The organism is Rhizobium sp. L51/94 (assembly GCF_019355555.1).
Classification (GTDB): Bacteria; Pseudomonadota; Alphaproteobacteria; order Rhizobiales; family Rhizobiaceae; genus Rhizobium; species Rhizobium rhododendri.
In genome coordinates this window covers 57672-115070 of sequence record NZ_CP072142.1, presented here as the reverse complement: position 1 = coordinate 115070, position 57399 = coordinate 57672, and the positions used below count along the sequence as shown (strand labels likewise).

Annotated in this window: 54 protein-coding genes and 3 pseudogenes (2 of these 57 running past the window's edge); 36 read left to right on the top strand and 21 right to left on the bottom strand. The window is 55.5% G+C overall.

The window, feature by feature from the left end; translation table 11 throughout:
- From J5274_RS18620 to J5274_RS18605, 4 genes are all read left to right on the top strand, one after another.
- Nucleotides 1-196, top strand: partial view of a hypothetical protein gene (locus tag J5274_RS18620; RefSeq protein WP_219275457.1) — the 3' portion only. It extends 3011 nt beyond the left edge of the window; only the last 196 of its 3207 coding nucleotides appear in the window; its start codon lies off the left edge, out of view; the stop codon is at nucleotides 194-196.
- Between the two features lie 125 nt (nucleotides 197-321).
- Nucleotides 322-660, top strand: a complete 339-nt coding sequence (gene csgH / locus J5274_RS18615; protein ID WP_219275456.1) for a curli-like amyloid fiber formation chaperone CsgH — start codon at nucleotides 322-324, stop codon at nucleotides 658-660.
- Between the two features lie 224 nt (nucleotides 661-884).
- Nucleotides 885-1286 carry a hypothetical protein gene (locus J5274_RS18610; protein ID WP_219275455.1) on the top strand — a complete coding sequence of 134 codons (402 nt, stop codon included), beginning with the start codon at nucleotides 885-887 and terminating at the stop codon, nucleotides 1284-1286.
- Between the two features lie 34 nt (nucleotides 1287-1320).
- Complete coding sequence (locus tag J5274_RS18605; RefSeq protein ID WP_247749493.1) at nucleotides 1321-1614, top strand: curli assembly protein CsgF; 294 nt, start codon at nucleotides 1321-1323, stop codon at nucleotides 1612-1614.
- A 73-nt stretch (nucleotides 1615-1687) separates the two neighbouring features.
- Here J5274_RS18605 and J5274_RS18600 read toward each other — a convergent pair whose 3' ends face one another.
- Nucleotides 1688-2089 carry a hypothetical protein gene (locus tag J5274_RS18600; RefSeq protein ID WP_209188277.1) on the bottom strand — a complete coding sequence of 134 codons (402 nt, stop codon included), beginning with the start codon at nucleotides 2087-2089 and terminating at the stop codon, nucleotides 1688-1690.
- Between the two features lie 943 nt (nucleotides 2090-3032).
- On the opposite strand from J5274_RS18600, the gene J5274_RS18595 reads away from it, so the two are divergent.
- Together J5274_RS18595 and J5274_RS18590 are read left to right on the top strand one after the other, a co-directional pair.
- Nucleotides 3033-6425, top strand: a complete 3393-nt coding sequence (locus tag J5274_RS18595; protein ID WP_219275454.1) for an autotransporter domain-containing protein — start codon at nucleotides 3033-3035, stop codon at nucleotides 6423-6425.
- A 261-nt stretch (nucleotides 6426-6686) separates the two neighbouring features.
- Entirely contained in the window at nucleotides 6687-6947 is a 261-nt protein-coding gene (locus J5274_RS18590) for a hypothetical protein (protein ID WP_209188285.1), read from the top strand.
- A 209-nt stretch (nucleotides 6948-7156) separates the two neighbouring features.
- On the opposite strand, the gene J5274_RS18585 is transcribed toward J5274_RS18590, so the two are convergent.
- Nucleotides 7157-7597, bottom strand: coding sequence for a MucR family transcriptional regulator (locus tag J5274_RS18585; RefSeq protein WP_219275453.1), 441 nt, complete (start codon nucleotides 7595-7597; stop codon nucleotides 7157-7159).
- 266 nt (nucleotides 7598-7863) lie between these two features.
- On the opposite strand from J5274_RS18585, the gene J5274_RS18580 reads away from it, so the two are divergent.
- Both J5274_RS18580 and J5274_RS18575 read left to right on the top strand, forming a co-directional pair.
- Nucleotides 7864-8070 carry a hypothetical protein gene (locus J5274_RS18580; protein ID WP_142832078.1) on the top strand — a complete coding sequence of 69 codons (207 nt, stop codon included), beginning with the start codon at nucleotides 7864-7866 and terminating at the stop codon, nucleotides 8068-8070.
- An 84-nt stretch (nucleotides 8071-8154) separates the two neighbouring features.
- Nucleotides 8155-8379, top strand: a complete 225-nt coding sequence (locus tag J5274_RS18575) for a hypothetical protein (RefSeq protein ID WP_209207343.1) — start codon at nucleotides 8155-8157, stop codon at nucleotides 8377-8379.
- On the opposite strand, the gene J5274_RS18570 is transcribed toward J5274_RS18575, so the two are convergent.
- On the bottom strand, nucleotides 8371-8556 hold the full coding sequence (locus tag J5274_RS18570) for a helix-turn-helix transcriptional regulator (RefSeq protein ID WP_219275452.1): 186 nt from the start codon (nucleotides 8554-8556) through the stop codon (nucleotides 8371-8373). The genes J5274_RS18575 and J5274_RS18570 overlap by 9 nt on opposite strands.
- A 564-nt stretch (nucleotides 8557-9120) precedes the next feature.
- On the opposite strand from J5274_RS18570, the gene J5274_RS18565 reads away from it, so the two are divergent.
- The 3 genes from J5274_RS18565 (at nucleotide 9121) to J5274_RS18560 (ending at nucleotide 10854) form a co-directional block, all read left to right on the top strand.
- Entirely contained in the window at nucleotides 9121-9498 is a 378-nt protein-coding gene (locus tag J5274_RS18565; protein WP_219275451.1) for a DUF3592 domain-containing protein, read from the top strand.
- A 143-nt stretch (nucleotides 9499-9641) separates the two neighbouring features.
- Complete coding sequence (locus J5274_RS29380; protein WP_374113754.1) at nucleotides 9642-9968, top strand: DUF3592 domain-containing protein; 327 nt, start codon at nucleotides 9642-9644, stop codon at nucleotides 9966-9968.
- Nucleotides 9969-10197: 229 nt separating this feature from the next.
- Nucleotides 10198-10854 (top strand): hypothetical protein, encoded by a 657-nt coding sequence (locus J5274_RS18560; RefSeq protein WP_219275450.1) that lies wholly within the window; start codon nucleotides 10198-10200, stop codon nucleotides 10852-10854.
- 56 nt (nucleotides 10855-10910) lie between these two features.
- On the opposite strand, the gene J5274_RS18555 is transcribed toward J5274_RS18560, so the two are convergent.
- Complete coding sequence (locus tag J5274_RS18555; protein ID WP_219275449.1) at nucleotides 10911-11093, bottom strand: hypothetical protein; 183 nt, start codon at nucleotides 11091-11093, stop codon at nucleotides 10911-10913.
- A gap of 34 nt (nucleotides 11094-11127) precedes the next feature.
- On the opposite strand from J5274_RS18555, the gene J5274_RS18550 reads away from it, so the two are divergent.
- A complete protein-coding gene (locus J5274_RS18550) occupies nucleotides 11128-11463 on the top strand; it encodes a hypothetical protein (RefSeq protein ID WP_219275448.1) in 336 nt (111 codons plus the stop codon).
- Nucleotides 11464-12264: 801 nt separating this feature from the next.
- On the opposite strand, the gene J5274_RS18545 is transcribed toward J5274_RS18550, so the two are convergent.
- Nucleotides 12265-12456, bottom strand: a complete 192-nt coding sequence (locus J5274_RS18545) for a hypothetical protein (RefSeq protein WP_209207344.1) — start codon at nucleotides 12454-12456, stop codon at nucleotides 12265-12267.
- A 1122-nt stretch (nucleotides 12457-13578) separates the two neighbouring features.
- Between J5274_RS18545 and J5274_RS18540 the strand changes: the two genes are divergently transcribed.
- Nucleotides 13579-14610, top strand: coding sequence for an NADP-dependent oxidoreductase (locus J5274_RS18540; protein WP_219275447.1), 1032 nt, complete (start codon nucleotides 13579-13581; stop codon nucleotides 14608-14610).
- A gap of 505 nt (nucleotides 14611-15115) precedes the next feature.
- On the opposite strand, the gene J5274_RS18535 is transcribed toward J5274_RS18540, so the two are convergent.
- On the bottom strand, nucleotides 15116-15865 hold the full coding sequence (locus J5274_RS18535) for an SDR family NAD(P)-dependent oxidoreductase (RefSeq protein WP_219275446.1): 750 nt from the start codon (nucleotides 15863-15865) through the stop codon (nucleotides 15116-15118).
- A 412-nt stretch (nucleotides 15866-16277) separates the two neighbouring features.
- On the opposite strand from J5274_RS18535, the gene J5274_RS18530 reads away from it, so the two are divergent.
- The gene (locus J5274_RS18530; protein ID WP_219275445.1) at nucleotides 16278-16430 is read left to right on the top strand and encodes a hypothetical protein; all 153 of its coding nucleotides are present in this window, start codon (nucleotides 16278-16280) and stop codon (nucleotides 16428-16430) included.
- A gap of 98 nt (nucleotides 16431-16528) precedes the next feature.
- Here J5274_RS18530 and J5274_RS18525 read toward each other — a convergent pair whose 3' ends face one another.
- Together J5274_RS18525 and J5274_RS18520 are read right to left on the bottom strand one after the other, a co-directional pair.
- Nucleotides 16529-17761 carry a type II toxin-antitoxin system HipA family toxin gene (locus J5274_RS18525; RefSeq protein WP_219275444.1) on the bottom strand — a complete coding sequence of 411 codons (1233 nt, stop codon included), beginning with the start codon at nucleotides 17759-17761 and terminating at the stop codon, nucleotides 16529-16531.
- The gene (locus J5274_RS18520; RefSeq protein WP_219275443.1) at nucleotides 17761-18141 is read right to left on the bottom strand and encodes a helix-turn-helix domain-containing protein; all 381 of its coding nucleotides are present in this window, start codon (nucleotides 18139-18141) and stop codon (nucleotides 17761-17763) included. The genes J5274_RS18525 and J5274_RS18520 overlap by 1 nt, the downstream gene beginning before the upstream one ends.
- 375 nt (nucleotides 18142-18516) lie before the next feature.
- On the opposite strand from J5274_RS18520, the gene J5274_RS18515 reads away from it, so the two are divergent.
- Nucleotides 18517-18828 carry a hypothetical protein gene (locus tag J5274_RS18515; RefSeq protein ID WP_219275442.1) on the top strand — a complete coding sequence of 104 codons (312 nt, stop codon included), beginning with the start codon at nucleotides 18517-18519 and terminating at the stop codon, nucleotides 18826-18828.
- Between the two features lie 552 nt (nucleotides 18829-19380).
- Here J5274_RS18515 and J5274_RS18510 read toward each other — a convergent pair.
- Both J5274_RS18510 and J5274_RS18505 read right to left on the bottom strand, forming a co-directional pair.
- On the bottom strand, nucleotides 19381-19611 hold the full coding sequence (locus J5274_RS18510; protein ID WP_142832068.1) for a DUF6429 family protein: 231 nt from the start codon (nucleotides 19609-19611) through the stop codon (nucleotides 19381-19383).
- A 203-nt stretch (nucleotides 19612-19814) separates the two neighbouring features.
- Nucleotides 19815-21446: an FAD-dependent oxidoreductase gene (locus J5274_RS18505; RefSeq protein ID WP_219275649.1), complete on the bottom strand. Its 1632-nt coding sequence runs from the start codon at nucleotides 21444-21446 to the stop codon at nucleotides 19815-19817.
- Between the two features lie 590 nt (nucleotides 21447-22036).
- Here J5274_RS18505 and J5274_RS18500 point away from each other — a divergent pair.
- The 3 genes from J5274_RS18500 (at nucleotide 22037) to J5274_RS18490 (ending at nucleotide 24415) form a co-directional block, all read left to right on the top strand.
- Nucleotides 22037-22267, top strand: coding sequence for a helix-turn-helix transcriptional regulator (locus J5274_RS18500; RefSeq protein WP_209187840.1), 231 nt, complete (start codon nucleotides 22037-22039; stop codon nucleotides 22265-22267).
- Nucleotides 22264-23526: a type II toxin-antitoxin system HipA family toxin gene (locus tag J5274_RS18495; RefSeq protein WP_219275441.1), complete on the top strand. Its 1263-nt coding sequence runs from the start codon at nucleotides 22264-22266 to the stop codon at nucleotides 23524-23526. Before J5274_RS18500 ends, J5274_RS18495 begins: the two co-directional genes overlap by 4 nt.
- 610 nt (nucleotides 23527-24136) lie before the next feature.
- The gene (locus J5274_RS18490) at nucleotides 24137-24415 is read left to right on the top strand and encodes a helix-turn-helix transcriptional regulator (RefSeq protein WP_219275440.1); all 279 of its coding nucleotides are present in this window, start codon (nucleotides 24137-24139) and stop codon (nucleotides 24413-24415) included.
- Between the two features lie 395 nt (nucleotides 24416-24810).
- Here the strand turns inward: J5274_RS18490 and J5274_RS18485 are convergent, their stop codons facing one another.
- Nucleotides 24811-25620: a mechanosensitive ion channel family protein gene (locus J5274_RS18485; protein WP_219275439.1), complete on the bottom strand. Its 810-nt coding sequence runs from the start codon at nucleotides 25618-25620 to the stop codon at nucleotides 24811-24813.
- A gap of 229 nt (nucleotides 25621-25849) precedes the next feature.
- Nucleotides 25850-26620, bottom strand: coding sequence for an SDR family NAD(P)-dependent oxidoreductase (locus J5274_RS18480; protein ID WP_219275438.1), 771 nt, complete (start codon nucleotides 26618-26620; stop codon nucleotides 25850-25852).
- Between the two features lie 599 nt (nucleotides 26621-27219).
- Between J5274_RS18480 and J5274_RS18475 the strand changes: the two genes are divergently transcribed.
- Complete coding sequence (locus tag J5274_RS18475; protein WP_219275648.1) at nucleotides 27220-27648, top strand: MucR family transcriptional regulator; 429 nt, start codon at nucleotides 27220-27222, stop codon at nucleotides 27646-27648.
- Nucleotides 27649-28113: 465 nt separating this feature from the next.
- Here the strand turns inward: J5274_RS18475 and J5274_RS18470 are convergent, their stop codons facing one another.
- From J5274_RS18470 to J5274_RS18450, 5 genes and pseudogenes are all read right to left on the bottom strand, one after another.
- The gene (locus J5274_RS18470) at nucleotides 28114-28680 is read right to left on the bottom strand and encodes a hypothetical protein (protein ID WP_219275437.1); all 567 of its coding nucleotides are present in this window, start codon (nucleotides 28678-28680) and stop codon (nucleotides 28114-28116) included.
- Nucleotides 28681-28716: 36 nt separating this feature from the next.
- Nucleotides 28717-29141 (bottom strand): annotated as a pseudogene (locus J5274_RS18465) (type II toxin-antitoxin system VapC family toxin).
- Entirely contained in the window at nucleotides 29138-29404 is a 267-nt protein-coding gene (locus J5274_RS18460) for a type II toxin-antitoxin system prevent-host-death family antitoxin (RefSeq protein ID WP_219275647.1), read from the bottom strand. Before J5274_RS18460 ends, J5274_RS18465 begins: the two are co-directional and overlap by 4 nt.
- Nucleotides 29405-29496: 92 nt before the next feature.
- Nucleotides 29497-29730 carry a hypothetical protein gene (locus J5274_RS18455; protein ID WP_219275436.1) on the bottom strand — a complete coding sequence of 78 codons (234 nt, stop codon included), beginning with the start codon at nucleotides 29728-29730 and terminating at the stop codon, nucleotides 29497-29499.
- Nucleotides 29731-30630, bottom strand: a complete 900-nt coding sequence (locus tag J5274_RS18450; RefSeq protein ID WP_257625709.1) for a HEPN domain-containing protein — start codon at nucleotides 30628-30630, stop codon at nucleotides 29731-29733.
- A gap of 632 nt (nucleotides 30631-31262) precedes the next feature.
- Here J5274_RS18450 and J5274_RS18445 point away from each other — a divergent pair.
- The 13 genes and pseudogenes from J5274_RS18445 (at nucleotide 31263) to J5274_RS18385 (ending at nucleotide 47028) form a co-directional block, all read left to right on the top strand.
- Nucleotides 31263-32186, top strand: a pseudogene (locus J5274_RS18445) (IS630 family transposase).
- A 506-nt stretch (nucleotides 32187-32692) separates the two neighbouring features.
- Nucleotides 32693-33592 (top strand): sulfate adenylyltransferase subunit CysD, encoded by a 900-nt coding sequence (cysD, locus tag J5274_RS18440; protein WP_219275435.1) that lies wholly within the window; start codon nucleotides 32693-32695, stop codon nucleotides 33590-33592.
- Nucleotides 33592-35487 carry a sulfate adenylyltransferase subunit CysN gene (gene cysN / locus J5274_RS18435; RefSeq protein ID WP_219275645.1) on the top strand — a complete coding sequence of 632 codons (1896 nt, stop codon included), beginning with the start codon at nucleotides 33592-33594 and terminating at the stop codon, nucleotides 35485-35487. The genes cysD and cysN overlap by 1 nt, the downstream gene beginning before the upstream one ends.
- 579 nt (nucleotides 35488-36066) lie before the next feature.
- Entirely contained in the window at nucleotides 36067-36867 is an 801-nt protein-coding gene (locus J5274_RS29375; protein ID WP_219275434.1) for an ABC transporter permease, read from the top strand.
- A gap of 9 nt (nucleotides 36868-36876) precedes the next feature.
- Complete coding sequence (locus J5274_RS18425) at nucleotides 36877-37620, top strand: ABC transporter ATP-binding protein (RefSeq protein WP_219275433.1); 744 nt, start codon at nucleotides 36877-36879, stop codon at nucleotides 37618-37620.
- Between the two features lie 34 nt (nucleotides 37621-37654).
- A complete protein-coding gene (locus tag J5274_RS18420) occupies nucleotides 37655-38923 on the top strand; it encodes a glycosyltransferase (protein ID WP_219275432.1) in 1269 nt (422 codons plus the stop codon).
- The gene (locus J5274_RS18415) at nucleotides 38920-40098 is read left to right on the top strand and encodes a glycosyltransferase (protein ID WP_219275431.1); all 1179 of its coding nucleotides are present in this window, start codon (nucleotides 38920-38922) and stop codon (nucleotides 40096-40098) included. The genes J5274_RS18420 and J5274_RS18415 overlap by 4 nt, the downstream gene beginning before the upstream one ends.
- A 419-nt stretch (nucleotides 40099-40517) precedes the next feature.
- Nucleotides 40518-40691: pseudogene (locus J5274_RS18410) on the top strand (IS110 family transposase); the annotation flags it as partial.
- A 358-nt stretch (nucleotides 40692-41049) separates the two neighbouring features.
- Nucleotides 41050-42144, top strand: coding sequence for a GDP-mannose 4,6-dehydratase (gene gmd / locus J5274_RS18405; RefSeq protein ID WP_219275430.1), 1095 nt, complete (start codon nucleotides 41050-41052; stop codon nucleotides 42142-42144).
- A gap of 3 nt (nucleotides 42145-42147) precedes the next feature.
- Nucleotides 42148-43089, top strand: a complete 942-nt coding sequence (locus tag J5274_RS18400) for a GDP-L-fucose synthase (protein WP_219275429.1) — start codon at nucleotides 42148-42150, stop codon at nucleotides 43087-43089.
- Between the two features lies 1 nt (nucleotide 43090).
- Entirely contained in the window at nucleotides 43091-44203 is a 1113-nt protein-coding gene (locus J5274_RS18395) for a glycosyltransferase family 1 protein (RefSeq protein WP_219275428.1), read from the top strand.
- 440 nt (nucleotides 44204-44643) lie between these two features.
- A complete protein-coding gene (locus tag J5274_RS18390) occupies nucleotides 44644-45690 on the top strand; it encodes an FkbM family methyltransferase (RefSeq protein ID WP_219275427.1) in 1047 nt (348 codons plus the stop codon).
- A gap of 93 nt (nucleotides 45691-45783) precedes the next feature.
- A complete protein-coding gene (locus tag J5274_RS18385; protein WP_219275426.1) occupies nucleotides 45784-47028 on the top strand; it encodes a hypothetical protein in 1245 nt (414 codons plus the stop codon).
- A gap of 332 nt (nucleotides 47029-47360) precedes the next feature.
- Here J5274_RS18385 and J5274_RS18380 read toward each other — a convergent pair whose 3' ends face one another.
- Nucleotides 47361-48788: a mannose-1-phosphate guanylyltransferase/mannose-6-phosphate isomerase gene (locus tag J5274_RS18380; protein WP_219275425.1), complete on the bottom strand. Its 1428-nt coding sequence runs from the start codon at nucleotides 48786-48788 to the stop codon at nucleotides 47361-47363.
- Nucleotides 48789-49374: 586 nt separating this feature from the next.
- Between J5274_RS18380 and J5274_RS18375 the strand changes: the two genes are divergently transcribed.
- Complete coding sequence (locus tag J5274_RS18375; protein WP_219275424.1) at nucleotides 49375-50505, top strand: glycosyltransferase; 1131 nt, start codon at nucleotides 49375-49377, stop codon at nucleotides 50503-50505.
- 578 nt (nucleotides 50506-51083) lie between these two features.
- On the opposite strand, the gene J5274_RS18370 is transcribed toward J5274_RS18375, so the two are convergent.
- From J5274_RS18370 to dinB, 3 genes are all read right to left on the bottom strand, one after another.
- Nucleotides 51084-52514, bottom strand: a complete 1431-nt coding sequence (locus J5274_RS18370) for a phosphomannomutase (protein WP_219275423.1) — start codon at nucleotides 52512-52514, stop codon at nucleotides 51084-51086.
- 290 nt (nucleotides 52515-52804) lie between these two features.
- Entirely contained in the window at nucleotides 52805-53092 is a 288-nt protein-coding gene (locus J5274_RS18365) for a hypothetical protein (RefSeq protein ID WP_219275422.1), read from the bottom strand.
- A 367-nt stretch (nucleotides 53093-53459) separates the two neighbouring features.
- On the bottom strand, nucleotides 53460-54557 hold the full coding sequence (gene dinB, locus J5274_RS18360; RefSeq protein ID WP_374113753.1) for a DNA polymerase IV: 1098 nt from the start codon (nucleotides 54555-54557) through the stop codon (nucleotides 53460-53462).
- A 144-nt stretch (nucleotides 54558-54701) separates the two neighbouring features.
- On the opposite strand from dinB, the gene J5274_RS18355 reads away from it, so the two are divergent.
- From J5274_RS18355 to J5274_RS18345, 3 genes are all read left to right on the top strand, one after another.
- A complete protein-coding gene (locus tag J5274_RS18355) occupies nucleotides 54702-55010 on the top strand; it encodes a hypothetical protein (RefSeq protein WP_219275421.1) in 309 nt (102 codons plus the stop codon).
- Nucleotides 55011-55372: 362 nt separating this feature from the next.
- Nucleotides 55373-56128 carry an ImuA family protein gene (locus J5274_RS18350; protein ID WP_219275420.1) on the top strand — a complete coding sequence of 252 codons (756 nt, stop codon included), beginning with the start codon at nucleotides 55373-55375 and terminating at the stop codon, nucleotides 56126-56128.
- Nucleotides 56046-57399, top strand: the 5' portion of a protein-coding gene (locus J5274_RS18345) for a DNA polymerase Y family protein (RefSeq protein WP_219275419.1). It continues 161 nt past the right edge of the window; 1354 of the gene's 1515 nt are visible here — the first part of the coding sequence; the start codon lies at nucleotides 56046-56048; its stop codon lies off the right edge, out of view. Before J5274_RS18350 ends, J5274_RS18345 begins: the two co-directional genes overlap by 83 nt.

Genomic DNA, 57399 nt, shown 5'->3' with positions numbered 1-57399 from the left:
CGTCGCTCAGGCAGGCGATTATTCAAACGCCTGGGTCAACCAGAACGGCGGCGATAATAGCTCGACGGTTCTCCAGCTTGGCCAGGGCGGGGGCACATCTGCAAACGTTGCTGTCGTCAGCCAGTCCGGCAATGGCAATGCCTCCTTCGTCCAGCAGACCGGCCGCGGAAACGTTGCCTTCGTCAGTCAGAAGTAAGACTTAAGCCCTCGCGAGGCGCCCCCGGGGCGCCTCGCATCCCCCCAGAGGTTCAGATGCTAACGGTTAGGCACATGATGCTTTCTGCGGTCTTCTCGGCAAGTCTTTCCACAGGTGCAGCTTCGATGAATAGCCGGACCCTTTTTGGAACCACCGACGACACGCGCATCAAGGCATGCGGTATTGCCGTCCTCGGAACCGATTGGGCAGAGTTTTCGCCATTCATTCAAGCTGCAGACGATTTCAACGGCAGCTTCGAGATTGGGGTCGTCAAGACCTCGCGCTCCGGAACAAGCCAGACGCGACAGACAAATCGTATCCATGTAGGTGTTTTCGCCGGGACCCAAATTCGGCTTGATCGACCCGCATCGGTTGCTCTGCAGATGAAGGTCATGGACGAAACGGGAAAGGTGGTCTGCCATCTGGCGCAATCCATCGAGCTTGATGCCGCGAGCAACCTCTAGAAGTTCACGAGTAAAAGGGTGGAATGATGCAAAACTCAATCAAACGATATGCCAAGCCTATGTCAGGCCTTTGCCTCGCGCTTGCTCTCGCGTCGGCGCCTGCTTTTGCCTCTGAGCCCTTACTGATGGACGCAGGTAATTCGGCCTCGACAGTCATTTCCCTGATGTCGCCGATCGCGGCCTATGCGGCACCGAACGCAGGGTCCTCGACACAGATACTGCAGTTGGGCACCGACAATTCTGCAACGTCGGGCGTGAACGGTCGGAACAGCCTTTCTGTCATCCAGCAGTCGGGCATCAACAACCGCGCGGTTCAGGCGGTGGAGGGCGACAATTCCGCATTGTTGCTCGTCCAAGGCGGGTCGAACAATACTGTCAGCCAGGTCGCTAAGGGAAACAACGACTTCCAGCTCGTGGGCGTCTCGGGCAACAACAACCAGGTTGCTTATGTCCAGGCCGGTGACAACCTCGCCGGTGTGTTGGACGTCCGCAATGCACAGAATACGACAGTCTTGGCCATCCAGACGCAACAAAGCGGCAACTACCTTATGCCGACCGGTCTCAACGGCCTTAGCAACGCGAATGTTGTGATTGTCCCTGGAAAGATGTATGTCTTCAAGAAATAAATATCTCTCGCAAAACTTACTAAGGAGTCACTTCATGCGTTTGTTTAAGATGGTTGCCTTGTCGGCGGGAATTGCCATAACTGCTGCAGCTTCTGCGTACGCGTCACAACTCGTCTACACGCCCGTCAATCCAACATTCGGCGGCAGTCCGCAGAACGGAAGCTGGCTCCTGTCACAGGCAAGTGCCCAGGGCAAGGCAGCGTCGGGATCGGGATCGTCAGGGTCTGGATTCTCTATCGACTTTCCAAGTTTTGGCACCGTCACGCAGCCGGCGGCAGCAACGACGACGCTCCCCGATACAACGACCAATTCCGGCACAACCAACTGAAAGCCGCATCTTCGATTCATACTTGCATGACCGCTTCCACCGCGCTCAAGCAAGTATGATCGAGGCAAGGGTTTCAATGTTGATGAATGATCGCGACGTTGTTGCGACCCTGTTGTGATACGAAAGCCTGGTTGCCGATACTGCTCTGTGTGATCGTCGCCGTGTTATACGTGCCGCTTTGCTGGATGAAGCCGATATTGCCGGATCCGCTCTGCTCTATGCTGGCCATATTGTACTCGCCGACCTGAAGCGTGTTGGCCAAATTGCCAGACGTTGGGCTGTTTGCGACGCTCGGCATCGAGGCGCTCATATCCATAAGCGGCTTCATGATTGCGGATGTGCTGAGGCTGGAGAAGCCTGTTCCAGATACCTGCTGGATGAAGGCAGGCGAGGACATGTAACCGTCAGCGGCATGGCTCGCATTGGCAAGCAAACCAGTGACGACGATGGTTACGCCAGCAAGTAAAAGCTTCATTTTTATCTCCCGATGTTTTCTCGTGACTGAAACCTACATGGTTTATGTTAAAATATTGCTGGACATATTTGATTAATAGACCGTTTCAATCCCATTCATATTTTATGCTTAAGGGTGTCCTGAGGCGAAGGGATATAAGGTGTTCAGGCAAGTGGGACCAACCGCGCGCATCACCACCTGAAAATGCACGATGCAGGATGCGGGATGCAAGATGCAGAAGGGGACAGACGCCTGCGTCTTCGGTCTCGGAAACATGGCCCGGCGCGTTAGCCGGTGGCTACGGACTGCTGGGGCCGCATATGTCAGCACGGTTGACAGCGGTATCCCGCCTCTGGTCTTCGATCGGACGTGAGGACAAAGTGACGCGACGGATCGCGATTTTCGATCTGTTTGACGCCATGCATATCGCAGTCCGTTATTTCTGTGGCATCCGCCCGTTTGGGAGGGGGGACAGCTGGCTCGGTCATCCTGCTGTCATCAAACATTAATGAAAGCGGCAGTCTAATCGTCTAAGGAGGGTGATGTGCACGAGGCAAATGATTGCGATTCTCCGAAGTCCTCCTGACGCTAACGTCGCCCACCTTAAAGTCTACACGTCGTTTACCTTCAATCATCCAAGATCACGACAGTTTCGAAAGAGATTCAGATGCGGGTGTTTCATATGGGATTGTTCAATATTGGAGCAACAATGGGTTGACGTGCAGATCGATTTGCTTAAGCAATGTAAATTGACACTGGCGTACAAATAATCCCGTCGGAGCAATTGCACCTTATGTATCTCATCGACAACGACAATCGGTAATATAAAACTGCTATTGACGGGATGTTTAAAGGACCTGCAGAAATTAATAGTCTCTTATCTTTTATGCTTAATAACCTATTACCAGATGATCGCCATTCGATGGAAAATGATGTGTTTAGCAAGCGACTTTTGACGGTTTTAATGGCTTCAGTCGCGCTGCTCACCGCATCCATGGGCCCCGCCGCTGCAGACTCCCTCTCCTGGAGCGGCGCCGTCGACACCGACTGGACGAAAGACGGCAACTGGCTGATCGGGGGCGCTGCTGGCCACGCACCCCAGGCTGGCGACAACGTCGATATCGACACCCCAGCTTCTGCCATTATCTACAATAATCTCGGAGCACCGATCCCGAATATTGCCGGGCTGACGGTCGGCAATGGTGCAAGCGGCAATCTCACTATCAACAATGCACTTACCTCCACGACGGCAAATCTTGGTGCCGGAGCCACGGCCGACGGCAGCGTGACCGTCTCCGGCTCGCTTGGGCGTTGGAGCAATGGCGATCTGACGGTCGGTGTTGCCGGCCTCGGCATTGTGACGATCACGGCCGCTGGCGGCTACAGCGGCAGCGGTGCTGCGACCATCGCGGCAGATAGCGGCAGTTCCGGGACCATCGGGGTGAGCGGCGGAAGTTCCTATTTCCAGACGAGCGGCCCCTTCGTCATCGGCAAGGCAGGCGCTGGCCGCTTCGAGGTGGTCACCGGCGCCACAGCATCCACCGCCGAGACGATCATCGCACAGGTCGCAGGGGCTACAGGTACGGTTAATATTGCCGGCGGCGGCACCACCTGGACGGCCGGCGATCTCACGGTCGGCGATGGCGGCCTCGGTACCGTCTCCATCTCAACCGGAGCCACTGTGTCGGTCGACAGCACCGTCATTGGCAGTCTTGCCGGCAGCAACGGCAGCACAGTCGGTCTCAGCGGCAGCGGCAGCGCCTTCGATACGCACGGTTCACTGATCGTCGGCCAGGCGGGCGATGCCAGTCTGACAATCTTTTCCGGCGCCACCGTCTCCAGCGGCAGCGCCATCATTGGTGCTCATGCTAACGGCTCGGTCCGGGTCGGCGGCCTTGGGTCCGTCTGGACGTCCGGAGCTCTCTTGATTGGCGGTGACGGCGGCGGCGTCACTGGCCCCGGCAACGGCACGCTCGACATCAGCGGCGCTGGTCAGGTCGAGAGCAGCTCGGCGACCCTGGGATATGCAGGCGGGGATAGCGGCATAGTCACTGTCGACGGTGGCGGCTCGCAATGGGATGTCACAAATTCCGTGATCGTCGGCCGAAGCGGCAGCGGCCTTACAAAAATCACCAATGCCGGGACTGTCCAATCGAATGGGCTCGTTCTGGGTGACAGTTCCAATGGCAGCGGCACTGTCCTTGTGACTGGCGCCGGCAGCACTTGGCGAGACGGCGGTGACCTCATCGTCGGGGGCGCCGGCACCGGTGCGCTGCAAGTCACTCTGGGCGGCGCGCTCAGCGCCTCGTCGACGACGATCGGCCGAGATGCCGGCTCGACCGGCAAGGTGACTGTTACCGGCGACGGCTCGACCTTTTCGACCGCAGGCAGCCTGACCATCGGCGATGCCAGCACCGGCACCGTGACTGTTGCCGATGGCGGGACGATCTCTGCTGGCAGCATTACCATCGCCGCACAGGCGGGCTCGACCGGCACCCTGAATGTCGGCTCCACGTTGGGCCAGACCGCCGCCGGTGCAGCAACGCTCGACACCAGTGCCATCCACTTCGGCGCTGGCAGCGGCACCCTCGTTTTCAATTTCGGCGGTCCGGCCTACACGCTTTCGGCGTCTGTTGACGGCAATGGCGCCATAGATGTTGCCGACGGCAGCGTGTCCTTGACCAGCGATTCCAGCAGTTTTTCCGGGATCACCACCGTCTCAGGCGGAAGGCTGACGGTAAACGGCCTGCTTGGCGGCACGATGCTCGTCAACAGCGGCGTCCTGTCAGGCACCGGCACCGTCGGAACGACGTCCGTCGCATCGGGCGCCACCATTGCGCCCGGCAGCGGCGTCGGAATCCTCACGGTCGCGGGCGATCTGACCTTTGCCAGCGGCGCTCTCTACACTTTCGACGTCGATGGGACGGGAAGCGACCTGATCAAGGTGATCGGCACGGCGAGGATCGTGAGCGGGGCTGCGGTGAGCCTTGGCGATACCAGCGGCCTGCGGGCTGGCAAGACTTACACCGTTCTCTCGGCGAGCCGCGGCGTTATCGGCACCTTCGGCGCCCTCGCCTCGTCTGCCGCCTTCGTCGATACGACGCTCGGCTACGATACAGACGATGTCACCCTGACGCTCACCCGCAACACTGTCGCCTTTGCCTCAACCGCCAGGACCGTTAATCAGCGATCCGCCGCTGAGGGCGTGGAAAGTCTGGGCGGTGATAATTCGCTTTACCAGTCTGTCGAAACGCTGAGTGCCGAGCAGGCGCGCAATGCTTTTGGTCAGCTGGCCGGCGCGCTGCATGGCGCGTTGACCACCGCCACTTTTGACAACAGCCGCTTCGTGCGCACCATTGGCATCGACCGCCTGCGCAGTGCCTTTGACGGCGTTGGCGCGGCCAGCGGTAGCGTCTTTGTGCTCGGAGGTCCGCCCGGCGGCGCAAGCAGCGCTCTCGGCTATGGCGAAACGCAGAGCACTACTCCTGCGGCACAGGCCGCCGCGGCTATCCTTGCCGATCCCCATAGTGCGCGGGCTGTCGGTTGGGGCCAGGCCTATGGCGGCTGGGGTAGGACGGACGGCGACGCCAACGCCGCCGGTATCAAGGATTCGGTCGGGGGCGTGGCAATCGGCGCGGATGCCCCGTTCCGCGAGACGACATGGCGTATCGGTGTGATGGGCGGCTATAGCAAAGGCAATTTCGATCAGGCCAACGACAGCGCGTCCGGTAGCAGCGACAATTACGATGTCGGGGTCTATGGCGGCAACCAGTGGGGACCGCTGGCCTTGCGCGTCGGCGCGCTCTACGAGAGGCAGTCGATCGCAACGCAGCGAAAGGTCGAATTTTCTGGCTTTTCACAGAGTTTGGCGGCCGACTACAACGCAGCAACGGCGCAGATCTACGGCGAGCTTGGCTACCGCATCTATGCCGGCAGACTGGCCTTCGAACCTTTTGCCAATGCCGCCTATGTTCATCAGCACAGTGACGCTTTCAACGAGACCGGCGGGTCGGCGGCCTTGAGCAGCGCTGCCGAGAATGCGGGGGTTACTTTTACTACGCTAGGTCTGCGCTCCTCAACCGGGTTCGCGCTGGCCGGTCTTGACGCTACGGCGCGCAGTTCGGTTGGTTGGCGCCATGCTTACGGGGATACGACGACGCAGTCTTCCTTCCACTTTGCCGGCGGCGACGATTTCACCACCGTCGGCACGGCGCTCGACAAAGATAGCCTCGTCCTCGACGCCGGCCTAGATTTCGCCGCCGCCCAAGCATCGACCATCGGCATCACCTATAGCGGTCAATATGGCAGCAGCACCCTTAGCCAGACGGTAAAGGCCAATCTGTCTGTCAGGTTCTAGCTGGCGAAAGGCCACCAGGCTGCAGGATCATGGCGGACGATGATGTTTAGCCACGGGCCACTGTGACCCGAATAGGACGGTCCGATGTGGAGAGAACCAGCGTCCATGGGGAAGTCTCCCCTTATTTTGTTCGGTGATTCAAGGCCAACCTCGTTGCGAAGTTGGAACGGAAGCGCTTACAACAATCCAACGAGGCGAAAGCGTTTGACAGGCAACGAAGACAGGGCCTGCATCTTTGAAGCAATCGAAATGGGAGAATTTATGAAAAAGATCTTTCTGGCCGTTTTCTTGGTGTTGTCCGCCGCGAGCGCGAATGCCGCCGATACATGCAAGTCAAAGGCGATCGACAAGAATGGAAAGCCGCTGGCCGGCGCGGCTCTGACCTCGTCGCTGAAGAAGTGCACCAACGAGGCTGCTGCTGCCTGCGATAGCTCTGCCAAGGATAAAAATGGCAAACCGCTGGCCGGCGCTGCAAAGTCCTCATACACCAAGAAATGCGTCAGCGATGCTGTCGGAGGCTAGTAAGGCGTCCGCAAACACGATGCAAGAGACTTCAGTGCGCCTGATGACCAGGGTCGGTCCTTAGCTCTGATCCGGCGCTTTCTTGGTTGACGCGGCCGTAAGGCTATCAGGCGTGCAGTATCGGATTGCCGTTCTACGCAGGTGACCGCTCGACCGCCGTTGAACTGTCGAGATAAGAAAGCCTACAGCTTCGCTTCGCGCCCGCACGACTAGAGCCCTTTCAATTTCGCGCGTCGCCCTTTTTGACCCAGGCCGAGTTCCCGAGCGATTTTCGAGCGCGCTTCCGAATAGAGGGGGGCAACCATCGGATAGTTCCCGGGCAACTTCCATTTCCCTCTATAATCTTCGGGCGACATCGAATGGTGCATCGCCAGATGCCGCTTCAGTGATTTGAAGTCGCTACCGCATTCCAGGCAGGTGATGTGGTCCTTATGGACCGACTTTTGCACGGAAACGGCCGGTTTTTGTGCTTCGACCTGCGGCGCTGGCAATACCACCAGTGAGCAGCTGTCGAGCGCGCGATAAATAGCGGTGATCAGATTTGACATATCTGTCACCGGGACGACGTGCTTGCGCACGTAGCTGGAAACAATTTGGGCGACAAGATCGGCCAGGGTCTTCGGTGTCGGAAGCGGGGCAGGGTGGCTCATAATAGGTCGTCAGGTGTGGCGTAATCCGCACACCTGCAACCAAATCGGCGTCGTGAATATGCCATGTTTCCCTCGCGATTTCGTTGATTGAGAAAGAACGTCGATCACATAATCAATATTTCATTAGAAAACAGCCACTTAAAAAATTCACTCTAAGTAGCTGTGCCAGTATATTACATGATGCAGGACTATTCTGAGTCACAATTCGTGATTTGAACAAATAGTCGCCTGTGTGATTCTCGTATTGTAACTAAACGGAGAGAGAAGTGGAAAACTTAAATTTCGATGAGCGACTCGAAGATGATGTAACGAATACTGACTGCCGAACAGAAGTGTACAAGTTCATGTCAGAACTTATTGCAAAGTTAGGAGGCAGGGGTTGGTCTGAAGTTGAAATTACAGTCGCGCTGGCTGATGCCGCGGATGAGCACGTCATGCTGCTGGCGAAGTCCAAACGCGGTGCATCCCACTAGCATAACGACGGGATTTTAACCTTACCTGGTAAGCTTAACAAAGGCTGTCGGTTGCAAGAGCCAAGGGCTGTGCCATCATCCGGCATGACCTATTTTCATCCGCCCAAGTTTAGCGTCGATCAAAAGGAGCGTTCGGTAGAATGTGCGGCCATGTGCAAACGGGCACTCACCGCATTCATCCGTGACGCGGTGGAGGCTGGATGGCGCGAGCAGGAGGCGGCTCTTTTTTTTGCCGACGCCTCTGACGATTACGTTGCCTATCTGGCATCAAAGCCCAACCGAAAGTGGGTTGCGGCAAACTCAAACTGACTGGGGAAGCGCTGCGCCCGCAGAACGGGATGCTGCGCTACGGAGAATATCGGCAAGTGTTCCGACGCCGACACCTGGATCGCTTTTTTCGAGCTGCCCAACGACACTGGAAGACGTACCGGCGCGGGCTGCGAGATTAGACGCGGTGATGCCGCGCCGCAGGCGTGCGTTGCGCATGTTGTGCCCCAGTCTTTAAAGCCCCGATTTGGTCTTTGGCGAAGCCAACATAAATCTCCGTACATGGCCGACATGGCTTTGATGTCAGTCATTTTATGATGAATGAGTCGATTTCTCAAATGAGACGAGGTGATGGCTGAGGCGGTGCAAACAGGGGCAATGGGTTAAGTGGCCGACGTACTGCATCTCACCCGCGAAAACGCCAGATCGGTGGCCCCCCGGCATCGATACGATCAGGGCAGACTTACCCTGCGAAAATTGTGATCGGTTCGGTGGACGCCGCCGGGCTGTTGTAGGTGCGACGATTCGGTTGGCGCGAGCGCGGTAGCCCTTGGTCTTTCCCGACATCTACAAGCAAATATCCCCACCAGTCTACGCATACAGCAGGCGAGTTCTTCCTCGATGCGTACCGGCGTGATTAGGGCCTTGGTGGCGAGGCCGCTCACTGTCCCCGTGCTCAGGCCAAAAAATTCCTGATACGCCCTCGTTGGTTTTTTGGAAGAAAGGACGAACTTTTAAGGTATCTACTATCAAGAACCGGTTGGCGACGTGGAGGCAATGTGGATGAATTTCTACACGATCGTATTTTACATTTCCGTAATACTATTTCTCCTTCTCGGCGTCGCAAACAGAGCCCGCCGGCTACTTTTGGTCGCTAAGTGGACCACCGTCGACGGCACGATCATCGGCAGCGAACACAGACTGACGGGCGAAGCCACCCTCGTCTACATAGACGTGAAATACAACTTTGAAGGCATCGATCGCTTTGGCTTCGATCTCAATACCAATTCCTTGACTTCAAAGGGTTTTGAAATTGGTCGGGATGTAAAAATCCTCATCAACCCAGCAAAGTCGTACGATTGTCGGGTGGCCACGTCTGAATTCGGCGACGTAATATTGCGTCGCTTACTCAAGATCCCGGCCGGAAGAAATAAGGCGTGACACCCACTACTGGTTAGGGTGGGGTGATGGTCTACACCCTGTAACTCGATGGCTGTGTCCGGCCTCTTCGGAAGAGTGGGCGTTGATGAGCTTGCTCAAAACTTGTAGTACGTCGGGTACATCTAAGTGCGTTAAGGGAAGCCATGCAGGGAAATTTCACCGCTGCTGCCGTAGTTTGCGCACTCGCATTGCTGATAGCGTGCAACAGGCGTTGGACCTGGAAGAAAACACGCGGGTGGCGTCCGACCGTGGGTACGGTGACGGCCACATGCACCCACCTTATTGGTGATTCAAGCGCGGTTTTCGTGGACGCCACATTTCTTTTCAATGGTTTGCGCGTTCATGTCCGTAATGTCCTAACGGACGGAAATAGCGTTGCAGAATATCCTATCGACTGCCAAATCCAGCTCCTAGTCGACCCAAAAAACCCTAAAAAATGCATCCTAGAGAAATTGGTACACCAGTTTTGACCACCGCTTCTTCTAGCGCAAAGCGATAGACAAAGATTCTTCCGGGTTTATCTACTCTGGCCTGTCACCTTCGACCATGTCTCCGCCACAAACAGGACCAGGGCAGAGAGACGTTGCAGTCTGGAGGGAACCTTTGTGCACTGTGGAACTCGCGCGTTGAAACGGGATATGCTCAGCTTCCGACATTCAACCCAGCGACCGGCGTCGCCAAAAGATAGGTATTCAATTAATGAACGCAGCGCCTATTGAACGCCCAGCTTCACGCGATCGTTTTCACCCATCTTATGTGATTAGCGCATTTCTTTTCGTCTTGTATTGCGATGTTTTACTGACCCTGAGCCGAACAACCGGTGACGATGCAATCGCGTTTTTCCTGGTTCTTCTTCCCGGCACGCTTACTCTCATCGTATGGTTATGCTGTACTGGCTGGATTTTAGCCAAACGGCATTGGAGGCGCGCGGTGTCGTTATTCGCAGCCCCCCTCCTGGCACTGATGCCGTTCCAAGCGCTCGGTCACTTCGGCATCGACGGCGACTGGCTCCGTTTTGAGTACGAGAAACCTGGTTTTCTCAAAGGGGTTGCAGAGAGTGTCGCTTTCAATGGTCATCCAGTGCTTATCCATTGGTTCTGGGGAATGGTGGGCGGAGGCTTTGGTACCTCCGCGCAAATATGGATTTTAATCTATGATGAGACCGACCAACTATCGCTCCCATCGAAAAGTTGGTCTGATGAATATCGAAGCAAGATTTTCGAAACCAATGCGGGCGATGGGTCGCACGCTACGTATATGCAGGGCTCTGGCCTGGATCTGTCGACTGGAGAAGCTGCAGGGCCTTACATTACCAACATGGGTGGTCATTTTTACCTTGCACAGTTCGAAGGGTAGGTATCGGACAGGCGATCCTCGCCGGCTTGAGGATGTTGGCACGGTGGGGTTAAGATTCATCTGATCACCGGCGAGACGCCGTGTCGCATCTGCTCGACGATGACGCGGTCGGAAAGGAAGCGAAGGGTGCCGCGTGCATCAGATGATCCCTTTTGTGGCCAGGGAACTTTGAGGTATTTATTAGCCACACCCTGCCAATCTGCCAGCATAGGAAGACCGCCGCTCCATTTGATCCGCATGCACGTTTACCTCTCGCCCGAGGACATCGCCCGCATGGATGATGGAGTAGGCGAGAAGGGCCGGTCAAAATTTATCCGGCAGGCTATCAGCCAGCAGCTCGACCAGCTGGCCCTTGGCGAAGAGAAGGCCGGTCCACCCTATTTCGAGAGCGATGGCGGTCATGAGCCCCGGCTATCGGCTTCCGGCCGAGCCACGATCTTTGCCATCCTACGGAAGAAGAGGGCCAGTCTCGACCAGCTACAGGCCGCTTTCGGCTTTGATGATCCGATCGATCTCCTGCACGCGCTGCTAGGTCACCGGTCCCTTCCCAACAGGGCGATGACTGTCGTCATCACCAATTTGCTGGGAAAGCTGTACTCTCAAGGCTGAGTAAATGGCCCACAGAGGTGATCAGGGCGTGCATCCTCTGCGTACTTAGAATGAACCATCTGACGGAAAGCTGGCGATTTGATTGAGGAGCCTCGACCAGCGCTCGGCCTCCTCCTTTGGCAGTTTCCAAAAGACGAAGAACCTGCCATCGACCTCAATTTCAGCCGGACCGGCGGTCCTGGCATCAATCACATGCCAAGATCCGTCTTCATGCGGCGATAGATGATACCTTGAGAGGCTATCCATTGTCCGAGTATGCCATCGCTACAACCTTTTAGTCAGGGTGATGGGTGGAAAGCACCAAAGATTGAAGAGTATACCTGAAGCAGCCCGCCGGATGACACCATCGCTAGGGCTACCCATCCAATACGCTTGTACAGAACTCGCCGCTTATTAAGTTCGAGCCGAGTTTCGTTGCTCAGAGAGCCAACAACGAACCCCATTCCGTTCGGCGTGACAATTTCGAATGGCACGCCAAACCGAAATAATACGATGACGCCTACCCATGCTGAAACGACCCCAACCGAGTTCAATATTGCCAAAAGCATGAAGACCTCCTCGAGTTCCGGGACCAGACCTTACGAAAAAAACCTTGAACTCCGTCATGGCGTTCAAGGTTTTCAGTTACATGTCAGTACTTTTCGGTCCGGTCATGTCGGCCAATCACGGACAGCCTGTCGGTAACGTCTCAATATGAAACGAAACTGAAAAGCGGTAGTAACTTCATTGGGCGCCGACTATATTTCAATCCGACCACTATCTTTTCCACCACACCAGCCACGACGTGATCAGGGTGATGGGTTAAAGATCAGCTTCATCATCAATCATTTGTTCCGGGTCGTAAACAACCTGACCAAGCGACCTTTGCCACAGCGCCTCAACCTTTGTAGTCTGCTCTGGCGTAGGTTCTCGCCCATTAAGAGCCCGAACCCAATCTTGATGAAGACGCTCCGCCTGATCTGCCGACAGATCGTTAATGCGCTTCTGGGTCACATGAGAGCCTTTGTGATCGGGGCGGGGCTGGCAGAATAGAGGGATTCGGAGTGGATGGCGTTGAACTGTCTGTAACTTGCAACCCCCCATTAAAAGGGTTTGTATGGCCCGTACATTCGTTCGAGAAAGTCCATGCTCGACTTTACGTTGCATTCAAGCCTGTCGTTCTCACATTTCACCGAATAATTTTCGCTGTAAATTATACAGCCGAAACCAACGAGAAAGAAAACACACATTGCAGCCACCATCCACTTTTGCTCGTTATTCAGTTTCGCCATTTGTTTCTCCATTTAACGAGAGCCGGTGGGGGGAGCTCGCGAAGACCAAGTGCTATATTTGATTGGGGTGATAAGCGCAGTCTTGCCCACGCTGCACTGCTATTGTCCGACCGAACAGTCGTTAAATAGAACTACGAACGGCAAGAAGACCATACAGGGGAGCAACCCGTTCGAGACATACGGAAAAAGACGCTGGCGAATTTTGCTTTCACCGGCTCTGTGCTTGCGAATAGGGCCGAATGGTCCTTCCCCCTTTGCTCGGAAGTACCGGTATCCTATCAACGTCCAAATCAAGAGTTCGAAGCTTACGACCGCTGCCCCAGCAAAAAGACAGTTAGGAAAGCTTACTGTACATGCAACAAGGCTGCGTCCGAGATCCTGCCCAGTGCTTATGTAAGAAGCCAGTTCCACCGGCAGCAGCGAGACACCAAGTACCAGCATAAACAGAACCGCTAACCCTCTGCCGTTTGAGTAATTGGAATATTTCATAACATAAATTTCGAAAGCATATCTAACCTGCGTGAAGACCACATTCGAACTTGATGATCAATCCATAGGTGGCGTCGAAAAACAGCCATTCCTTTTGGAAAGCGGGAGAGGGCTCGCTAATTGTTATCAGCAGCAGTATAGCTGGCATGCGTCAGTCCCCGTTTTTTTGCAAGACCATGGACGATGGCCTCGAATGCCAACGCCTCTGTGGCGTCATTGAATGCGATTGCAGTCCCTTTGTTTCAAAGTGGCATGACCGTCAAATACCCCCAACGGCGATACCGCGGCATAATGACAACATAGACTGCAACTGCCCCTTTAAATATGCGCCAACCTCCGGAGAGACCAAACAACCATGACAACAATCCAACGCGTGGTCCTTGCAAGCAGGCCCAAAGGCGCTCCCACCTCCGAGAACTTCCGACTGGAAAGCGCCGAGCTTGCCGACGCTGCCGAAGGCGAGGTCACGCTCAGGGTTCTTTACCTCTCGCTGGATCCTTATATGCGCGGCCGGATGAGCGACGCCAAATCCTACGCGGCTCCCACTCCTGTAGATGGCACCATGGAGGGTGAGACCGTTTGCGAGGTGGCGCGCTCCCGGCATGCCGACTTCAAGCCCGGAGACATCGTGAGGTCCCGTACCGGATGGTGCACGGGTGCCGTGATGAAAGCCGACGCGATCCGCCATGTCGACACGAAAGGCGCACCCATCAGCACCGCGATCGGCGTCCTTGGAATGCCGGGCTTTACGGCCTATTCCGGCATGAAGGTCATCGGTCGCCCCAAAGAGGGGGAGACCGTCGTGGTCGCTGCCGCATCGGGTCCGGTTGGCTCCATGGTCGGACAGCTCGCAAAGTTGGCAGGCGCGCGGGTTGTCGGCATCGTCGGCGGACAGCAGAAACTGGAATACGTCCGCGACGAGCTGGGCTTCGACGCAGTCGTCGATCACCGTTCAAAGGATTTCAAGACGGACCTGGAGCTTGCCTGCCCGAAGGGTATCGACGTCTATTTCGAGAATGTCGGCGGGCCTGTCTGGGAGGCGGTCATGCCACTTCTGAACATGTATGCGCGCGTTCCGGTGTGCGGTCTGGTGGCCAACTACAATGGAGCGGCGGCTTCAGAGCAAGACAACGTGCCGGCGATGATGTCGGCCATCCTGAGACGGAGCCTGCTGATCCGTGGGTTTATCCAGACCGAGTTCGTCGTCGAACATTATGCGGCGTTCGAGACCGAGATCGGTCCCATGGTGAACTCCGGTCGGATCAAGTATCGCGAAGACGTCGTCGAAGGACTGGAGAACGCTCCCGAGGCGCTGATCGGGATGCTGCAGGGGAAGAATTTCGGCAAGCTGCTGGTAAAGGTGGCAGACCGATCGTCGAAGGGGTGACTGGCGCTTGCGGCAAGCCTCAAATCAGACCAGGAAAGACATCTAAGGGGACCGACAGGTTCCCGCCGCTAGCCTCCATAGGATCATCTCCCACGGTCAGCCAGCTTTGGGCTTCCTGCCCGGTCTCAGTGTTGCCTGGTGCTCCAACGACACTCACTTTGATAGCCAGTCAACCCGGATCGACGGAATTGTTCAAGAGCTGCGGACAGGGGCGGCCAACCGTTGGTGCCAATGCGGCGATCTACAGTTCGGTTACCGCCTAGGCTCGAGACGAATGTCTTGCCGTCCCATCGATCGTCGGAGGTCGACATCTCGACCTCCGCCCCGCGACAGTGCTTTCCTGGCAATAGCGTTCCAACGGTGTCCTTGACCCAGACACTGGAGCGGCACCACAGCTAGCGGTAGGCATCGCTGATCGCCTTGGTTCCGAATGCCTGGCGGCGCGCAATGCGCACTGAATAAGGAGCGCTGCGGCCTCCTACGACAGACGCAACCATCAGAGCGGTCACACCATCCTCATCGACATCCCACCGTCGATAACGATGGTCTCTCCGGTCATGAACTCATTGCCGATAAGCTGGACGATGACGTCGGCGACATCCTCGGGCCTACCTTCACGCTTCAATGGGATCCGGTTTGCAATGTTGTTCGCTTTCGCGATGTCGGTCATGCCGTCTTGAAACGGTGTCTGGATAATTCCGGGCGCAACGCAGTTCACCCGGATCCCCTCGGCGGCGTGGTCGCGCGCAAGCGCGCGGGTCATCTGAATGAGGGCGGCCTTGACGACCTGATAGGCGGTGTTGCCCGGACATCCACGCAGAGCAGCCGCTGACGAGAGGAGAATCACCGCCCCGCCCCGCGAGGCCAACGAAGGGTGTGCTGCCCGGAACAGATGGAAGGCGGAGTGGACATGGACGTCGAAGGCGTCGGTCCAGTTTTCGGCAGGCATGTCGACGGCCGCGCCAGGAGCCGGGCCGCCTGCACAATGGACGACGCTGTCGATCCGGCCGAATTCGGACATGGCCTTCGAACAAATCGCCTTGGATACTTCCGGATCCCGCATGTCCCCGATAACGTGAAGGGCGCGGATGCCAACTTTTTCACCCTCGGCAACCAGCTCCGCAAATCGCGCGCTGGCAGTTCGCGAGTTGATGACCAGGTTCGCACCCCTGCCAATCAGTTCCTTGGCCGTCGCATAGCCGATCCCCGAGGTACCCCCCGTGACGATCGACGTTGTTCCTTTGATGTCCAGCATGCTCTCTCACCATAGCGTAATGACACGAATTCGGTCTTCCATTCCAAAGGTCATATCCCGGATTGGCCCTTAAAGAAGTAGTCTAGCGTCCACCGAGCGAAGTTGCGCCTTGAAGCTGTCCGATATATCTGGATCTCGCAGGCGATCATAGGCAAAAGCCCTTACGACGACGGCAACCGCCATGGCGCGACACGGCGGGCTTCATCCACATCGCAAGGCCAGAGAACGCAACCCGCAAGACCCTATACGACGCAAGGGGACGTCAGACAGAACAGGCGCGGGAGCCCGCCACGCTGCTCCATGTCGTAGATCGTGATGTCGGCAAGTGGGACGATCTGGCAGAGTTGATGCCAGCGAATGGTTCGCTTGCAAAAGGGTGTTTGCGGATGCGTGATGGCGATACCTCAGATGTATGATCCAAGGACGAGAGAAGCCTGATCGTCGTCAGGGATGGGAATGCCGCGCCGAACGCGTGCGTGGAGGCGGCGGCGGTGGCGTCGAAAACGGAGGGTTTGCCAAGATGCAGCTGGTGGGTCTTCCGATCTCGCGCTTCCTCGGCCCCTAATTTAATCACGCGCTTTCAGCACCGCGTCGGTCGCTTGAAGGCAGGCGCAATAGATCATATCTGACGAGTTATGGCATTCAACCATTCATATATGATTGTTAGAGCGCCAGAGCGATTTCGGTTTCATCATTCAGAAATGCCGGTTCGTAGGCGCGGGCCAGGCTGCCGGTAACACCGACAAGACGGAACGCCTCGCGCCATTCATCCGAAATGCGGCGTGCGGTTTCCCGGATCGTCCGGCGTGCGTCGGATTCGAGTATCTCGAAGAATTCGCACGCTTCCAAGGCGAGCATAATGGATCGGTCGTGCGCTCCATCCTCCACAATTGCGGTTTCGAGATGCGGGTTGCGATCAGGCGCAGGGTTCACGTCGAACATCGGCGACAGACGCCAGCGACCCCCGCCGACATAGAGAAAGCCGTGGTTCTTCAGGTGATCATCCTTGTTCGAGACGAGGATGGTGAAGATCAGGCGCAAATAGAGTTCCCGGAAATCAGCCAAAGGTTCGGCCGCGGCCATCCGCATGAAATCGACGATCTCGGTATAGGCGCCTAGTTCCGTCCCGGTCTTGGCCAATGCGGTGCGCGCCGAAATGTAGGGAATACGCGCGGTTCCGCGTCGGTCGAACCTTCGCAGCAGCGCGACGGGAAACGGGGTTTCCGTCAGTTCCAGACGCGCCTCTGGCGTGCGAATGCCGCAGGCTTTGGCGAGGCGGAGGGTTGCGACTTCGACGCGCTCGATGGGTTGCTGGTCGTGGACGGAGGTGAATTTGGCGAGCCAGAAGTTCTCGCCATCGATGACATTGGCTTTGGGGCGAGCCCCCCCCGAGCCGCCGGCTCCAGCGAGCGCTTGCATATCCTGTGCGGAGATCTCCTTGCCCTGCTCGTAGGCCCGGGAGATGGCGGTGATGGCCTGCAGGTCGATCAGCCGCGGCACGGCCTTGGTTTCTCGTCCTTTGATGATCGCTCCATTCGCATCGACGAAGCGCAGAGCGCCCTGTCGGCAAGTATCGTCGGAGAGCGTCAGATATTCAAACTCGGAGAGGCCATTGCCGTAGGTGCGTTCGAGAAGCCTGCGACCCCAGCTATCGGGTGCTGCATCGGAGAAGACCCCTGCGAGCGCGTCACGCGTGTTGCCCGACTGGCCGGAGGCGTGGAAGGAGCTGCCTTCGAGCGGTAAGGTCGGTTGTAGCGCAAAGGCGCGGGGGTTCTCGATCCAGGCGGGATCATACGAAAAGGCGGAAAACTGGCGCGGTCCGGCCTGCGTGAAGCGCAATCGGCCGACGGGTGTCAGGCTTTCACCAAGGGCGACATGAGCGGCAAAGTCGGGCATCAGAAGGCTGCGCCATCTGGGTCGATGACGTCCTTTTCGTCTTGTTTCGTCTTATGATCCTGCGTTTCCTGCCTGCGGAGTTTTGCGGCAAAGGATTTTCCGCGTCTCGGCAACTGTTCGGCGGCCAACGCCAGACCCAGATCATCCGTGCGTATGTCAAGGAGGTCGGCCAGGCGTTCGACAAGCCCCATGGCGACGAGAACATCGGCAAGCGTACCGATGCCGACACCCTGATCGCCTTTTTCGAGCCTTGCAACGGTACTGGGAGACGTCCCGGCGCGAGCTGCGAGATCAGATACGGCGATGCCGCGGCGCAAACGTGCGTTGCGCAGGTCGTACCCCAGTCTTTCAAGCGCCGATTTAGACTTAGGCGAGGCCAACGCATTTCTCCGTATATGAACCATATAGCTTTAATGTCACTCATATATGACAAATTAACGCCTTCTTCAAGCGAGAGTAGCTGACAACTGAGGCGTATAGACCGGGGCAACGCCAAATCCCTGGGGCAACGTGCTGCAACTCACCTTCGCAAACGCCAGATCGGTTGCGATAAACCGCTCCCGCATCGGTGCGATCAGCGGACGGGATCGGTAGGCGGATGGCCGTTCTCACGGCCACGCACCTCGAGAGAGGCGGCGAGATCGCGATGCTATGAAGAGAGTGCAAATCTTCTCAAGCCAGCCTTACCTGCCAAAATGGTGATTGATTTGGTGGACACCGCGCGGCTGGGATAGAGGCTTTAACAGGTGAGGTGAGTGGGCGAATGGACACCGTTCACAAAGATCACCGCAGCCCTTGAGGCGGGCGGCGTCATCTTCATCGACCAGAACGGACGGGGCGCTGGCGTGTGTCGATGGAAACCCCCCACAAATGATCCGCGTCAACCGGCGCGCCTCTACAAAGAAATCCACCTGGTGGTCGTTCGATCTGGTATACGTCAGGTGAGTGTCTGCGATTGCATCGACGCCGTTGGAAGGCTTGCCGCCTGGGGAGGGTGTGGCGAGCCTTTTTTCTGTTATGCTGCGCTCAACAAATTCGTGACTTGCTATAACACAAAGTATCCGTGACTATTAGCGTGCTGGCCCTGGAGTGTCGTTTCGCTCCAAGCGTGACCCCCCTAGCAATCCGGAGGCCAGCACCTCCCCCCGCTTTGAAGGCGTTGATGAGGCCAAGGGTCGACGAATAACGTCTGACTCGCCCCACCAAGCCCCTACGTCCGTCACCACCGGATCAAACACGACTGTTTATATGCAGAGTTACGATGACCAAAATTCCCGAGACTTATAGGACGCAAGGAAGCCGCAGATTTTTGCGGTCGTCGACAATCGGCGCGATGATCGCACCCGCCGAGGTCAGCAGCAACCTCCTGTAGGGGTGTACTGGACACGGGACCGCAGGATCGGGACACCCCTCAACCCTCTGTCTGGACGCTCTTCCACGAGATGGCTCGCTGATCGCCCATGTCAGCGGGCAGGTCTCATGTCCAGATTGATCACTACGGCGACGATGGACCGTCGATCCGCAATCCTCGCTTGCGTAAGAGCTTGCACGCCTCGCCCACCATACCACCAGCCGGACCGACGAGCTCATACCCTGGAACTGGAAGGCGGAAAAATCCGCTATCGCGGGGGCGGCGTAAACAGCGTTTGAAACAGCTGCTTTGAGCGCTCCACGCCCTCATCCGTCAAGATCACGGACTTCGCCTTGTTGACCGGGTCCCCGATCATCCCCTTCTTGAACAGCCGATCCATCGTGCCCCAGTCAAACCCCTTCCAAGCACGACCCTCATGAAGCGTCAGCCACAGCAGCGCCAAGACTGCGTCGTCAATTTTATCTTCGTCTATATCCATCGGGGAATATAGTCAAAGCCAGCTTGCCTGAAAACCCGTCTGGCTATAGCCGATGCCGCCTGTTGCCATAAGCTCGCGGGAACCGTGTCGGAAACCGAAAGGACAACAGGATGCCCACCCACCGATCGGAGCCATCCATGACGCCGTCTGTCCTCGCACCCGCGCCGACGATGACGGCCATCAGAGGAACGATCGGGGCTATCTTACATCATCGCGGCCAGGGCGGCGTGTATCTGGGCAACGACAGCCGCGCCTTCCCCCACGGCGGCGGCAACCCGTTTGGTGGATCCGGCTCTGACGTCTCCTATTGCAAAGATGTTTGGCAGGCTCGTCTCAAGCGGGAATGCCGGCCGCCCGCCGGCGGCATCGGAAAACCTGCCGGTGCAGATAAAGCCGTGTTCATCTGTCTCGACGTGGGCGCGGACCCACGCCGCGTTCGGATCCGCGCCGATGAAGAGGAACATGTGCCGCATGGGTATTCGACGTTCACGGGCGGTCTGCCTGTCTTTCAGAATTGCCCCGCATAGGAGTCGCTCGCTATCGGCTTCGAGCCCAACCACCTCGCACGTCGTATGGATCTCGACGTTCGGCAGGGCGGCGATCCGGTCGATGAGATAGCTTGACATCGTCTCTTCTAGCTTCCGCCTGACGATCAGGCACAGCTTCTTGACCTGTGGCGCGAGGAAGACAACCGCCTGGCCGGCGGAGTTCCCTCCGCCAATGAGGGCGATTTCCTCGCCGGCACATAGCCGCGCTTCGATGGCGGACGCCCAGTACGAGATGCCGGCGCCCTCAAAGCTGTCGATGCCGGCGATGTCCGGACGACGGTAGCGTGCACCGGATGCAATGACGATGGTTCGGGCAGCAACGGTACGGCCGTCCGTCAATGTCAGGGCATGGAGCGCGCCCGGACTCGATTTCGGAACCAAGTCGGCCACCTGCAGCGGAAAGGCAATCTCGACGCCGAATTTGAGGGCCTGATTGAAGGCGCGCCCGGCGAGCGCGAAGCCTGAGATGCCCGTCGGGAACCCCAGATAGTTCTCGATCCTTGCCGACGCACCCGCCTGGCCACCCGCAGCCCGTTCGTCGAGGACGATGACGCTCAGGCCCTCCGATGCGGCGTAGACGGACGCGGCAAGACCCGCGGGGCCGGCGCCGACAATCGCCACGTCATAGACCATATCTTCCTTGAGATCGGGCGTGATGCCGAGACACAGGGCAGCGTCGCCATCCGTCGGGTTTCTAAGGACGGTTCCATTGGGGCAGACCATGAGCGGTAGCTCCGAGGCAAGGATGCCCAAGCGTTCGACCAACGCGCGCCCTTCCGTGTCTAAGGAGGCATCGAGCGTGACATAGGGGAACGCCACACGCGACAGAAATCCCTCGAGCCTTGTCAGTGACGGTTGGCCGGGCGTGCCGACGAGCACGGACCCCGAGCCTCCGGCACTTATCAGCGCCACGCGGCGCAGAATGAAGGCGCGCATGATCAATTCGCCGATGTCGGCCGACCCGATGACCAGCGCACGCAGATGCGGTCCATCGAAGGCAACCGCAGTGCATCCATCGGGGCCGGCCTTGCCGTCGACCAATATCGGACGGCCGGAAAGCTGGCTGACTTCGCCGGACATCTGCCCGGCGCGATGCGTTGTGAACTGCGCGCGCCGTGTCAGGCCATCATGGCGAAACGTCTCGATCGCGCCGTCAAGGACGAGCCAGGCGGGAACGTGGTGGTCACCGACCGAGAAAACTTGTTCGCCGGGCGCGAACCGTGTTGGCTCGCCGATGGAGAAACGCTTTGCCGTCTCCATCTGTAGCGGCGAGAGCACAGGAAGCATCTGATATTCACGGGAGCTGAAATCGGTCGTCACACGCCTCTCCTCAAGGTTTCGAGCGGGTCACGATCGACCCTAGGTAGACATGGAAAGCCTGCCGAATTCCAAGAGGTTCAGCAGCTTAACCCCCGTCTGGGACGAAGACCCCATTTTATAAAATCAATGGCGTACTCAAAGTCGGCGCTCCACCTTTTCCGGGCCTTTCCGCCTCTACTTTCCCGGTCGTCTCGCGGCCAGGGAAGAGCGCATGGAGCCGGAAAAACGAAGCGAGCGAGGACACAGAGCGTCTTGATTGGTTTTAGGGTGAAATGAAGCGTAGGGCCATTCCAAATTCCATTCCAACTGAAGAACGGGAATTGCGAAAGTTTCATCCGGGCGTCGCGCGTCGATGATGTGAAACTCGATGATTCAGCCATTCAGTGTCTCCCCTTGCTTCGGCTGGGCTTGCGGCTGACTATGTTTATAAATCGAAATATTCCCGATCGGGAATTTCTGGTGGACGGTTACGCTAAATTTCAACGGAATTTCCCGATCGGGAATATACTGTAGACAAAAGGCCGATTTTCTTGCTATTTTCCCGATCGGGAAATAAAATGGCAAAACAAGTTAGCAGTCCAGCCGAGATCGGCGCCCTGGTCCGCAGCACACGCAAGGCACAAAACTTGCGGCAGGACGAGCTTGCCGGCGTTTCTGGCGTCGGCCTGCGGTTCATCGTCGATCTCGAAGCCGGCAAACCGACAGCACAGATCGGAAAGGTCTTGCAGGTTTTACAAACGCTCGGTTGTTCGATTGATATTCTAGACCCAGGTGAACGTAGAAAATGACGGTAAGGGTACTTAACGTCTGGTGGAATGGTCGCATTGTCGGACAGTTCACCCAAGATCGGCACGGCGACATTGGCTTCGCCTACGCCGAAGCTTGGCTTGAGGACGAAAAGGCACTTCCGCTTTCTGTCTCCCTACCGAAGCGTCCAGAGCGTTTCTCTAGCCAAGAATGCCGCCCATTTTTTGGCGGCCTACTGCCAGAGGAAAGCCAGCGTCTGGTTGCGGCGCAGGCGTTGGGTGTTTCACCTGCCAACGACTTCGCCCTTCTTGATCGCTTGGGCGGCGACGTCGCCGGCGCGCTTCAACTTTTGCCCGAAGACCACGAACCGATTGGAGGAGGTCTGATTGCCGATCGGCAAACAGCAGCTCTCGACGAGGCCGGAATCGTCCGGATACTGGACGCACTTCCGACGAGGCCGCTCTTGGCCGGCCAGGAAGGCTTGAGGCTATCGCTCGCGGGCGCCCAATCAAAAGCTCCAGTTGTTCTAATCGATGGCCAAGTCGCACTTCCCTTACCAGGCCAGGCGACGACGCACATCTTGAAGCCTCCGATTGCGCGCTTTCCAGGGACGACCGAGAATGAAGCCTTCGCGATGATGCTTGCTGCCGCAATCGGGCTCGACGTTGCTCCCGTCGACCCGAGGTCCGCGAATGGTCGCCCTTTCCTTTTGGTCAACAGATACGATCGCCACCACGATGGCGACGGTGTGGTTCTCCGCATCCATCAGGAAGACTTCTGCCAAGCGCTGGGTGTGCCACCTGAAACAAAGTATGCAAGCGAGGGCGGGCCGACCTTTAAGGATTGCTTCGAGCTGTTGCGTCGGGTCTCTGCGCGGCCGGGCACGGACATCGTAAAGCTCTTGGATGCTACGATTTTCAATCTCGTCATCGGAAATGCGGATGCTCACGGTAAGAATTTCGCGATCCTCTATGACCATTCTGGACCTAGGATGGCTCCGCTGTACGACCTGCTTTCCACCGTGGCCTATCCAGATCTTTCCCCTAAATTGGCTATGCGGATCGGCAAACGCGCGACGCTTGCTGACATGGACGCTGATGGCTGGCAGGCTTTCTCGAAGGAGACAGGTGTCAGCTTACCTTTAGTGCGCCGTCGGGTGAAAGAACTGACTGATGCCACAGGGGACGCGATCCCCCGGTTATTGGAAGATATGTCCCCACTTGCCGCAGACCCTGTGTCGTTAAATCGCGTAGCGGCTTTGATCGCAGACCGTGCCAAACTCGTGGCCCTGAGCATGTAACTCAACAACGCCAAGCATCTCCGCCGACATAATTTAAATATTGAGGTGTAGCCCGGCTCAAAGGACTGCAGCGTTTATGGCGTCGGCCAGTCGAGGATCAACGCCCTGACCGCCGCAGATGGTCTGTACATCCCCGACAAGGGCCTGGGAGTGCGAGTGCCGTCGGTCCCTGAAGCTGCTCGTTGGCGGGTCATGCGTTACGCGTCCGGTCGATGGTCAATCGGGTGAGAAGAGAACGCAAGCATGTCCATGGCTCGCGGTACCAATGGCAGTTATTCAACCCACTTTAAGGGGTTAAATAACGTGATAAGTTGCATCATCTGCACCATTGAAAGGGTCAATGGACATGCTTAACGCTGGAAACCCACTTTGATGGCCGGTGGTATTACGCCGTGACTATGGCACTCTTGGACGGCAAACTGATGCCTGATTTGTCGAGCAGAAAGCACTGGCAGCCAGGCTTGGCGCGTTTGCCAGACACCTGCACCTGGCTCCGGCCATGGCGAAGGATATGGGCCGGTGCCGGACATTCGGGACTATGCGATCGAGCACTGCATTGGGATCGCAGACGGCATCCTTGCGGCGTGCGACTGATTGCAAAGGACAACTCATGGCCCGATGGAGAAAGCCGACGAAAGAGGAGGTTCTGCAAAACCAGCGAACACTGGCGGAACGGGCTCGAGCAGGGGATCTGCGGCTGCCCGGCGCCGTGGCGGAGATCCGGAAAGGGATCGGGATGACGCAGGAGGAGTTTGCCAAGGCACTTGGGCTATCTAGACGCCAAATTGCAGAACTGGAAGCAGGAACTGCTAATCCCACACTGGAGACATTGAAGAAGATCGGTCGGGCCTTCGGTTTCGGGGTTGGTTTTACGCCCAGAGGTGGATGACCGACAGAAGGCCATGACGTCAGGAGGCGAGGGCGTTGAGGACTACGCCCATCTCGTCGGTTGATAGGCGGCCGTGTCATTTCAGGGGCGTTCGGATGCGTGCAAATGATCCAGAGCGCCATCGAGCACGCGCTGTCTCTTAGATCCCTGTCCTACCTCAGGTGCTGAAGTGTATAGCTTCACCGTCGATCGCGATCTTAGTGGTGGGGCGGAGATCTCAATGCAGAATGGAGCGTCAAGCCCCATACTACGCGACGTCTCCGCTTCCTTGACCGTTGAGACGGTGAGGTGCCAATGCCGTCGATATAGGCACGTCTGTCCCTCGCCAAACAGGCCACTTACCCGCGCGAGTCCAACATTTCGCATGTCCGGCACGGGCCGATACGACGTCGTCCTTATCGAATGGCAATTCCTTCCGCCTTCAGTCCGTCCTTCAATGCATCAATCATGTCGTGACGGGTTTCCGACCATTGTGATGTCGTCGCCCAGTACTGGAGCGTCAAGACGGTCTTGTCGGCGGTAAGGTCATCCGAGAAGACACGGGGAGGCGGGTTCGCTTTGACGCGTTTGTCTGAGGTCACGATGCCGATGATGGTCCGTTTGACCGCCGCGGCATCCACATCGTTGCCTATCGCCACCGAAAGCTCCTGGCGGCGCTCTCGTTCCCTGCTGTGGTTGGTGATCGGCGTATTCCACAGCGTCGAGTTCGGGGCCATCAGGTACAGACCGTCTACCGTTTTCATCTCCGTTGCAAACAGCCCGATCTCGATGATGAAGCCTTTGACGTTGCCTGTCTCGATGTATTCACCGACCCGGAGAGGGCGGAGAACGAGAAGCATGATCCCCGCCGCGATATTCTGAAGGGTGCCCTGCAGGGCAAGGCCAATCGCCAGGCCCGCGGCGCCCAAGGCGGCAAGGAGCGAGGTCGTCTGGACGCCGAACTGACCGAGGACGGCCACGAAGACGAGCACCAGCAGTCCGTAATGGACGACGCTCTGGAAGAAGCGGGCCAGGGTCTCGTCAATGCCATGGATGCGCGACATTCCCTTGTAGACCCATCGGCTGATCACTCCCGAAAGGATCCAGCCGATCACCAGCAGGACGATGGCACCGACGATGGAGAAGGAATACTGCACCGCGAGCGCAGCGAGTTGGCTGAAGGCAGTTCGTGTCGCGACGAGGATGTTGTCAGGCTGGGGATTCATGTCTGGTTCTCGGTTTCCGTCTGCACAAAACCGGCATGGCAAAGCTTGGTTCCAATTACAGACGTCCGATAGCTCTTGTCCCGAGACGTTCGACAGCGAGAGACAATCTGGCGTGAACGATGTCGAAGACTAATGTCGCGGCAGAATTACACAGTCTCGGCAATGTCGGCTGGCCCACCCGCTGCCCGATCAACCCGATCGGTGTCGTCATCGAGCGCTTCTCAATGTGCTACCCGAAGAGGCCCACACCGGTCAGTTCTTCCAACTTGGCAACCAGCTGGTCTTGAAAGCCTATGTCGGTTACCTCGGCACTCGGCTGTCGTTGCTGGCGATGATGCCAGTAGAAGCCGGCGACCTTGGCGGATGAATCATCGCTCGCCGCAAGCCAGCTTTGGGTTTCCTGCCCGGTCTTGAGGTTGCCTGGTGCTCCGGCTCCACCCATTTTGGTTGCCACCCAGCCCGGATCAACGGAATTGCTCAACACCTGCGGCCAGTGGCGGCCGATCGCTGCGGCCAATGCGGCGATGTGCAGTTTGGTTTCCGCGTAGGCTTGAGATGGACTCCACTGTCTTGCCGTCCAATCGATGTCCTCAAGAGAGCCCCCACCACCTTGGTGCAGCCCGCTGCTGAGATAGACCAGACGGTCCGGGCGATCGATCAGGGCTGTCAGAATATAGGGTGCCAGCGTGTTGATGGCCAGCGTCCGCGCATGACCTTCGGGGGTATTGCCACGCTGAGGTTCGGCATAGACCCCAGCATTGTGAATGACCGCATCCATTCGGCCGATCGCGTTCACCTGATCGGCAAGTTTGCGGGTCTCGACTGCGCTCGTGAGATCGCCGATGACGACAGCCAATGCACGGGATGCGATGCTTCCCAATGTGGAGGCCCTTTCCCTGGTCCGGGCGTGAAGGACGACCTCGTGGCCTTGTTCGAGGAGCGAACTGGCAGCAGCAAGGCCGAGGCCATCAGAAGAACCGGTGATGAAGATGCGGCGCAAGGGAAACTCCGATTAAGGATCTTCAGATCAGATGTGGGTCGTACCCTATCACGATCGGTCGCCAGAACAGCGTCGCGCGACCGGACGGCCGCCGAAGGCATCTCCAGGTGACATGCAGGTACCGCCAGACCCGTCGAGCCTTTGCTTGCTTGCCCGCTGCCTTTGCCTTCATCGGCGTCTCTGCCCTTCAACGTCGAGCTGGACGATGAAGGTCGCGCAGGCAGTGACCGTCGAAGGACATCGTCGGACGGTCAGGCTCAATAGGCAGCGTACATCGAATAATTCGCGCGCGATGGTGGGTAATGACGCAAGCGTGCTGATCTTGTAGATCGCAAGCCTTATCGTCCCGGCGCTATCGGCATTGCTCGGCGAATGGCAGGGCACGCAAAGGTATGTAACGCCGACCCGGTGCAACATCAGCGCGGATTTGCAGCCAAGTATACTTTCTCCGAAACCCGTTACCATCTCGAACAGGGTTATTAAACCTATTTTCCGCCAATATCAAAGTTGCGTTTCTGTTGTTTATATGAAAGAGACTACACCTACTTTTATTTCGCTGGCTGATCAGGGCGGCGATATTGAAAATAGAGATCGGACGGATGGAAAATCTAGCAAACGCTGCCAGCGAGGACTTACTCGTTGAATTGACCTCAGACATCGTATCGGCCTACGTGAGTAATCATGTCGTTCCTATGAGCGATTTGGGCTCCCTCATCGCCGACGTCCACGCGGCTTTGTTTTCGAGCTCGATACCTCCCGCTGAAGTGGCTGCCGAAAAGCAGAAGCCGGCCATTTCGGTCCGCAAATCTCTCCAGGACGATCAATTGACGTGCCTGGAATGTGGGCTTAGCTTCAAGTCGCTGAAGCGCCATTTGATGACCAGTCACTCCCTTCAACCCGATGAATATCGCGAGAAATGGGAGCTTTCGAGCGACTATCCCATGGTCGCCCCGGCGTATGCGGAGGCGCGTTCACGTTTGGCCAAGGAAAGTGGTCTTGGACAGAGGCGTCGGCAGAAGGTGGCCTGACACGATGGGGCAGGGCATCTTTTGAAAATCGATACCCATCTTACGTCCCCGGTTCCATGGGCGAACCGGTCAACGCCCTCGGTCCTTGAACGGGCGAAGTGTAACCGCCACGCCCGATCGCAAAGTCTTCCAACAGGATCGGTGATTTCATGCTTCGTTGGGCCATGGTTCGTCCGGTGTCGCCTGCAAGAGGCCATCGGAATGGGAGTGTCAATCGATGACAGGCGACTGTTCGGCCTGCTGCCGAGTCTTGCTGTAGCCTTCAACTGTCGGTTTCAATTGAAGCGCTACCCTAAAAATTCCGGTTCCAGGATCTCCTCCCTACGGTTCCACCCGCAATCGGGGGAGGAAAGCTATGCTTTTAGCCGCCGATGAAATGCCGGCGTTCTACCAGCGAGGATCGGGCCACTCTGCATGTTCCCAGGCGGCGAATTCTGCCGGAGAGATCAGGTTTTTATCGCTGTTCTACAGGCGCATAGGGTAAAAGCGGTCATACATCGGGTCGAAACTTGCGAGAAGTTGCGCAAAGCCGGCCTTCCTTTGCGTTTTCGTCCATGAGCAATAGAGACCGCCGCGACTGTCCATCATGTCGAACACTTCAGACCGAGCTGGATCCAGGCGCTGCCAAAGATCGATGATACTCCCGGCCTGCGCTCCAAAATCCTCGCGCAATCCATCCTCGATAACCGCCTCCAAGGCGTAATCGATGGCTTGTGTCTTGGCCGTGTGATCGAGAAACGCGAGAGATTGCCTCAGGAGCCTTTGCTGCAACATAAGAACGGGCCAAAGGATCTGGACACCATAGCGGACGCCGACTTCCTCAGAGTGTTTGGGTGGTTGAATAATTTCGCGCTGCCGCTCATAGGCTTTTCGCACATCATACCTCAACCCGAGGAAGGAGCCTTCCTTGTCTTTCACAAGAGGCGAGCGATCGTTTACATCGTGGACGACTTCATGCAGCCACGTGAGGGACGTGTAGTCTCCGATCAACAGGATGCCGGCGTAGTTCTTGAGCAAGCGGTAGGAAAGCATCCGCAGTATCCTTTGAGAGCCCATGCGTAGGCCAAGTCAGACCGCCCATGGGTCAACGAGCTCTATTCCGAAGCCTTTGAAATCCTTTGTATTACGCGTGTCGCAAGCGTCAAATCGCGAGCGACGGCGGTGGCCGCGATCAGACCGTCCATGGATGCAAGTCCCCGGCCGCTTCGCTTGGCGAGAGCCATGAGATCACCCCAAGCAAAGGCAACATGCCCAACCAACGGCATAATCCTGTTTTCGAAACGTCGGGGCAGATCATGCGTAAGCCACGTGTCCAAGGCGTCGCGCTTTCGCCCAATCTCCATCAGCGCAACGCCGCGGCGGATTTCGGCAATCCAGACTATGCTGATGAATGTGCGATCTTCGTCAAGCCCGTGAAGCCAATTCAAGACACATTCAGCAGGGCGAAGTTTTGTAACTTCGGACAGAACATTGGTGTCGAGGAGTAGTTTCATAGAGCCAAGTCGCGCGGCTCGTCTCTTAGACTCTCAGTGTCCAGATCGGCGCCACGCAGAGGCGACGCCAATAGAAATTCCGCAAGCGATCCCCTACGCGCAGTCTTCTTCTCCCACTCCTCGGCAGTGACGACCACCACGCTCGGCTTCCCGTTGCGGATAATGGTCTGAGGCGCCGATTGCGCGCGCTCCATCACCTCCAAGAGGTTTGCCTTCGCCCCCGCAACTGTCCAGCTCATATCATCGTGCGTTGATGTGTGCATAATCTCACCCGTGATTAGAATGACCATCTTGACTACGATGCCTGAGCAACGCCGCTGCAAGCGTGCGGTCAAACCGTGCAGCGGGTGCCATCTTAGCGCATAAAAAATGACATAGCCAAACGCCATAGCCGCTGGCGAGATTTGTTCGCCCCAGACCCCGAACGGCGAAACATGTGATATTTTCCTTTGAGTCTCCTGCGGCTGAGGCCGGGTTGACTGATCGAGGCAGCGGATATCGCCGCAGGATTTAGCCTTAAAATATAATTCGGAATGTCTTCTCTGCCGATGACATGCTGGCTAGAGTGGTCAAATTCAAGTTCAGACATTCATTTAAGCCTTTCGGCGCAGATCTGTGCGACGATGTCCTGAAGCTGCTTGATGTGCTGGACAAGCCAGCCGAGCTCTTCCGCAGTGATTTCGTAGTGGGCGGAATAGCGGGCATCGACATAGGCACGGTCGAGTCGGGTGAAGCACCGCCGTGCGAATTTCGTATCTTGAGGCCAAACCTTAATGAGACGTGGCTCGATCCGCTCGGCGTGTGTTCGCAACATGCTCAACCGATGGGATTTCGGGCTGTAGAGGGTCATTATGAGAAGCACGCAGTGATAGGCCCGTTCTGTTGTTTGATGGAGCATAAATGCACCGTCGCGCCAAATGCCGTTCGCGATACTGAATTCAGCGACAGTCATCGCCTCAGTCGAAAGCGGAAACCACTGTTCGAAATGTCGCCGTGCTTCTTCGCGCTCAGCCTCTGGCGTCAGCGGCTTGGGCTCTTTCAGAGGATGCCCCGGGGTTTCGTATAGCATGATGCCATCTCGGGCAATGTCGACAAAGAAGGGCAGGCCGCGGGCAAGTTTATCATTTATGTCCGGCAAGCTATGAACGATGACTTTGGCCGGCGTCTGGAGGCGGGGGGTAGTGGCAAACTCCTGTGTCAGGCGTTCGTCGATCTTCAGCCAGACGTCGTTCTCCTCCGCAAATCTATTGGTGTTGACGATGGCCAAAAGGTCATAGTCAGAGCGATAGCCACTGTCGTGATCTTCGACCCAGTCACCACGAGCATAAGAGCCAAACAGGATCAGCTTCAAAATCCGTCCAGCGCGAGCTTTTTCGGACAGTTTGGTTTTCTGTTCGTCTTCGAACGCCTCAAAGATGATCTGCACGACGTGAGACAACTCGCGGCGTTTTCTGTCGGGCAGATGGTCAAGTTGGTCGGGTACGATCAAAACGGCCTCGTGAGAATTGTCTTTGTGAACCAACATTGTTGAAGATGAATTTTTCACCGCAAACGCAAAAAACGCAAGCGCTGGCGTGCTGCTATTAGACCGGTTCCCGCTCGTATTCGCCAGCGAGCCAAAGGTTGGCCTAGGCGTATGACGGCACACTCTGCCAGAGGACGATGTGGTGGATGATTACATAACCACTTTAAGTACCCTAACGCGATCACGCTGAGCTGTGCCAGTCGGCCGCCTCAATCCACGTTCCATCCCCGAGAGGTGCCCAGCCATCGAGCTGAGTATTCTGCAAATACGGCCTCATGTGTGCAACTTCAAGCGAGGCCTTGATGCTTAGGCTTAAAGCCAGACGGCCGCCGGGCGATCCTCGGCGAATTCACGAAACGTAATGCTGGCGCCACGACCCTGCCTCTGTGCAAATCCCGTTTGGCGCGGCCGTACGTTAATTGATTTACAGAAGGCGGCAACGGTTGCATTGACTTGACCGCTGGACAATGGGCTCCAGATGGCGGTGGCCACGGTATCCTTGCCGGCTTCGACTCTAGAGCGTCGGCCGGTTTCTGTGAATCTGACGATTCACTTGGCTTCGATTTTATCGATTCAACATGGCAGAAGGATTTGCCATGTCTCGCGCCTATTCTTCGGACCTTCGCCAGCGGATTGTTGATGCAATCACGCAAGGCGAAACGCGTGGTACAGCCGCTGCTGCTTTCAAAGTCTCGCCCGCCACGGCTGTTCGGCTTAAGCAGTGGGCGGATCGAAAGGGCTCGGTCGAGCCGTCCCGGCGCGGTCGGCCTAGCGGCGGAAAAATGGGCCCTTTCCAGGATGCCATTATCGCCAAGTTCGAGGTTCAACCGGATATAACCATGCCCGACCTGGCGACTTGGCTGGAAGAGCATCATGGTGTGAAAGCTGATCCTTCGAACCTGTCAAAGCTTCTTTGCCGGGCGGGCTTCACCTTTAAAAAAACACTGCTGGCATCGGAACGCGAACGCGCCGATGTGCGCCGGGAGTGCTATGCAACAGAGCCCCGGACGTCTCGTCATCGTGGATGAGACTTCGGTCAAGACCAACATGACACCACTGCGTGGCAGGAGCATCAAGGGCAAGCGCCTGCAGGCGGATGCGCCTTTCGGCAAATGGCACACCCAAACCTTCATCGCCGGTCTGCGCTGCGATGCCATCACGGCACACTTTGTCGTCGATGGGGCACGGATGGAGACAAGTTCGACACCTACATGCGAACTCAACTCGCACCGACGCTTGAACCAGGCGACGTGGTGATCTGGGATAACCTCAACGTCCACAAGAGCTCCCGAGCAGCGGCGGCCATCGGCGAAAGGAAGGCATGGATACTCTACCTGCCGCGATATTCGCCAGACAACAATCCGATTGAAATGGCTTTTTCGAAGCTCAAGGCACTCTTGCGAAAAATGAAAGCAAGGACTTACGACGATCTCTGGAAAGCCGTCGGAAAAGTCTGCGACCTATTCACACCGCAAGAGTGCTGGAACTATTTCCGCCAGGCCGGATGCGTTGCACATTAATTGCCGACGCTCTAGCGGCGAATGCGCCGAGCGTATTGTTGGCACCCACCAATCGAGCCGTCATCAGCGCGCCTGGCTTGCTGCCGCGAGCGACAGCGACTATTGGTAGCAGCGTATCCACCGACCGACCCGCCGGCCATACCGACGGCCCAATGTCGGTCGCACCGGCTCGCGCTGAATGTTCGCCGCGAGCAGGGCTCTTAAATACACCGTTCACTTTCTGACCGGCGACGTTGCCGTCGAGTAGTCCGCGTGACGGATAGATCGCTCGCTTTACTCTTCAGGTCGCTCTTAGCAGTACTCAGCCAACGAAATCTCCGTTGCGGAGGGCGGTTCAAGTGGTAAGAATACAGCCTCTTGAATGACTATCTACTCAAGGTTCGCATTTTACGTTCTCATGGATCGGAACAAGCGAAAAATCTGATTCTGCGTTGGTCCCATCGATGATATTAAGTAAAGTAGAACCTACCGACCGAAAACACACTATTATCCAACGAGGGCGATCAATGCACGAAAGCCATCTGCAGAGGCTCGAAGCCGAGGCGATCCATATTTTCCGGGAGGTTGCCGCCAGCTTTTCGAAACCGGTCCTACTCTACTCGATAGGAAAAGATTCTTCCGTACTGTTGCATCTGGCCCGCAAAGCATTTTATCCCGCTAAACTACCATTTCCACTTCTGCATATCGATACGACTTGGAAATTCCAGGAGATGATCGCTTTTCGCAACCGGATGGCGGAAGTTATGGGCTTTGAACTATTGGTGCACATCAATCAGGAGGGGCTGGCGCGGGGTGTCTCTCCCCTCGTGCATGGCTCGAATGCTTACACCCACATTATGAAGACCTTGGGGCTGCGACAGGCGCTGGATAAATATGGGTTCGATGCGGCGTTCGGCGGAGCGCGTCGTGACGAAGACAAATCCCGGGCCAAGGAGCGAATATTTTCGTTCCGCAACGCCGCTCATGCTTGGGATCCTAAATATCAGCGACCAGAAATGTGGAAGACCTACAATACCCGCATTGCCACAGGAGAATCGATCCGTGTCTTCCCTCTGTCGAACTGGACAGAGCAAGATATTTGGCAGTACATCCTGCGGGAGAAGATCGAGATCGTCCCACTTTATCTCGCCGCCAAGCGGACCGTGGTGCGACGTGACGGCGCACTGCTCATGGTCGATGATAGCCGCATGTTGGTCCGACCAGAGGAGATCATCATGGAGCGCATGGTGCGGTTTCGGACACTCGGCTGCTATCCGCTAACCGGCGCGGTCGAGTCAGAAGCAGCAACCGTCGAGGATGTCGTCCTGGAACTGCTGATTGCCCGCACCTCTGAGCGGCGGGGGCGCCTGATAGACCAAGATGAATCCTCTTCGATGGAGAAAAAAAAGCGAGAGGGCTATTTTTGATGGATATCACTCGATCCGAGAAGGCGGCAAATCTCGATTTCGTGCTCGATCAGGAAGGCAGGTCTCTACTGCGATTTATTACCTGTGGATCAGTGGATGATGGAAAATCGACCCTGATTGGCCGCCTTTTGTATGATGCCAATATGATCTTCGATGACCAGCTTACGGGACTAGAGAGCGACAGCGTCCGTTACGGTACCGTCGGAGACGACGTCGATTTTGCCTTGCTGCTCGACGGACTGGAGGCTGAGCGTGAACAAGGTATCACCATAGACGTCGCCTATCGGTTCTTTTCGACCAATAAACGCCGGTTCGTCGTGGCCGATACGCCCGGCCACGAGGAATATACCCGTAATATGGTGACAGGCGCATCGACTGCGGACCTTGCAGTCGTGCTAGTCGATGCGCGACGAGGGGTCCTACAGCAGACTCGGCGTCACACTTATATTTGTTCCCTGCTCGGCATCCGCCACATGGTGTTGGCGGTCAATAAAATCGATCTCGTCGATTACGACGAAGTTTTGTTCAACAAAATCCGTGCGGATTACGAAAGTTTTTCCAGCGCGCTTGGGTTCGAGACCCTGTGCGCTATCCCTACTTCGGCGCGCTATGGCGAAAACGTGGCAACGCTTTCGAAACGAACGGGATGGTACAGTGGCCCGACTTTGCTCCGCCATCTAGAAACTGTTGTCACTGAGCGAATGCAGGCAGAAAGTCCGTTCCGCTTTCCCGTGCAGTATGTTTCAAGACCCAATGCGAGTTTCCGCGGATTTGCCGGGCAGGTTGCCTCGGGCTCAATTTCCGTGGGAGATCCGGTCGTTGTCGCCAAGTCCGGTCAGTTGTCGAAAGTCAAGACTATCGTGACCTTTGACGAGGAACTCGCGACCGCAGTTGACGGCCAGGGAGTGACCATCGTGCTGGAGGATCAGGTCGAGGTGTCGCGTGGAAACATGTTGGTGTCACCTGGAGCGCGCCCGCATGTGACCGATCAGTTTCAAGCGCATATAGTCTGGTTCGATGCGAACAGCCTTATTCCGGGGCGGAGCTATCTCTTGAAAACTGAAAACGACAGTACTGAAGCAACCATAACTGCGCTGAAATATGCCATAGATATCAATCGATTCGTTCAGAGGGCCGCAAAGACGCTGTGCATGAATGAAGTGGGGGTCTGCAATATCTCGACCCAGGCACCGCTAGCGTTTGATACCTATGCGGAGAACCGTGCGACTGGAAATTTTATTCTGATCGATCGGCTGACAAATTCTACGCTAGGCGCTGGCATGATCGATCATCCTTTGCGCCGGGCACAGAACATCCATTGGCAGTCGCTGGAAATCGGCCGCGCCTTGCGTGCGAAGCTACTACGCCAAAGCCCTACCGTGATTTGGTTCACCGGGCTGTCCGGTTCAGGTAAATCGACTGTCGCGAACCACCTGGAGAAACTATTATATTCTAAGGGGCGCTACACATACATTCTGGATGGCGACAATATTCGCCACGGGCTAAACCGGGACCTTGGCTTCACCGATGAGGACCGGGTGGAGAATATCCGCCGCGTCGCTGAAGTCGCCAAGTTGATGGCAGATGCAGGGCTTATCGTGATTGTCTCGTTCATTTCTCCGTTTCGCTCCGAACGGTCGCTAGCACGCGAGATGATGGAAGATGGAGAGTTCATCGAAGTCTTTGTCGATACGCCGCTTGAGGAGTGTGTTCGGAGAGACCCGAAGGGCCTTTACCGCAAGGCTCTTCGCGGCGAAATTGCTAATTTCACCGGCATCAGCTCAGACTACGAGCCACCACAGAACCCAGATCTCCACCTAAAGACGCTGACGGCCGGGCCGGACGACCTCGCAATGGAAATCAGCGACTGGCTTTACTCGAATGGCCGGATGTGACTAGCCGCCCTGTATAATTTATTATACGTCCTTTTTCTTTTTTAGTGTGTTTCAAAGTTAGGGTTGATTTCCAAAGAGCGTGACTGGTTCGATCCGGCGTGATTCGCGGCGAAAGGGGCCACTTTGAATATCAAGGAACGCGCTCTTAAGCGCCTTCTTACGCTTTATGTCGCTGGTCAGGCCCAATGAATTGAGGACCTCTGTCACACGTGACTTATCCGCAAACCTTCTATAAAGACTCACGCTGCCTCCCGCGCACTGGATATAGACGCCGCGGGTTTGGAGCATCCTAGTTCTGATCAACCACGAGCCAAGTAGCAGCGATATGAATACCAACACCAGCGGATCACAGCGAAAAAGACCTCTGAGTGCTCACCGGCTTGAGTTTGTCAGCTCCTGACCTGCTTGCCGTCGCTGAATTGGCAGGCAGACGTTGGGTGTGTCCTATATGCAATCCGCCGCCTGCTGTGACACCAACGTGTGACGATCCTATCCATCGAATGGCTATTTGCACTCCATTCCGCTATCAAGCGACCGTCCGCAAATCGCTTGCCGTTACTGAAAAAGGACATAAAGTCTATGCCCACTCGACCTATCCATGACGCCTTAAGTGACGTTGCTGAGGCGATAAGAAAACACCACCTTGCAACAATTTTTGGTTGGCAAGATGTCGCACAGCGCTATCAAAGATCTCGCATTGGAGCGTTTTGGATAACAATCAACATGTCCGTCCTGATGTTGACAATTGGGGTCATTTTCGGATCTCTATTCAGGACGCCAATGGTAGACTTTCTTCCGTATCTATGTGCTGGCCTTGTAGTTTGGGGATATCTATCAACAGTAATTGGTGAAGCATGTCTAACCTTTGTTTCCGCGGAAGGCGTGATACTTCAAATCAAAATACCAATGTTCACACACATTATGCGCCTAATATATAGGAATGTAATTGTATTCCTTCACACCGCGGTTATCATACCTGTAGTGTTGGTCCTCATGGGTCATTCACTAAGTTGGAACATGCTCTTAGCCCCGTTCGGCTTTCTACTTGTTACGGCAAATTTGGTATGGATCAGCGTTTTTCTATCTGTTTTGTGCGCCCGGTACAGAGATATAACTCAGGTCATCCAAAATATACTTCAGATGGTTTTTTACGCAACACCCATAATTTGGAAGCGTGATGTGCTACCCGAAGGAATGGTGCAGTACCTATTGAACTTTAATCCTGCGTTTCATCTAGTTGAAATTGTTCGCGCACCCCTTTTAGGGCAACTTCCTTCTGAATTATCGTGGATCGTGGCGGTATTTCTGCTTCTTGTGGGCTCCTTCTGCAGCCTGCTGTTCTTCGGTAAATTTAAAGACCGCGTCCCGTACTGGTTGTAAGGATATAGTATGACTTCCATCAATCTCAAAAATGTAAGCGTTGAGATACCGGTGTTCAACGCGTCTTCTCGCTCTCTAAAAAACCACATTGTAAATGTCGCAACAGGCGGAAGCATAGCCAGATCTTCAGGGGTCGTAACCATCAAAGCGATAGATGATCTCTCTATCGCGATCGGAGACGGAGAGCGAGTTGGTATAGTCGGGCACAACGGAGCAGGCAAAACAACTCTTCTCCGAGTTCTGTCCGGCATTTATGTACCGACTAATGGATCTGCGCAGATTACAGGGAAATGCGTTTCATTGATCAATATTGGCCTTGGTATAGACCCTGAGGCCACAGGACGCGACAACATCAGGCTAAGGGCCGCCATGATGGGCCTTGGGTTGAAAGAATTGAGTCGCCAGTTCGAGGATATTGCGGAGTTCTCTGGTCTCGGCGGTTTTCTGGATATGCCATTCCGAACTTACTCAAGCGGCATGCAACTGCGACTGGCGTTTTCAGTCTCCACAGCAATCCGTCCGGAAATACTTATCATGGATGAATGGCTATCTACGGGTGACGAGGACTTTCGAATCAAAGCTAACGCTAGACTTCAAGCAGTCGTCAATTCGACAAGGATACTGATTTTGGCCAGCCATTCGAGAGACTTGTTGCTAACTCACTGCGATCGAGTTATCTGGCTCGAGCATGGACGTTTGAAAATGGACGGGCCTTGCGCTCCTGTATTAGATGCCTATTTTAACGGCGGCTAATGGGCAAATCGAATGTGGCACGGGGACAAGTGATTTGAGTGACAACAGCGGCCGAGTTTTTATCATAGATCATATGTGTGTCCTGCCATATGGGCACAACTTAAATGCACTTGTACTTTTCGAAAAGGCTCTTCAAGGTAGTTTTTCACAGTCATTTGCTCTAGCCAGCCGCCATCTTCCAGATGAGGCAGAGCAATCCGCACAAGTACTGAGAGAGCTAAAATATCCATACCGTGGCCTTATACCCGTCCCTGTGAGGGAACCGGTCTCGGGCAAGACAGCTGCTTCATCTAGTAAAGTTTTAGGGCAGATCGCCACTTTGGCTTGGAGAGCAATGTATACCGGATGCAATGTAGTCTTTGGTTATGACTACATGAGAGCTTCCTTGAAACGAGATTGGAAAAAAGTTTTTCGGCGTCACAGAATTGGGAAAGGAGATTGTCTCTTTTTCCCAAGTTCTGAATTTTACGGTTGTGTGTCGCTGCTAGATTTTCTCTGCGAATTGCCGGAAAGCGCTCGTCCTAGCGCGCATTTTCGGTTGATTGGTGTCATGGAAAGCGCCAGCTACGAACTTGAGTCAGGACGACCTCGCTTCTTCCGAGAACTTAGGCGAGCAACCGAAGCTGGAATAAATCTTAGCCTTTCGGCAGAGACACCGGCATATTGCGAGTTTGTTGAGCGGATTACGGGCTTGAAGGTCGAATTTCTTCCTTATCCGCTGGCGAATGCTCAATCTGAAGTTACATGGGGCGAGAACAAGGTGGTTTCATCACCTGGACAGGGCCGAGCTGATAAGGGTTTCATGCGATTGCAAGGAATTGTCAAGCGGGTTCAAGAGCGCGTCGGCACCTCGGCGTTTAGGTTCGATGTTCAGGATATGAGAAAGGGTGATCGACATTTTCGCAAAAGGTATCGTAGTATCTTATCTTACACTCCGAACTTGCGATTACGTCCTGCGCGCCTCAAACAAGTAGAAATCGACCAGATGTATCGGGAAGCAGATATATTTCTACTTCCTTACGACTCTTCTACATACTCTTATCGTGGATCTGCTGTGTTTCAAGAAGGTATTGCAGTCGGGCGTCCCGTAGTTTGTGGTCACGGTCTAGGGTTCTCCACACTGGTTGAAAAGTATGGAAATGGCCTATTGGCGTCTACAGACGTTGAATTTGCGGAATGCATTATTGAAATGGCGTCTTGGGGTCGAGATGAGGTTAGTCAACGTATGGTCGATGCTCGAATGATGTACGAAAAGGATTTTAGTGACGGTCTAAGAGCTGTCGTAGCGAGTATTACACGATGACCAGAGCACCTATTGCTTTCCTAGACCATCCATTTCATAAAAAAACCAAATCTAGCAATTTCTTTATAGACATTCTCTCTAAAGAATTCGATGTTCATGTGTTTTATCTTGAGGGCGACCCGAGAGAAATGATGCGTGAACTTGGAGATTCCAATTATGAAACAGTAATTTGCTGGCAAACTGAATTCTGTGCGCCCTACTTTTTAATGAGGGGCAAAAGAGTCGTTTGTGTGCCGATGTATGATGGGGTAGCGAACGCGCCGGATTGGTATTGGTTGCCAATGCGACAGGCCAGGTTTGTAAACTTTTCTCGAACCTTACACCAAAGACATCGAGCCTTAGGCATAGAGTCGATCTATGTAAAATACTTCGGAACAGCAAAAGATCACGAGCAAGCTACATTCGAGACGCTCCGCGGAATTTTTTGGCAAAGGCGCCCGCAGGAAGGTCTCGACTCAAGATTTGCAAGAAGGGTGCTCGGTCGCGTTGTGGATGAACTCCATATTCATAACGCTCCCGATACCGAAGATGCGCTCGAATGGGAGCCACAAGACGATGCGACGGTGTCTTACTTTACTCGGGAAGGGAATACGTACAGGGAAGCGCTGAAGTCAAGCAATGTGTTCCTTTGTCCCCGCCGCACCGAAGGAATTGGCCATCCGTTAATTGAGGCTATGGCCCGCGGAATGTGCATTGTGGCTCATAATCTCCCTACCGCCAACGAGTACATTGTTGACGGAGTAAACGGTATACTTATTGATTACGATAATCCTTCTTCGTTCGAAGCATTGTCGCCGCGACGGCTCTCAAATTCGCGGGCCGAAAAATTGGGCAAGCAGGCGCGGTCTACTTACCTACGTGGTCGCAATGAGTGGCAGAAATCGGAAAATTCGCTTCCTTATTTTGTACAAACAGTGCCGGAGCCTGACTTCACAGAAAAAGATGTTAGTTTCGCGGATCGATATTTAAAAATTTCACGTTATGCACATAGTGATTTCTACCGCTATTTACACGAACTCCTCAATCTTCAACGATCTGGACTGCTTGGTTCAGAGGCATCATCGCTGTCGCTTCGGGAAATTATCAAATGGCGTCTCATTGGCGTGCCTGGTTCTAGAATGGCCTGGCGACTAACAAAAAGGTTTGGCCGCCGCGTCAGGTCCGTCTTCAGATGAATTTATCGGGGAACTAGCGCTCGAGGATCTTTTCATCGCTGCCGCTAAGGGCAATACTGGCCTGATCGATGAAGCCGGTGAGACGGTGTCGGGCGTGCCCTTGGCGGATGCATGGGGAAACATCATGCACCGACGCTCTAGCGTTTCAGACAGGGCAGTTCGTGAGCGCCGAGAACTCGGTTGTAACGTAAGCCCACTGTGAATGCCGTCTTGCGATCATGGGCTATTGACTGCTAGTCCTAGTGGTAAAACTAGACCGTATGTTCGTTGGTGAAGGCCGCTCACCCACGCTGTAGATTGTGTGGGCTCTGGAAGCGGCCAGGGTGAACTACCGATCAGCGAGGGAAAACATGACAAGCGAGCAAGTAGTGACCTGATGTGATGGACGGCCTCCGCTCCCGGCACCACAATGTGCCAAAATGTGGGGTGTCGAACTCACATTCATTGGCCTGGACACATCAAAATTGAAGATTTCCGTGGCGGTTGCCGACGGCGAACGCAACGGTGAGGTTCGGTTTCTAGGTGACATTTCCTCTGAACCCGCGTCCGTCTCGGCGATGGTCAAGAAGCTGGCTAAACGCGGGGCCAAGCTTTGACAAAGAGCGTCTCGTCGTGACCTGATGTGATGGACGGCCTCCGCTCCCGGCACCACAATGTGCCAAGATTTGAGGTCGAACTCACGTCAGGTCAGAAATCGATGCTCCCATCGCAAACCTTTGTGCACAAAACTCAGATTCACCACCTATTGCCAAGCCCAAAAGTCGAACTCAGGGTGGGCGTCTACTAGACGTTCTTTGCTAAAAGCAACTCTCAATCGACAATCTGACTCACCGCTAGACGATTGGCTCTCTATCCGGTAAAGGCAACGCTCGTGAAAAAAATCGTTTAGCCGCAGGAAACCAGTTACAGCTTGCCGATCGCAAGCGCGGCAGTCAAAGGAGAGCGACCTTAGTGAGTGACACGCAAAAAATTGCTCTTATTACCGGGATCACCGGGCAGGATGGTTCCTACCTCGCGGAGCTGCTTCTCGAAAAGGGCTATCAGGTACACGGGATCAAACGTCGTGCCTCTCTTTTCAACACTGATCGTATAGATCATCTTTACCAAGATCCCCATGACAAGAACCAACGCCTCGTCTTGCACTATGGTGACATGACGGACTCCTCAAGTCTCGTACGCATCATCCAGCAAGTGCAACCGGACGAGATTTACAACCTTGCCGCTCAATCCCACGTTGCGGTGTCCTTTGAAGAGCCAGAATACACAGCTAATTCTGATGCCCTTGGGGCATTGCGCATTCTGGAAGCCATACGCATTCTCGGGCTTGAAAAGAAAACACGTTTTTATCAAGCCTCTACTTCAGAGCTCTATGGTCTCGTCCAGGAAATCCCGCAAAAAGAGACTACGCCCTTTTACCCACGTTCGCCCTACGCTGTTGCAAAACTTTACGCGTACTGGATTACTATTAATTACCGAGAAGCCTATGGCATCTATGCCTGCAATGGCATCCTCTTCAACCACGAAAGCCCGGTTCGCGGTGAAACCTTCGTAACACGGAAGATCACACGCGCCCTTGCTCGTATCAAGCTAGGTCTTCAAGACTGCCTCTACCTTGGTAACCTCGATGCTTTGCGTGATTGGGGGCACGCGAAAGACTACGTCGAAATGCAGTGGCTGATGATGCAGCAAGATACCCCGGAGGATTTCGTTATTGCAACAGGCGTACAATTCAGCGTCCGCGATTTCGTGGATGCCGGGGCGAAAGAAATTGGCATTTCGCTTAATTGGCAGGGCGAAGGCGTGAATGAAAAGGGTTACGATGGCAGCGGAAAGTGCATTGTAGCGGTGGATCCCCGTTATTTTAGACCCACGGAAGTCGAAACTCTTTTGGGTGATCCAACAAAGGCTAAAGAGAAGCTTGGGTGGGTGCCGAAAATCACATTTCAGGAATTAGTCGCGGAAATGATGCGGGAAGACTTGAAAGCTGCGCAACGCGACGAATTGGTGAAAAATTATGGTTTCTCTGCCTACAATTATCACGAGTGAGTAATGGACAAAAACGCTAAAATATATGTTGCAGGCCATAGAGGAATGGTAGGCTCAGCTATCGTCCGCCGTCTTCAATCCATTGGCTATGAGAATATCATAGTCCGAACACATGCGGAACTGGATCTAATTGACCAGGGGGCGGTGTCAGATTTTTTTGAGACCGAAAAGCCTGACTACGTTTTCATGGCAGCAGCAAAAGTTGGCGGGATTAACGCCAACAATGTGTACAGGGCCGATTTCCTTTATAAGAATTTGATGATACAAGCAAACGTCGTAAACTCCTCCTATAAGTCAGGCGTCGAACGGCTACTCTTTCTTGGTTCGAGTTGCATTTATCCTCGCGATTGCCCACAGCCGATTCTTGAAGAGTTTTTATTGACTGGGCTGTTGGAACAAACTAACGAGCCTTACGCGATTGCCAAGATCGCTGGTATAAAGTTGTGTGAAAGCTACAATCGGCAGTACGGAACGCGATATTGCTCTGCAATGCCGACAAATCTGTATGGGCCAAATGACAACTATGATCTTAACAACAGCCACGTATTGCCTGCTTTGATCCGAAAATCTCATGAAGCAAAGGTGGCGAAAGACAAACAACTAGTAGTATGGGGTTCGGGAAAGCCCATGCGTGAATTCCTCTATGTCGACGACATGGCTGATGCTTGTGTTTTCCTGATGGAAAGCGACATCGATGATGGCCTTTTCAATGTCGGAACCGGCGAAGATGTAACAATTCGAGAACTTGCGGAGATAATAATGGACGTTGTCGGTTTCGATGGTCAAATCGTGTACGACGACACGAAACCTGACGGAACTCCTCGAAAGCTTCTCAGTGTTAACAGGATGCGAAAATTAGGTTGGGAAGCCACGACAAACCTCCGCGCCGGAATTGCCAAGGCCTATGAAGATTACTTGAATCGTTATATTTATAGGCAGGCATAAATTGCGTATTGGCGTCGATGCCCGAAATCTCGTAACTAGCATTACGGGTATCTCGCGTTATGTTTTAGAAAGTTGTCGCGCACTTTCTGAAATGGGCCATGATCTTATCCTTTATCTGCCCGAGCGGCAACCCAGCAATCTTCAACTGCCAGGACGCGTGAACGCAGCCTTAGCATATAGAGGTGGATTACTGCGCACGGTCTGGGGCCAGACCCGTCTGCCAATTTTGGCTCAGCGAGACGATCTTGACATATTCTGGGGACCTGCACACAGACTACCAACGATGCTTAGTTCCAAATTACAGGCGGTGGTAACAATCCATGATCTAGTATGGCGCGATGCGTCGTCGACGATGACGCTGCAAGGTTGGCTCGCAGATATGTCTCTGATGGGACCAGCGATCTCTCGCGCATCAAGAGTTGTTGCAGTATCAAATGCCACAGCGGTATCTCTCGAGATGGCGTATCCGAACTCAAAGCAAAAAACCAGGGTGGTTTATCCAGGATTGACTGTTTTTCCCGAGCATTTGGCGTTGCCATCCGAATATTTGGACATTCAAAGACCATATATGCTTTTCGTCGGCACGTTAGAACCTAGGAAAAATCTGGCAAAATTACTGCAGGCATATGCACAGTTACCTGGAACGATAAGGCGCCAACTGTCGCTAGTAATCGCAGGTGGGCCAGGTTGGAAAGTCGATCACTTGGCTGATCTTGCGCGACTTGGTATCGCAGACTCGGTTAGAATAGTCGGCTATGTGACTGACGCCCAATTAGCGGGTCTGTACAGAGACGCAGAGTTCCTGGTGATGGTATCACTTTATGAGGGTTTTGGACTCCCGATAATTGAAGCCAACTCAATGGGGACACCTACGATAGTGTCTTCGACGTCGTCCCTCCCAGAAGTCGCGGGAAAGGCAGCAATATTGGTCGATCCGAACAATGTCGACGAAATTTCTAACGCGATAACTAGTCTCTGGAGTGATAGAGACCTTCATGCTCGGTTAAGCGCAAACGCGCTTTCAAATGCGGCGCGCTTTAGCTGGAAAAATACTGCGACCGGCTTGATTTCGGTATTTGAAGATGCGCTCTCTAACTCTTGCAATTCCGCTTAGCTAGGACAAAAAATGGCATCTCGACGGTGAAGTCAGCCTTGGAAAAACGGGTTGGAACTAGATGAAGCTTTAGCTTAGACTTAGATTGTCTAGTTGCACAAGCCAAAGGTTGAAGTGCGCGGATGCTGTTGTTGCCTTTGTAGCCGACGGCCTCTATGGTTAAGTTCCGGTCCCGGCAGTCAATTGAGCAAGCGTCGTCGATTTTTTTGAGAACGGCCAGCTAGTTGGATAATCTCATCGAATTTTCAAATGAATTAAAGAACCGGGACGAGCATCTTTTACAGTCAAAGGGATGCGTCAGATGCCATCACAGTCCATTGATCACGCTAGTTGCAGGTTTGACGGGGGCTGGGCACATTTGGGCGGTAGCTTCAGTGTTGCGTCTGTAGTATCGTTGGTTTTCGCAATTTACTGCCTGCACACTGAGCCTGGAGCCCTGAATGACGACGGACTTTATTACGCGCCAAGTGGGCTTTATGGGTATCTCATTCCCGGTAAGCCTGTCGCCGCACGAGCAAATTATTTCAGAAGAGCTTGAAAGATCGGAGGTATGGGAGCCAAATCAGCTTGTTCTCTACCCTCAACTAGTTCAGGAGGGTGGTGTATTTGTTGACGTCGGTGCAAATGTCGGCATCAACTCAATATTCATGTCCCGCATTGTGACAAATGTTGATGTTTACGCCATTGAGGCATCCGCAGCCAATTATCAACTACTTGTAAAGAACGCGGGTCAAGGTGGGTTGAAGCTTTTTAACCTTGCCATAGCAGATAAAGACGGTTTCATTCAGTTTAGTGGTGAAGGTACAAACGCGCAGATTGCCTCAGAGTTGCATCCTGGCACGGCGTCAGTAGCGTGCCAGACTTTAGATAGCTTTATCCGTGATAACAAAATCGCAAAGATTGATCTAATTAAAATTGATGTGGAGGGATTCACAGACGTCGTGATTAGCGGAGCTAGCCAATCCCTGACTATAACGGATAGTGCAATAGTTGAGTTTTCAATACAGCAGGTATTGGATCGTTACAAAGAAACTCAACTTTCGTTCGCGACGAAGATATTCAAGCAACAGGTAGATTTTTTTCGTCAATTTATGCCGCATGTTTACTACGTCTCTCGTGGCGATGGACTAATTCGGATTGATGATATCGATGAATTGATTGCAATGCTTAGAATAGAGCACGATGTGGGAGATCTGCTTTTCACTAGGAGGGAAGATCTTGTATCATCGTCGGTGGGTTCGTTCAGCCTATCGCGGATTTCGGAGCTTATGCGACAAAATCACTACCGCCTGACAGAGATCGCGACGTTGTCACATCAAAATCACTATCGCCTTACCGAGATCGAGACATTATCGCGTAAGAACGAAAGTCTTGAACTGGCAGTTAGTGAGCTGAAGCAGGAAAATCACTACCGCATCGAGGAAAATGTTCGATTGGAAAAATTGACGCAACAGCTTTCTGGCTACGACGACGCGGATATGGATTAGGTTCTCCCGCCGCGCCCAATCCGGGTGAATTTTGTGAACTGTGCTCACCGTATTACGGTGTCAAATGCGTAATGTTCCCGTGGAGAAGCACAAATGAAGCCAGTTTTTGTTGTCTCGAGTTTTCGAAGTTCAAGTACGTGGCTTTGGGGAAAGTTTCGTCAATCCGAGCAAACCTTAACATACTACGAACCGTTTCACGAGGGTCTATCTCACCTTACTCAAGAACAGGCGATGGCAATTGGACCAGGGGATTGGAAGTCGGGGCACCCAGAATCTGCCCCATATTTTCTTGAGATGATCCCGCTCCTAAAAGCGGAGGGCGGAGTGACCGCTTTTAACACGAGTTTTGCATTTCAAGAGTTTATTGCATCAAATGGAATCGATGGGGAACTTTCCAAGGAACAACTTTTATATGTAGAAACACTGCTCTCACTCGCGAAGAGCCGAGATAAAACTCCTGTACTGGCGTGCACGCGGTCATTGGGAAGAGTGGCGGGGCTGAAAAAAGCATTCGGGGGAGTCTACATATTTTTGTATCGACCAATGTATGACCATTGGATGTCTTACCTTTCGCAAGCTCGTGCTGGGAATACATATTTCATCGAAACAACAAACGAAATTTTGCGTTCCAACAAACACGATGATGTCATTCGTTGGATAGGTGATCGATATCCAATATCGGGTGTAGGTGAAGAAACGCCCGATCTACTCACCAATAATTTCTACAGACATTTCGCGCTACATATATATTTGTATATAGTCGCCTTCGAAATTTGCGACATCAAGATAAATGTGGCCGATGTTTCGCGTGCTCGGGATTTAGGTGTTGTTGCGGAGGACGCAATTGCGGATAAAACTGGAATTAGAGTTAGTATTCACGACGCCGAGCGCAAGGTGGAGAGTCATGATTTCTTGTACTCCCCAGAGGAATTGATTGAAATCGAGCAATATATACTAGATTTAATCAAATCTTCTGTGCCGCAGAGAGATTTTGCAAGGGATTTTCGTGAAGATTTTAACCGGGATGTTTCGATGGTCAAAGCTTTATCCGGCACGAAGCTGGAGCGCCAACTCATTGATAACGAAATGCAAGTTATTAGTGCCGAACTTGCAAGAACGTCCGAGGTGCTGAGAGATAAAATTGTCGAAATTAGATTAAAGCACCACGCTCTTGCTATTGAAAGTAATAGAAATGCGTCGTTGCGCAATGATATTGAGGCCATTAGAAAGCAAGTTCTGAGTATAACGGAAAGCAGATCTTGGAGGATTACACGTCCAATCAGGTTTTTCTCGAGATTGTGGCGTAGTTGCTTCAATAGTTGTTTTGGCAAGTCTTGAACCCGGCGAACCATTTCCGCTAGCGCTGTTTGTTTCTCGATAATCTAAACAAAGTCACATATGGGACTAGTTGGTGTAAACTCTTTGAGTATGGTTCTGTCCGCGTGCTGGCGGCCGACGGCGGGCAGATTATGGACGTCTATCCTGGACCCGCAAAAGCACCACGACTTAACCGTCGACTATTCCATCGCGTCCTAATAGTTGCCGATCTACATTTTCGCCGAGAGCCTCTCGAGGCCCACGCCGGCAGTAGGTGATAGGCCGGTCCCACGGTCGTGGGTGGCGCTCGAGTGAATGGTCAAGCTGCCACCGACGATCGCAAACTATTTTTATTAGGTGCGGCCGAATTCGTCGTTGAGGCGGATGATGTCGTCCTCGCCGAAATAGGAGCCGGTCTGCACCTCGATCAGCTCCAGCAGGATCTTGCCCGGATTGGCCATGCGGTGGACTTCGCCGAGCGGGATGTAGACGGACTCGTTCTCGCGCACGACCTGCACCTTGTCGCCGATGGTGACTTCGGCCGTTCCCTTGACGACGATCCAGTGCTCGGAGCGGTGATGGTGTTTCTGCAGCGACAGCTTCTTGCCGGGCGTCACGAAGATGCGCTTCACCTGGAAGCGGTCGCTCTTGATCAGCGACGTGTAGCCGCCCCAGGGGCGATAGGACGTGGGATGGGTTTCGGTGAGTGTCGCGGTCTTCTTGTGGCCGGCCAGCAGCTTGACCAGCTTGCCGACATCCTGGCTGTCCTTCAGATGTCCGACATAGACGGCATCTTCGGATGCGATGACGGCGACGTTCTCGAGACCCTGCACGGCAAGATGAGTACCGTGGGTCATGACGAGAGAGTTCCGGGTGTTGACCAGCGTCGTGTTGCCGGCCGACACGTTGCCGTTCTCATCCTGCTTGCCGACCTTCCACACCGAATCCCAGCTGCCGAGGTCCGACCACAGGAAGGACGAGGGGACGACGGCGGCATTCGACGTCTTTTCCATGACGGCGTAGTCGATGGATATGTCGGGGCTCTTGGAAAACGCCTCGCTGTCGAGACGGGTGAAGTCGAGATCGCGAACGCCCTTGGCAAGGGCTTCCTTGGCCGCCTTGACCACGGCCGGTGCAAATTCGGTCAGCTCCGCCAGCAGTGGCGTCACCGGGAAAACGAAGATGCCGGAATTCCAGTAGAAGCCGCCGGCAGCGAGCATCGCTTCGGCTTTGTCGACGGGTGGCTTCTCGATGAAGCGCTTGACCGCATGGGCGCCCGAGGCCAGCGACTTTCCGACTTCGATATAACCGTAACCGGTGGCAGGCTCGGTCGGGGTGATGCCGAAGGTGACCAGCTTGCCTTCTGCCGCCGTGGCACGGGCGATACGGATGCAATCGAAATAGGTGGCGTCTGCCGTGATCTCGTGGTCGGAGGCCAGAACCTGGATGATGGTATCCTTGCCGAAAAGATCGCTCGCTACAGCGGCTGCGGCGGCGACGGCGGGGGCCGTGTTGCGGGCAACCGGCTCGAGCAGCACGGCTGCAAGTTCGATGCCGAGTTCGCGGGCCTGCTCGGCCACGAGGAAACGGAACTCCTCATTGGTGACGACGATGGCCGCTTCGTAAAGGTCCCTGTCGGAAACGCGCGACAGGGTGTTCTGAAACAGTGTCTGGTCTCCCACGAACTGGATAAACTGCTTTGGCGCCGTGGCGCGCGACAGCGGCCACAATCGAGTTCCCTTGCCACCGGCCATAATGACCGGGACGATTTTTGCTGCCATGAATTCGATCCTCTTTAAAACTTGTCGTCGATGAATTTCTGCAGGCGAGGTCATCTCGCCGCCGTCTGCGCAGTTCTTGTAAGGTTGTCCGCTGTAATTTTCTACTGCTCTCTGCACTCCACCAAGTGCGCACCGATAACATGATTAGTTACGCCTTCCTTCAGCACATAGATCGTAGATCTGCAAAGCGGGGGAGGGAAGCGACAAACACAAATGACCTTCCTGTCCCTACCATGCCAGCCTTCCGTGGAGCCGCCATTCACCAATCGCCTAATCAGCGATCCAAATCCGATATCCCCCTGAAATACACAAACTCCAGCCGCGAAACGAGTTATGCCAAAGTAGCGCTACTCGCTCCGACCGCGATTTACGTAAAATAGGGAGAAAATTCTACCAAACTTCGTGAGGTTACGGCGGCATTGATGCTTTCACAACGGGCCGTGAGCGTCCGTATTTCAGTCGACTGGCGTGTCATCGTTCACGTTTGCCTTTACGCACAATTCGGCACCGGCTAACACGCGTGTTAGGAGCCACGCCGCCGCTTGATCAGATGGCGGAAGCTCAAAATTAGTTAGAGGCCCTTAGTATGCGTGTTCTTCATTTTTTCAAGACCTATTATCCTGATTCTTTCGGGGGCGTTGAGCGCACAATTCATGCGATAGCCAAAGGGTCGCTCGCCCATGGCATCCATTCGAACGTGCTGTCACTCAGTCGCGAGCCGTTCGCCAATACATTGGAGTTTGACGGCCACATGGCGTACAAGGCAAAATTAGATTTCGAATTTGCTTCTACCGGGTTTTCTCTTGAGGCTATTTCCAAGTTCAAGGAACTAACTGCAGAAGCCGATATTGTCCACTATCATTTTCCCTGGCCGTTCATGGATCTTGTCCATATGCTGCATCCTCCGGGTAAGCCAAGTATTGTCACATATCATTCTGATATCGTTAAACAAAAATTTCTTTTGCGACTCTACAAACCGCTCATGCACCGGTTTCTAGGTAGCATCGATTGCATAGTGGCGACTTCGCCGAATTACGCCAACAGTAGTGAGGTTCTTCGAAGATACAGTGACAAGACCGAAGTCATCCCGATTGGCCTCGACGAGTCGGATTATCCACGCGCTTCTGAAGAAATAAAAGCCAGCTGGAAGGCCCGCTTCCCGGAGCCATTTTTTTTATTCGTAGGCGTGCTTCGCTATTATAAAGGTCTTCACACATTGATCGAGGCAGCAGAAAATGTTCACGCTGGTATTCTGATCGCTGGTGAGGGGCCCATGGGAGAAGAACTTAAACAGCAGACAAAACGCGCAGGCTTGTCCAATGTGCACTTTCTGGGTCCTGTCGGAGATGTCGACAAAGCAGCACTCTTAGAGCTTTGCACCGCGTTCGTTTTTCCGTCGCATCTACGTTCGGAAGCTTATGGGCTGTCTCTGGTTGAGGCGGCAATGTTTGGTAAACCTATGATTACGTGCGAGCTCGGTACTGGCACGAGCTTTGTTAATAAGGACGGGAAGACAGGCACGGTGGTGCCGCCTAGAGACGCGGTGGCGCTGGCGAACGCCATGAAGATGTATCTCCAAAATTCAGATGTTCTCAGCTCTCACGCACATGGGGCAATGACACGTTTTCGAACCGAACTCGGTTCGAAAAACATGGTTAAGCGCTACTGCGAAGCTTACAAAAAAATTTTTGACGATACCCAAAAAGTTATCAGATAGCTGCTTTGCCACGTGTAAGTCGCCTTCGCTCTGGGCTGGCGCCAGCCGTAAGCGCCCGCTTTGGCCGATGTGAGATCAAGATCGCAGCCTAGCTGCGTAAGACGTCGTTGGTGCAGAAAACCGCACGATCTTTACCCTGTTCAAGATAGTCTGCAACGTGGCAGGTGTCCGCGCATAGGCAATGCGCTCCCGTATCCTCGCATGACCAAGAGTGATGCCAAAGAAAAACCGCAGGGCTCAGATCGTTGGGTTTAAGGGCCGTCCACGATAACTACGGCGAGACCAGATGCACCTGACATGCATGCCTTCCACTCCTAGACGGGACGGCGATGGCCCGAAATAGCGCGAGAACTTCGTCACCGCGTGCAAATACCATTGTCGTGTCATCGATCACATGCTGACGTAGCGGCTGCCCTCTGTCATCGTCATCTCCTGTTTGAAGGATTGGGCTGAAATAGCCCTATCCTTCAGATTAGCGGTCCACTATCCAAATCAGTACCCCTAAATACTGTGCAAACGGCTCCGTTTAATCCTGAATGTCGCTCCGACATATTCTCCCGACTGCCCGAAAAAGCGACTTATTGCCCTGTTCGGGCAAAGGCGCGGACCAGATCAAGTCCTTGGATCAAAAGCGACTTTGCCTCGTTTTCGCTCGCCGCCTCGACATAGCAGCGCATTTCCGGGGCGTTGCCCGAGGGACGGAAATGGATCATCCGGCCGTCCTCCAGCATGACTTGCAGGCCGTCTATGTCGCTCGTTGAGGCCACCGATCCAACAGGTGCCAGAAACGCAGCCAGATTGCTTTCAGAGGCGCGCAGATGCGCCATCAGCGCGCCGCTGGTCTCGAGTGCGAAATTCTCCAGCCGGTCGGCTGCGGCAAAGGGCAGGCTGTAGCCGGCGGCGATCTGAGACAGGGTCTTCTTCGAAGCCGCTGCCGCATGGAGCGTGGCAAGGATCGGCAGAAAACTATCGCGCGTCGGCAGGGGCTGGATGGTCGTGCCGTTGACGGTAAAGGCGCTTGCCGTCAACGTGCCGCCATTGGCCTCGAAACCCATGACGCCCGGCCGTCCGTCCGCAAGCGCGGCGTTCATGCCAGCGATCACATAGGGCGAGCCGACGCGGGTGCGGGTGACGCTGTAGCGGCCGGCGGTCTCGATACCGGAATTGGAGGTGACAGGCGTAACGAGCACGCCGGCACCGAGGAAATTGGCGGCGATGAGACCGAGGAGGTCGCCGCGCAACGGCTCGCCGTGTTCGTCCGAGACCAGTGGCCTGTCGCCGTCGCCATCGGCGGAGACGATGGCATCGAGCCGGTGTTCGTTCGTCCATTCGCGAAGAAGTTCGACGGTCTGGGCAGAGACGGCTTCGGTATCGACCGGGATGAAGCTGTCGGAGCGACCGAGCGGCACGACGCGGGCGCCGTAATGAGCTAGGACTTGCCCCAGCAGGTCGCGGGCGACTGTGCTGTGCTCGTAGACGCCGACGGTCAGGCCCACAAGGCTGCCTGCTGGCAGGAGTGCGGCGTTGCGGCTCAAGAACTGTGCCTCAGCCTGATCGCCGCGCTTCTCCGCGCTGGCAGGCGAGGCGTCGATGGCACTGTCGCCGATGGCGGCCGCTTCCGCTGTGATGGCTTCTTCGTCCTGCTTGTCGATTTCGCCGTCCGGGCGGTAGAATTTGATGCCGTTGCGATCGGCCGGAATATGAGAGCCGGTCACCATCAGGCTGGCGGCTCCGAGTTCCAGGCCATAGAGTGCCAGCGCTGGCGTGGCGATGGCGCCGCAATCGATCGGTACGAGGCCGGCGCGCTCCAGCGCCCCGATGCAGGTCGCAGCAACTGATGGGCTCGACTCGCGGAAATCGCGACCGACGAGAACGGGGTCACCAGGCTTGGCATGGCCGCTCTTCAGGAGATGACGGGCAAACGCCGTTGAATAGAGAGCCGAGGCGCGGCCTTCGAGATCGACAGAAAGGCCGCGAAGGCCGCTCGTTCCAAATTTGAGACTGCTCACGCGATAACTCCCGACATTGATAAGGCTTTATGGCGCAGGACCGAAGATCGATCAACCGACGCAAACGGACGGACAGTTGTTTGTCGGAGGGCCTCGGTTAAGGAGATCTACAGCGTGCATTTTCGCGTCGGCCGCCTTGGTCAGCACCGGCAGTCGCACGTCGCAGGGGAAACCACCGCCGCGGCTGAAAGTGGTCTTGGCGACGATCGACTAGGCCGCAAAGCTACGCAGGCAGGTGTCAGTCGCGATTGCAGACGCCAACGTCGCGAGCCAGGATCCGGCAAGGCCGATCAGGAGCGACAAAAGGACGAACGTGTCAGCGGACGGCTGGCGCAGACGCTGTGTTCGTGCCGAGCGATGAGACGCTGTTTCAGGAGGCTCCCGATCAGAGCGGCGATGTCCTGCCCGCCCGTTCTGCCGAGACTGTCGGGCGTGTATCCTGCGCAGGATGGCGGCGTTGTCAAACCATAGGTCACCCGGACAGCGGGTGCCGTGAAGGAGACGCCAGCGCCAACGAGGATTTTTGTCTCATCCCTCGCCGACAATTCCGTGAACGCGCCGAGAGTGACCAAACTCACCGTGGGCGCTTTGAATTAACAACGTCGCTATGTCTCGCCAGCTCCTTCCTGTCGTTGAGATCAAATTTCCGGACCGGGGCTCGATCAGGGCGGCGGAACAATTTTCCCTACCCAAATCAGCTCGTCGTTTTTCGCATGGCTGCGCTGCAACAAAGTCTATTTAATGTGCTGGAAGATCGGCTATCTTCTGGTCATCGAAGCGATGCACCTCCTCCCGCAGAGCTTCGAATTCAGGCGGCCCACTCCTCCTCCCGGGGACGCCTGTCGGAATAGCGGCGCTCCTCCTCCTAGGCCGCTATTCGGTTCTTTTCAAAAAGCCTGCCGCACCTCCTCCCGCGGCAGGCTTTTTCGTTTTGGGTCCAACGCGTCAGAGGCCTAGAGCGAGTTGCGGTTCTGCCACGTGGTCTTCCGTGTTCAGCGATGACAGGGTAACGCCCAGCAGTCGCACCGGACGTTTGAACGGGAACGCCGATGCGAGCAGAATCTCTGCGGCCTCCAGTGCCATGTCGATATCCGAGATAGGCCCTGACAGGGTTTTGCTACGGGTCGCTTGGCTGAAATCCGAATATTTGATTTTAACAGTCACCGTCCTTCCCGTGATGGCGTTGGCCTCACAATGGCGCCAGACCTTTTCGGCCAACGGTCTCAGCTCGGCCTTGGCCAGATCGAGATCGTCGATGTCCTCGACGAACGTATCCTCGGCGCCAACAGATTTGCGGATCCGGTCGGGCCTGACCTCGCGTTCGTCGATGCCGCGGGCGACCCCGTAGAAATAGGGGCCGGACTTGCCGAAAGTCTGCTGGAGGAAGGCAAGAGACTTCGATTTGAGGTCAAGGCCGGTCTCGATGCCGTGCCGTTTCATGCGCTCGGCCGTCGCAGGCCCGACACCATGGAATTTCTTGACGGGGAGGATCTCGACAAAGCCCGGGCCATTCTTCGGGGTTATCACCGCCTGGCCATTCGGCTTGTTCAGGTCGCTTGCCATCTTGGCCAGAAACTTGTTGTAGGAGATGCCGGCAGATGCATTGAGGCCGGTGACAGCCTTGATCTTCACGCGGATCTCCAGCGCAATGTCGGTGGCGATCGCCATGCCCTTCAGGTTCTCGGTCACGTCGAGATAGGCCTCGTCGAGCGACAGGGGCTCGATCAGGGCTGTGTACTCAGCAAAGATGTCCCGGATCTGCTGCGACACCTGCCGATAGACCTCGAAGCGTGGCGGCACGAAGATCAGCTCCGGACATTTCCGCTTGGCGGTCACCGACGGCATGGCCGAGTGGACACCGAAGGTTCGCGCTTCGTAACTTGCCGCCGCCACGACACCCCGGGCCGCCGATCCGCCAACGGCCAGCGGTCGTCCGCGCAGGTCAGGATTGTCGCGCTGCTCGACCGAGGCATAGAAGGCATCCATGTCGACATGAATGATTTTGCGAGTTGGCGGTAGCGTCACGTCGTTCATGGTGGCCATATGAGAAGGTCATCGAAACAAAAAGAGAACATATCAGCGTTTCGACCGATATCCAAGGCGATTGACGGTGACTTGCCCGCTTGAGGCAACCTGTGGGCCTAAGGGACGTTGAGCCAGGTGACATCAGCAACAGGAGATAGCCGCATGGCCGACGACAGCACCCTGAAGATCCGAGCCACCTTCTCGACCCGGGCCGCAGCCGATCTGGCGGTCGAGCATCTGGTTCAGCAGCACGGCATCGCAAGGCCTGACATCTTCATCCAATCGACCACCAATGAAAACACCGTCGGCACGTCGCCATCGGGCGGAGACCTTTCGCACAATGAGGGCGCGCGCGACGATGCGCCGCTTGGCGGCGAAATCGAAGTGTCCGCTAACATCGCTTCCAGCCAAATTACGGTTGTCCAACGCAGTCTGGGCGAGGCGGGTGCCATCCGCGTCTCGGGCCAATAGGCGCCCACGCCTTTGCATGGCCGTGGCGAGTGGCTCTCCGAATGGGAGGGGGGACACATTGAGCCTTTCCCCAGAAAGGGCAACCGCCTCCCGGTCGCATCCACGCTGGCACCGGATACGCCCGACGCCTTGTCCAGCCAAATGCTCACCGATTTTTTTCGCGAGGCCGGATACGGCGCGAGCGAAGATACAGCTCTGATTCGGCTCAATAATCTTCGCATTTTCTAAAATTGGAGGATGATATTCCTATTTTATGCTGACTTGACTCTGATTGCGCGTCGGAACAGAACGTGAACTTCAATCGATGAAACGGCATGACGTCGTTCTGATGAGCACCATGAACCGAGAGGATTGCGTGAACGATGACGGCTGCAAGAGAGCACGTCATAGCCGATCTGCGCAGCCGCATCGCCTCCCTTTCGCGTGGCTCGGCGAAGCAATTGGAAAGCCTGCCCTTCGGTGTTGGCGAGATCGATGCCGTGCTGCCGGGAGGCGGTCTTGCGCGCGGGGCTCTTCATGAGTTTGCAGGCGGTGGCGCCGGAGCCGTCGATGGCGCAGCCGCCGCCCTGTTCGTTGCCGGGATTGCGGCCCGCACCAAAGGCAAGATCGTCTGGTGTCTGACGCGTCCAGACCTTTTCTTCCCGGCGCTGGCCCAAGCGGGCCTCGATGCAAACCGGGTCATCTTTGTCGAGGGTGATCAGCAAGAGGATGTGCTTGCGTCCATGGAGGAGGCCTTGTCCTATGGCGGCCTCGGCGCGGTCGTGGGGGAGCTCGTCCGACTACCGATGCTGGAAAGCAGGCGTCTGCAGCTTGCCGCCGAAAAGAAGGGGACGTTGGCCCTCGTCGTTCGCAGATGGCGCCGGCAGACGGAAGCCAACGACTTTGGTCAGCCGACCGCGTCGACCACGCGGTGGCGCGTCAGCGTGCTGCCGTCGGCGGCCTTGCCGGTACCCGGCGTCGGGCGGGCAACCTGGTTGCTGGAGCTGATGAGATCGCGGGCCGGCGCCTGTGCCGAATTTGTCGTGGGAGCGTGTGATGACCAGGGTCGTATCGATCTACCTTCCAGATCTGTCGACGGATCGCATTCGTCGCGCCGCCGATCCGGCCATTCCGGTTGACCAGGCCATTGCCGTGATTGCAAAAAGCGGATCGAAACGCTGGGTGTCGGCCGCCGACGATCCGGCAAGACGGGCAGGTGTGCGCATCGGCATGGCGGCCGCAAAGGCCCAGGCCCTGTTCCGCGGACTGCTGACGATCGAGGCCGACCCGCGGGCTGACGCTGCGGCTCTCGAGCGGATCGCGTTGTGGGCATTAACCCAATATTCGCCCATCGTCGCCGTCGATGCCGAAAACGGTATCGTCATGGACACGGAGGGTGCCGACCATCTGAAGGGTGGGGAGCGTGCCATGCTGACGGGCATCGCCAATCGGTTCGCCGCCAGGGGTCTGACGACGCGTGTCGCCATTGCCGACACATGGGGTGCCGCGCACGCCTGCGCACGGGCGATCAAAAGGGAGACGGTCATCATACCCAGAGGCGAGACCCTGCGCGCCGTCGAGCGCTTGCCCGTCTGCCTGTTGCGGCTCCCGGACAAGATCGTCGGGGATCTCAGGACCCTCGGCTTTCGCACGATCGGGGAGCTCTCCGTGACGCCGCGCGCGCCGCTGACGCTTCGCTTCGGGCCCGAGATCGGGCGACGCCTTGACCAGATGTTCGGTCGTGTCCGCGAGCCGATCGAGCCCATCAGAAGCCCTGGGCAGATTGCGGTCGCGCGCTCTTTCCAGGACCCGATCGGTGCGGCAGAGACGATAGACAAATATGTCGGGCGCCTGGTCGTCGAGCTCTGCGCCGAACTTCAAAGACAAGGGCTGGGGGTCCGGCGCGCCGACCTGATCGTCGACACGGTCGACAATGCCCGCCAGGCCATTCGCGCCGGAACGGCAAAGCCTGCAAGGGACGTGACGTGGCTCACCAAGCTGTTCAAGGACCGCACCGAGAGGATCGATCCCGGTTTTGGCATCGAGAGGCTGACCCTGGTCGCCGTCCTGTCGCAGCCGCTCGAGGAGACCCAGACGGCATCGTCGTTCGTCGAGGACGGTGACGGGGATATCACGCCGCTTGTGGACATCTTCGGCAATCGCGGCCAGCGGGTCTACCGCCTGGCACCGGTTGCCTCCGACGTCCCGGAGCGCAGCGTCCGGCGGATTGCCGCCACCGCTGACGATATCGACGTCTTCTGGTCGCGTCAGTGGCCGCGTCCGGTCCGTCTGCTTGCCCATCCGGAGGAGGTCGAGGTGATCGCGCTGCTGCCCGACCATCCGCCGGTGTCGGTGACGTGGCGCGGCAAGCGCCGGCGGGTCAAACGTGCCGACGGGCCCGAGCGCATCT

What these genes read in the sequence shown, in the direction of transcription:
- J5274_RS18560 (WP_219275450.1), top strand. Translation starts at nt 10,198, where the DNA reads ATGAACGCAGCGCCTATTGAACGCCCAGCTTCACGCGATCGTTTTCAC.
- J5274_RS18555 (WP_219275449.1), bottom strand. Translation starts at nt 11,093, where the DNA reads ATGCGGATCAAATGGAGCGGCGGTCTTCCTATGCTGGCAGATTGGCAG.
- J5274_RS18380 (WP_219275425.1), bottom strand. Translation starts at nt 48,788, where the DNA reads ATGGCAGCAAAAATCGTCCCGGTCATTATGGCCGGTGGCAAGGGAACT.
- J5274_RS18605 (WP_247749493.1), top strand. Translation starts at nt 1,321, where the DNA reads ATGCGTTTGTTTAAGATGGTTGCCTTGTCGGCGGGAATTGCCATAACT.
- J5274_RS18495 (WP_219275441.1), top strand. Translation starts at nt 22,264, where the DNA reads ATGACGGTAAGGGTACTTAACGTCTGGTGGAATGGTCGCATTGTCGGA.
- J5274_RS18350 (WP_219275420.1), top strand. Translation starts at nt 55,373, where the DNA reads ATGACGGCTGCAAGAGAGCACGTCATAGCCGATCTGCGCAGCCGCATC.
- J5274_RS18570 (WP_219275452.1), bottom strand. Translation starts at nt 8,556, where the DNA reads ATGCGCAACGCACGCCTGCGGCGCGGCATCACCGCGTCTAATCTCGCA.
- J5274_RS18535 (WP_219275446.1), bottom strand. Translation starts at nt 15,865, where the DNA reads ATGCTGGACATCAAAGGAACAACGTCGATCGTCACGGGGGGTACCTCG.
- J5274_RS18485 (WP_219275439.1), bottom strand. Translation starts at nt 25,620, where the DNA reads ATGAATCCCCAGCCTGACAACATCCTCGTCGCGACACGAACTGCCTTC.
- J5274_RS18355 (WP_219275421.1), top strand. Translation starts at nt 54,702, where the DNA reads ATGGCCGACGACAGCACCCTGAAGATCCGAGCCACCTTCTCGACCCGG.
- dinB (WP_374113753.1), bottom strand. Translation starts at nt 54,557, where the DNA reads ATGGCCACCATGAACGACGTGACGCTACCGCCAACTCGCAAAATCATT.
- J5274_RS18510 (WP_142832068.1), bottom strand. Translation starts at nt 19,611, where the DNA reads ATGGATATAGACGAAGATAAAATTGACGACGCAGTCTTGGCGCTGCTG.
- J5274_RS18390 (WP_219275427.1), top strand. Translation starts at nt 44,644, where the DNA reads ATGACGACGGACTTTATTACGCGCCAAGTGGGCTTTATGGGTATCTCA.
- J5274_RS18585 (WP_219275453.1), bottom strand. Translation starts at nt 7,597, where the DNA reads ATGAGCCACCCTGCCCCGCTTCCGACACCGAAGACCCTGGCCGATCTT.
- J5274_RS18455 (WP_219275436.1), bottom strand. Translation starts at nt 29,730, where the DNA reads ATGTCTGAACTTGAATTTGACCACTCTAGCCAGCATGTCATCGGCAGA.
- J5274_RS18490 (WP_219275440.1), top strand. Translation starts at nt 24,137, where the DNA reads ATGGCCCGATGGAGAAAGCCGACGAAAGAGGAGGTTCTGCAAAACCAG.
- J5274_RS18540 (WP_219275447.1), top strand. Translation starts at nt 13,579, where the DNA reads ATGACAACAATCCAACGCGTGGTCCTTGCAAGCAGGCCCAAAGGCGCT.
- csgH (WP_219275456.1), top strand. Translation starts at nt 322, where the DNA reads ATGAATAGCCGGACCCTTTTTGGAACCACCGACGACACGCGCATCAAG.
- cysD (WP_219275435.1), top strand. Translation starts at nt 32,693, where the DNA reads ATGCACGAAAGCCATCTGCAGAGGCTCGAAGCCGAGGCGATCCATATT.
- J5274_RS18505 (WP_219275649.1), bottom strand. Translation starts at nt 21,446, where the DNA reads ATGCTTCCTGTGCTCTCGCCGCTACAGATGGAGACGGCAAAGCGTTTC.
- J5274_RS18375 (WP_219275424.1), top strand. Translation starts at nt 49,375, where the DNA reads ATGCGTGTTCTTCATTTTTTCAAGACCTATTATCCTGATTCTTTCGGG.
- J5274_RS18575 (WP_209207343.1), top strand. Translation starts at nt 8,155, where the DNA reads ATGACCTATTTTCATCCGCCCAAGTTTAGCGTCGATCAAAAGGAGCGT.
- J5274_RS18500 (WP_209187840.1), top strand. Translation starts at nt 22,037, where the DNA reads ATGGCAAAACAAGTTAGCAGTCCAGCCGAGATCGGCGCCCTGGTCCGC.
- J5274_RS18525 (WP_219275444.1), bottom strand. Translation starts at nt 17,761, where the DNA reads ATGCCCGACTTTGCCGCTCATGTCGCCCTTGGTGAAAGCCTGACACCC.
- J5274_RS18565 (WP_219275451.1), top strand. Translation starts at nt 9,121, where the DNA reads ATGAATTTCTACACGATCGTATTTTACATTTCCGTAATACTATTTCTC.
- J5274_RS18530 (WP_219275445.1), top strand. Translation starts at nt 16,278, where the DNA reads ATGATCCAAGGACGAGAGAAGCCTGATCGTCGTCAGGGATGGGAATGC.
- J5274_RS18595 (WP_219275454.1), top strand. Translation starts at nt 3,033, where the DNA reads ATGGCTTCAGTCGCGCTGCTCACCGCATCCATGGGCCCCGCCGCTGCA.
- J5274_RS18550 (WP_219275448.1), top strand. Translation starts at nt 11,128, where the DNA reads ATGGATGATGGAGTAGGCGAGAAGGGCCGGTCAAAATTTATCCGGCAG.
- J5274_RS18400 (WP_219275429.1), top strand. Translation starts at nt 42,148, where the DNA reads ATGGACAAAAACGCTAAAATATATGTTGCAGGCCATAGAGGAATGGTA.
- J5274_RS18385 (WP_219275426.1), top strand. Translation starts at nt 45,784, where the DNA reads ATGAAGCCAGTTTTTGTTGTCTCGAGTTTTCGAAGTTCAAGTACGTGG.
- J5274_RS18425 (WP_219275433.1), top strand. Translation starts at nt 36,877, where the DNA reads ATGACTTCCATCAATCTCAAAAATGTAAGCGTTGAGATACCGGTGTTC.
- J5274_RS29380 (WP_374113754.1), top strand. Translation starts at nt 9,642, where the DNA reads ATGCAGGGAAATTTCACCGCTGCTGCCGTAGTTTGCGCACTCGCATTG.
- J5274_RS18460 (WP_219275647.1), bottom strand. Translation starts at nt 29,404, where the DNA reads ATGCACACATCAACGCACGATGATATGAGCTGGACAGTTGCGGGGGCG.
- J5274_RS18590 (WP_209188285.1), top strand. Translation starts at nt 6,687, where the DNA reads ATGAAAAAGATCTTTCTGGCCGTTTTCTTGGTGTTGTCCGCCGCGAGC.
- J5274_RS18475 (WP_219275648.1), top strand. Translation starts at nt 27,220, where the DNA reads ATGGAAAATCTAGCAAACGCTGCCAGCGAGGACTTACTCGTTGAATTG.
- cysN (WP_219275645.1), top strand. Translation starts at nt 33,592, where the DNA reads ATGGATATCACTCGATCCGAGAAGGCGGCAAATCTCGATTTCGTGCTC.
- J5274_RS18415 (WP_219275431.1), top strand. Translation starts at nt 38,920, where the DNA reads ATGACCAGAGCACCTATTGCTTTCCTAGACCATCCATTTCATAAAAAA.
- J5274_RS29375 (WP_219275434.1), top strand. Translation starts at nt 36,067, where the DNA reads ATGCCCACTCGACCTATCCATGACGCCTTAAGTGACGTTGCTGAGGCG.
- J5274_RS18600 (WP_209188277.1), bottom strand. Translation starts at nt 2,089, where the DNA reads ATGAAGCTTTTACTTGCTGGCGTAACCATCGTCGTCACTGGTTTGCTT.
- J5274_RS18470 (WP_219275437.1), bottom strand. Translation starts at nt 28,680, where the DNA reads ATGCTTTCCTACCGCTTGCTCAAGAACTACGCCGGCATCCTGTTGATC.